Annotated in this window: 52 protein-coding genes (1 of these 52 cut by a window edge); 18 read left to right on the top strand and 34 right to left on the bottom strand. The window is 67.1% G+C overall.

Features of this window, described 5'->3' with window-relative positions; all coding sequences use genetic code 11:
• Positions 1-757: the 3' portion of a MerR family transcriptional regulator gene (locus A9Z05_RS26990; protein WP_069620795.1), read on the top strand. Its footprint begins 272 nt before the window's first position; the window shows 757 of its 1,029 coding nt (coding positions 273-1,029); its start codon lies off the left edge, out of view; it ends in the stop codon at positions 755-757.
• Between the two features lie 93 nt (positions 758-850).
• Here the strand turns inward: A9Z05_RS26990 and A9Z05_RS26995 are convergent, their stop codons facing one another.
• Together A9Z05_RS26995 and A9Z05_RS27000 are read right to left on the bottom strand one after the other, a co-directional pair.
• Positions 851-1,375 carry a M949_RS01915 family surface polysaccharide biosynthesis protein gene (locus A9Z05_RS26995; protein WP_069620852.1) on the bottom strand — a complete coding sequence of 175 codons (525 nt, stop codon included), beginning with the start codon at positions 1,373-1,375 and terminating at the stop codon, positions 851-853.
• A gap of 82 nt (positions 1,376-1,457) precedes the next feature.
• Positions 1,458-2,855: a sigma-54-dependent Fis family transcriptional regulator gene (locus A9Z05_RS27000; RefSeq protein WP_069620796.1), complete on the bottom strand. Its 1,398-nt coding sequence runs from the start codon at positions 2,853-2,855 to the stop codon at positions 1,458-1,460.
• A gap of 253 nt (positions 2,856-3,108) precedes the next feature.
• Here A9Z05_RS27000 and A9Z05_RS27005 point away from each other — a divergent pair, with 253 nt between their 5' ends.
• From A9Z05_RS27005 to A9Z05_RS27015, 3 genes are read left to right on the top strand one after another with little or no spacing between them, the layout of a single operon-like run.
• Positions 3,109-3,993 carry an MBL fold metallo-hydrolase gene (locus tag A9Z05_RS27005; RefSeq protein ID WP_069620797.1) on the top strand — a complete coding sequence of 295 codons (885 nt, stop codon included), beginning with the start codon at positions 3,109-3,111 and terminating at the stop codon, positions 3,991-3,993.
• A 27-nt stretch (positions 3,994-4,020) separates the two neighbouring features.
• Positions 4,021-5,688, top strand: a complete 1,668-nt coding sequence (locus tag A9Z05_RS27010) for a bifunctional protein tyrosine phosphatase family protein/NAD(P)/FAD-dependent oxidoreductase (RefSeq protein ID WP_069620798.1) — start codon at positions 4,021-4,023, stop codon at positions 5,686-5,688.
• Between the two features lie 18 nt (positions 5,689-5,706).
• The gene (locus tag A9Z05_RS27015) at positions 5,707-6,513 is read left to right on the top strand and encodes a sulfite exporter TauE/SafE family protein (RefSeq protein ID WP_069620799.1); all 807 of its coding nucleotides are present in this window, start codon (positions 5,707-5,709) and stop codon (positions 6,511-6,513) included.
• Between the two features lie 103 nt (positions 6,514-6,616).
• Here the strand turns inward: A9Z05_RS27015 and A9Z05_RS27020 are convergent, their stop codons facing one another.
• From A9Z05_RS27020 to A9Z05_RS27035, 4 genes are all read right to left on the bottom strand, one after another.
• On the bottom strand, positions 6,617-7,438 hold the full coding sequence (locus tag A9Z05_RS27020; protein ID WP_069620800.1) for an ABC transporter permease subunit: 822 nt from the start codon (positions 7,436-7,438) through the stop codon (positions 6,617-6,619).
• The gene (locus tag A9Z05_RS27025) at positions 7,435-8,361 is read right to left on the bottom strand and encodes an ABC transporter permease subunit (protein WP_050015507.1); all 927 of its coding nucleotides are present in this window, start codon (positions 8,359-8,361) and stop codon (positions 7,435-7,437) included. Before A9Z05_RS27025 ends, A9Z05_RS27020 begins: the two co-directional genes overlap by 4 nt.
• Positions 8,358-9,518, bottom strand: a complete 1,161-nt coding sequence (locus A9Z05_RS27030) for an ABC transporter ATP-binding protein (RefSeq protein WP_069620801.1) — start codon at positions 9,516-9,518, stop codon at positions 8,358-8,360. The genes A9Z05_RS27025 and A9Z05_RS27030 overlap by 4 nt, the downstream gene beginning before the upstream one ends.
• An 86-nt stretch (positions 9,519-9,604) precedes the next feature.
• Positions 9,605-10,699, bottom strand: a complete 1,095-nt coding sequence (locus A9Z05_RS27035) for a polyamine ABC transporter substrate-binding protein (RefSeq protein ID WP_069620802.1) — start codon at positions 10,697-10,699, stop codon at positions 9,605-9,607.
• Positions 10,700-11,060: 361 nt separating this feature from the next.
• On the opposite strand from A9Z05_RS27035, the gene A9Z05_RS27040 reads away from it, so the two are divergent.
• Positions 11,061-11,264 carry a DUF1289 domain-containing protein gene (locus A9Z05_RS27040; protein ID WP_006493160.1) on the top strand — a complete coding sequence of 68 codons (204 nt, stop codon included), beginning with the start codon at positions 11,061-11,063 and terminating at the stop codon, positions 11,262-11,264.
• A gap of 75 nt (positions 11,265-11,339) precedes the next feature.
• On the opposite strand, the gene A9Z05_RS27045 is transcribed toward A9Z05_RS27040, so the two are convergent.
• The 3 genes from A9Z05_RS27045 to A9Z05_RS27055 form a co-directional block, all read right to left on the bottom strand.
• A complete protein-coding gene (locus tag A9Z05_RS27045; protein WP_069620803.1) occupies positions 11,340-11,981 on the bottom strand; it encodes an OmpW family protein in 642 nt (213 codons plus the stop codon).
• Positions 11,982-12,046: 65 nt separating this feature from the next.
• Positions 12,047-13,237 (bottom strand): nitronate monooxygenase family protein, encoded by a 1,191-nt coding sequence (locus A9Z05_RS27050; protein WP_069620804.1) that lies wholly within the window; start codon positions 13,235-13,237, stop codon positions 12,047-12,049.
• A gap of 122 nt (positions 13,238-13,359) precedes the next feature.
• Complete coding sequence (locus tag A9Z05_RS27055) at positions 13,360-14,796, bottom strand: aldehyde dehydrogenase family protein (RefSeq protein WP_069620805.1); 1,437 nt, start codon at positions 14,794-14,796, stop codon at positions 13,360-13,362.
• 249 nt (positions 14,797-15,045) lie between these two features.
• Here A9Z05_RS27055 and A9Z05_RS27060 point away from each other — a divergent pair, with 249 nt between their 5' ends.
• From A9Z05_RS27060 to A9Z05_RS27070, 3 genes are all read left to right on the top strand, one after another.
• A complete protein-coding gene (locus tag A9Z05_RS27060) occupies positions 15,046-15,411 on the top strand; it encodes a hypothetical protein (RefSeq protein ID WP_006488152.1) in 366 nt (121 codons plus the stop codon).
• Positions 15,412-15,621: 210 nt separating this feature from the next.
• Complete coding sequence (locus A9Z05_RS27065) at positions 15,622-16,173, top strand: hypothetical protein (protein ID WP_069620806.1); 552 nt, start codon at positions 15,622-15,624, stop codon at positions 16,171-16,173.
• Positions 16,174-16,189: 16 nt separating this feature from the next.
• Positions 16,190-16,768: a polysaccharide deacetylase family protein gene (locus tag A9Z05_RS27070; RefSeq protein ID WP_069620807.1), complete on the top strand. Its 579-nt coding sequence runs from the start codon at positions 16,190-16,192 to the stop codon at positions 16,766-16,768.
• 12 nt (positions 16,769-16,780) lie between these two features.
• On the opposite strand, the gene A9Z05_RS27075 is transcribed toward A9Z05_RS27070, so the two are convergent.
• Positions 16,781-17,782 carry a phosphotransferase gene (locus tag A9Z05_RS27075; RefSeq protein WP_176730253.1) on the bottom strand — a complete coding sequence of 334 codons (1,002 nt, stop codon included), beginning with the start codon at positions 17,780-17,782 and terminating at the stop codon, positions 16,781-16,783.
• Between A9Z05_RS27075 and A9Z05_RS27080 the strand changes: the two genes are divergently transcribed.
• Positions 17,781-18,470, top strand: a complete 690-nt coding sequence (locus A9Z05_RS27080) for a cephalosporin hydroxylase family protein (RefSeq protein WP_069620809.1) — start codon at positions 17,781-17,783, stop codon at positions 18,468-18,470. The two genes, A9Z05_RS27075 and A9Z05_RS27080, sit on opposite strands and share 2 nt — an antisense overlap.
• On the opposite strand, the gene A9Z05_RS27085 is transcribed toward A9Z05_RS27080, so the two are convergent.
• The 6 genes from A9Z05_RS27085 to A9Z05_RS27110 form a co-directional block, all read right to left on the bottom strand.
• Positions 18,427-19,635 (bottom strand): glycosyltransferase, encoded by a 1,209-nt coding sequence (locus A9Z05_RS27085; RefSeq protein WP_069620853.1) that lies wholly within the window; start codon positions 19,633-19,635, stop codon positions 18,427-18,429. The genes A9Z05_RS27080 and A9Z05_RS27085 overlap by 44 nt on opposite strands.
• A gap of 7 nt (positions 19,636-19,642) precedes the next feature.
• Positions 19,643-20,710, bottom strand: a complete 1,068-nt coding sequence (locus A9Z05_RS27090) for an asparagine synthase-related protein (protein WP_069620810.1) — start codon at positions 20,708-20,710, stop codon at positions 19,643-19,645.
• Positions 20,707-21,585, bottom strand: a complete 879-nt coding sequence (locus A9Z05_RS27095) for a 4Fe-4S cluster-binding domain-containing protein (RefSeq protein WP_069620811.1) — start codon at positions 21,583-21,585, stop codon at positions 20,707-20,709. The genes A9Z05_RS27090 and A9Z05_RS27095 overlap by 4 nt, the downstream gene beginning before the upstream one ends.
• A 1-nt stretch (position 21,586) precedes the next feature.
• A complete protein-coding gene (locus A9Z05_RS27100) occupies positions 21,587-22,585 on the bottom strand; it encodes a phosphotransferase enzyme family protein (protein WP_069620812.1) in 999 nt (332 codons plus the stop codon).
• Complete coding sequence (locus tag A9Z05_RS27105; RefSeq protein ID WP_069620813.1) at positions 22,586-23,335, bottom strand: FkbM family methyltransferase; 750 nt, start codon at positions 23,333-23,335, stop codon at positions 22,586-22,588.
• A gap of 235 nt (positions 23,336-23,570) precedes the next feature.
• Positions 23,571-25,163: an ABC-F family ATPase gene (locus tag A9Z05_RS27110; protein WP_069620814.1), complete on the bottom strand. Its 1,593-nt coding sequence runs from the start codon at positions 25,161-25,163 to the stop codon at positions 23,571-23,573.
• Positions 25,164-25,333: 170 nt separating this feature from the next.
• On the opposite strand from A9Z05_RS27110, the gene A9Z05_RS27115 reads away from it, so the two are divergent.
• Positions 25,334-25,786 carry a lipocalin-like domain-containing protein gene (locus A9Z05_RS27115; protein ID WP_069620815.1) on the top strand — a complete coding sequence of 151 codons (453 nt, stop codon included), beginning with the start codon at positions 25,334-25,336 and terminating at the stop codon, positions 25,784-25,786.
• A 93-nt stretch (positions 25,787-25,879) separates the two neighbouring features.
• Here A9Z05_RS27115 and A9Z05_RS27120 read toward each other — a convergent pair whose 3' ends face one another.
• Positions 25,880-28,168, bottom strand: coding sequence for an AsmA family protein (locus A9Z05_RS27120; RefSeq protein ID WP_069620816.1), 2,289 nt, complete (start codon positions 28,166-28,168; stop codon positions 25,880-25,882).
• A gap of 152 nt (positions 28,169-28,320) precedes the next feature.
• Here A9Z05_RS27120 and A9Z05_RS27125 point away from each other — a divergent pair, with 152 nt between their 5' ends.
• Together A9Z05_RS27125 and fetB are read left to right on the top strand one after the other, a co-directional pair.
• Positions 28,321-29,022 carry an ATP-binding cassette domain-containing protein gene (locus A9Z05_RS27125; protein ID WP_069620817.1) on the top strand — a complete coding sequence of 234 codons (702 nt, stop codon included), beginning with the start codon at positions 28,321-28,323 and terminating at the stop codon, positions 29,020-29,022.
• The gene (gene fetB / locus A9Z05_RS27130) at positions 29,019-29,822 is read left to right on the top strand and encodes an iron export ABC transporter permease subunit FetB (RefSeq protein WP_069620818.1); all 804 of its coding nucleotides are present in this window, start codon (positions 29,019-29,021) and stop codon (positions 29,820-29,822) included. The genes A9Z05_RS27125 and fetB overlap by 4 nt, the downstream gene beginning before the upstream one ends.
• Before the next feature lie 31 nt (positions 29,823-29,853).
• Here the strand turns inward: fetB and A9Z05_RS27135 are convergent, their stop codons facing one another.
• The 3 genes from A9Z05_RS27135 to A9Z05_RS27145 form a co-directional block, all read right to left on the bottom strand.
• On the bottom strand, positions 29,854-30,327 hold the full coding sequence (locus A9Z05_RS27135; RefSeq protein ID WP_069620819.1) for a PliI family lysozyme inhibitor of I-type lysozyme: 474 nt from the start codon (positions 30,325-30,327) through the stop codon (positions 29,854-29,856).
• 224 nt (positions 30,328-30,551) lie between these two features.
• Positions 30,552-31,103 (bottom strand): DUF6013 family protein, encoded by a 552-nt coding sequence (locus A9Z05_RS27140; RefSeq protein ID WP_069620820.1) that lies wholly within the window; start codon positions 31,101-31,103, stop codon positions 30,552-30,554.
• A gap of 163 nt (positions 31,104-31,266) precedes the next feature.
• Positions 31,267-32,283: a zinc-binding alcohol dehydrogenase family protein gene (locus tag A9Z05_RS27145; RefSeq protein ID WP_069620821.1), complete on the bottom strand. Its 1,017-nt coding sequence runs from the start codon at positions 32,281-32,283 to the stop codon at positions 31,267-31,269.
• A 124-nt stretch (positions 32,284-32,407) separates the two neighbouring features.
• Here A9Z05_RS27145 and A9Z05_RS27150 point away from each other — a divergent pair, with 124 nt between their 5' ends.
• Positions 32,408-33,358: a LysR family transcriptional regulator gene (locus tag A9Z05_RS27150; RefSeq protein ID WP_069620822.1), complete on the top strand. Its 951-nt coding sequence runs from the start codon at positions 32,408-32,410 to the stop codon at positions 33,356-33,358.
• Between the two features lie 168 nt (positions 33,359-33,526).
• Positions 33,527-34,372: a phosphoserine phosphatase SerB gene (gene serB, locus A9Z05_RS27155; RefSeq protein WP_069620823.1), complete on the top strand. Its 846-nt coding sequence runs from the start codon at positions 33,527-33,529 to the stop codon at positions 34,370-34,372.
• Between the two features lie 86 nt (positions 34,373-34,458).
• Here serB and A9Z05_RS27160 read toward each other — a convergent pair whose 3' ends face one another.
• The 4 genes from A9Z05_RS27160 to rimO all read right to left on the bottom strand — a co-directional run bounded on the left by A9Z05_RS27160 (position 34,459) and on the right by rimO (position 38,707).
• Positions 34,459-35,640 (bottom strand): cystathionine beta-lyase, encoded by a 1,182-nt coding sequence (locus A9Z05_RS27160; RefSeq protein ID WP_069620824.1) that lies wholly within the window; start codon positions 35,638-35,640, stop codon positions 34,459-34,461.
• A 113-nt stretch (positions 35,641-35,753) separates the two neighbouring features.
• Positions 35,754-36,296: a hypothetical protein gene (locus A9Z05_RS27165; RefSeq protein WP_069620825.1), complete on the bottom strand. Its 543-nt coding sequence runs from the start codon at positions 36,294-36,296 to the stop codon at positions 35,754-35,756.
• A gap of 119 nt (positions 36,297-36,415) precedes the next feature.
• The gene (locus tag A9Z05_RS27170; protein ID WP_069620826.1) at positions 36,416-37,342 is read right to left on the bottom strand and encodes a sugar kinase; all 927 of its coding nucleotides are present in this window, start codon (positions 37,340-37,342) and stop codon (positions 36,416-36,418) included.
• A 3-nt stretch (positions 37,343-37,345) separates the two neighbouring features.
• A complete protein-coding gene (gene rimO, locus A9Z05_RS27175; RefSeq protein ID WP_069620827.1) occupies positions 37,346-38,707 on the bottom strand; it encodes a 30S ribosomal protein S12 methylthiotransferase RimO in 1,362 nt (453 codons plus the stop codon).
• 135 nt (positions 38,708-38,842) lie between these two features.
• Here rimO and A9Z05_RS27180 point away from each other — a divergent pair, with 135 nt between their 5' ends.
• Positions 38,843-39,094: a hypothetical protein gene (locus A9Z05_RS27180; RefSeq protein ID WP_069620828.1), complete on the top strand. Its 252-nt coding sequence runs from the start codon at positions 38,843-38,845 to the stop codon at positions 39,092-39,094.
• Between the two features lie 830 nt (positions 39,095-39,924).
• Positions 39,925-40,200 (top strand): hypothetical protein, encoded by a 276-nt coding sequence (locus tag A9Z05_RS27185; protein WP_069620829.1) that lies wholly within the window; start codon positions 39,925-39,927, stop codon positions 40,198-40,200.
• A gap of 252 nt (positions 40,201-40,452) precedes the next feature.
• Here A9Z05_RS27185 and phaR read toward each other — a convergent pair whose 3' ends face one another.
• The 6 genes from phaR to A9Z05_RS27215 all read right to left on the bottom strand — a co-directional run bounded on the left by phaR (position 40,453) and on the right by A9Z05_RS27215 (position 47,566).
• Complete coding sequence (phaR, locus tag A9Z05_RS27190) at positions 40,453-41,019, bottom strand: polyhydroxyalkanoate synthesis repressor PhaR (protein WP_006485265.1); 567 nt, start codon at positions 41,017-41,019, stop codon at positions 40,453-40,455.
• 118 nt (positions 41,020-41,137) lie between these two features.
• A complete protein-coding gene (locus A9Z05_RS27195; protein WP_006491801.1) occupies positions 41,138-41,878 on the bottom strand; it encodes a 3-ketoacyl-ACP reductase in 741 nt (246 codons plus the stop codon).
• A gap of 135 nt (positions 41,879-42,013) precedes the next feature.
• Positions 42,014-43,195 (bottom strand): acetyl-CoA C-acetyltransferase, encoded by a 1,182-nt coding sequence (locus tag A9Z05_RS27200; RefSeq protein WP_069620830.1) that lies wholly within the window; start codon positions 43,193-43,195, stop codon positions 42,014-42,016.
• Positions 43,196-43,294: 99 nt separating this feature from the next.
• The gene (locus A9Z05_RS27205; protein ID WP_069620831.1) at positions 43,295-45,157 is read right to left on the bottom strand and encodes an alpha/beta hydrolase; all 1,863 of its coding nucleotides are present in this window, start codon (positions 45,155-45,157) and stop codon (positions 43,295-43,297) included.
• A 354-nt stretch (positions 45,158-45,511) separates the two neighbouring features.
• On the bottom strand, positions 45,512-46,351 hold the full coding sequence (gene pgeF, locus A9Z05_RS27210) for a peptidoglycan editing factor PgeF (RefSeq protein ID WP_069620854.1): 840 nt from the start codon (positions 46,349-46,351) through the stop codon (positions 45,512-45,514).
• A 6-nt stretch (positions 46,352-46,357) separates the two neighbouring features.
• Positions 46,358-47,566, bottom strand: coding sequence for an RluA family pseudouridine synthase (locus tag A9Z05_RS27215; protein ID WP_069620832.1), 1,209 nt, complete (start codon positions 47,564-47,566; stop codon positions 46,358-46,360).
• A gap of 41 nt (positions 47,567-47,607) precedes the next feature.
• On the opposite strand from A9Z05_RS27215, the gene A9Z05_RS27220 reads away from it, so the two are divergent.
• Positions 47,608-48,432 carry an outer membrane protein assembly factor BamD gene (locus tag A9Z05_RS27220; protein WP_046545840.1) on the top strand — a complete coding sequence of 275 codons (825 nt, stop codon included), beginning with the start codon at positions 47,608-47,610 and terminating at the stop codon, positions 48,430-48,432.
• Between the two features lie 122 nt (positions 48,433-48,554).
• Here A9Z05_RS27220 and A9Z05_RS27225 read toward each other — a convergent pair whose 3' ends face one another.
• The 3 genes from A9Z05_RS27225 to A9Z05_RS27235 all read right to left on the bottom strand — a co-directional run bounded on the left by A9Z05_RS27225 (position 48,555) and on the right by A9Z05_RS27235 (position 51,889).
• The gene (locus A9Z05_RS27225) at positions 48,555-50,804 is read right to left on the bottom strand and encodes an ATP-dependent DNA helicase (protein ID WP_069620833.1); all 2,250 of its coding nucleotides are present in this window, start codon (positions 50,802-50,804) and stop codon (positions 48,555-48,557) included.
• Between the two features lie 55 nt (positions 50,805-50,859).
• Entirely contained in the window at positions 50,860-51,075 is a 216-nt protein-coding gene (locus tag A9Z05_RS27230) for a YdcH family protein (RefSeq protein ID WP_006478692.1), read from the bottom strand.
• Positions 51,076-51,151: 76 nt separating this feature from the next.
• Positions 51,152-51,889, bottom strand: coding sequence for a hypothetical protein (locus A9Z05_RS27235; RefSeq protein WP_069620834.1), 738 nt, complete (start codon positions 51,887-51,889; stop codon positions 51,152-51,154).
• Between the two features lie 164 nt (positions 51,890-52,053).
• On the opposite strand from A9Z05_RS27235, the gene A9Z05_RS27240 reads away from it, so the two are divergent.
• Positions 52,054-54,378 carry a Tex family protein gene (locus A9Z05_RS27240; protein WP_069620835.1) on the top strand — a complete coding sequence of 775 codons (2,325 nt, stop codon included), beginning with the start codon at positions 52,054-52,056 and terminating at the stop codon, positions 54,376-54,378.
• A gap of 112 nt (positions 54,379-54,490) precedes the next feature.
• Here A9Z05_RS27240 and A9Z05_RS27245 read toward each other — a convergent pair whose 3' ends face one another.
• The gene (locus A9Z05_RS27245) at positions 54,491-56,407 is read right to left on the bottom strand and encodes a potassium transporter Kup (protein WP_069620836.1); all 1,917 of its coding nucleotides are present in this window, start codon (positions 56,405-56,407) and stop codon (positions 54,491-54,493) included.
• Between the last annotated feature and the right edge of the window lie 56 nt (positions 56,408-56,463).

Consider the following 56,463-nt stretch of genomic DNA (forward strand, 5'->3'; position numbering starts at 1 on the left):
CGCGCAAACCGCGCAGCTGCGCGAGCGGCTCGCGAGCTTGCACGCGCAGCTCGCGGCGGGCACCGAGCCGGAACTGGCCGATTGGCTCACCACACTGGAGTTGATGACCGTGTACGACAAATATTTCTCCGAGGAAGAACTCGCGCGCCTGCCGATGTACCGAAAGAGCCAGGCCGGCGACGCGGAATGGATCGCGCTCGTCGACGAGGTCCGCGCGCTGCACGATGCGGGCGTACCCGCCGAGGACGAGCGCGTGCGTGCGCTCGCCGCGCGCTGGATGGCGCTGCTGGTGCGCGACACGAACAACGATCCGCGGCTGCTGGCGAAGCTGAACCTGATGCACGAGCACGAACCGTCGATGCAGTCGAAGATCGGCATTTCGACCGCGTTGCGCGACTACGTGCTGCGGGCCTCGTCGGAAACGAAGATGCGGCTCTTCGAGAAGTACCTCACGCCGGACGAAATCCGTTTCATGCGCGCGCATTACCGCGAACGGGCGATGGAATGGCCGCAACTGATGGCCGACGTGCGCGACGCGATCGATGCGGGCACGCGGCCCGATTCGCCGCAGGGCCGCGCGCTCGCGCAGCGCTGGTTCGAGCTGTTCTGCAGCTACGCGGGCCACGACCCGGCCACGCATGCGAAATTCCGCCACGCGCTGATGAACGAGCCGGCGCTGACGAAGGATTCGTGGACCGACGAGACGCTGCTCGGTTTCATGCGCGAGGCGATGGCGCAACTCGCGCCGGCGCGCTGATCGGATGACGGGCGGGCGGCGCGCGGGTTTCCCGTGCGCCGCCTGTTTCGCCATGGGCAGCCGGTATCTCGCGCCCAACGGCCACACACCCGCCTAGTCGTTGCGCAGGCTGATCCCGTGCCAGCGCTGCGTCATGTAACGCAGAAACACGGGCTGCGCCTTCAGGTCCGCGTTCGGCACGGGCGCCGCGCCGCCGTCGACGAACTTGCCGTTGATCGTCACGGTTTCCTCGCCGCGCAGCACGTACTTCGTGCCCGCGTCGATCAGGAAGTACTTGACCTGATCGGCGCTCACGTCGCCGCGGCAACCGACCTTGTACGCGAACAGGAACTGCTTGCGGCCATTGCCGAGCAGGTCGCGCATTTCGATCGACTTCGGCACGACGTCGAGAATCACGTCGACCGGGCATGCCTTCACGTAGTCGCGCACCGTCCAGTCGGGGCGGCCGTCGAGCGTCGCGGACACCTTGAGTTCGACGTCGTCGCCGGACGCGGTTCTGGCGAGCGTCACCGCATGCGCACCGGCCGCATCGGTCCACGTGTAGTCGGCGGCGTGCGCCGGGCTGGCCAGCGCTGCGACGGCAAGCAACAGGCAATGCGAAAGGACATGTCTTTTCATCGGCGATGGGAGCACGCTGGAATGGAACGCGCCATTATCGACAAAGCCGCGTGCCGCGGCCAGCCGCGCGCGCCACGCCCGTTCAGCGCTCGCGCGTGCCAAGCCCGAGCGCCTTCATCCGGCGGTACAGCGTCCGTTCGCTCAATCCGAGCTGCGCGGCGAGCGCCTTGCGCGTGCCGTCGAACGCGCGCGCGATCCGGACGAGTTCCGCGTCCGACACGCCGCGTGCGTCCGCCGCCTGCGCGTGCGGCGCCGCCGCGGCCGCGACGAGCTCGGCCGGCAGATGTTCGATGCGGATCGTGCCGTCGTCCGCGAACAGGCACGCGCGTTCGAGCACGTTGCGCAGCTCGCGGATGTTGCCGGGCCATGCATATGCGTCGAGGCACGCCCGCGCGCGCTCGGTCAGCGTGAACGGCCGGGCCGCGAATGGCCGGGCATTCGCGTCGCCCGCCTTGCCGCGCGCATTCGCGATCCGCCGCAGGATCGATTCGGCCAGCAGCGCGACGTCGCCCTGCCGTTCGCGCAGCGCCGGCAGCGGAATCGGAAACGCGTTGATCCGGTAGTAAAGATCCTGCCGGAACCGGCCGTCGTCGATCATCTCGCGCAGCGGCTTGTGCGTGGCCGCGACGAGCCGGAAATCGGCGCGCAGCGCCTCGACGCCGCCGACGCGCCGGAACGTGCCCGATTCGATCAGCCGCAGCAGCTTCACCTGCATCGGCAGCGGCACGTCGCCGATCTCGTCGAGAAACAGCGTGCCGCCCTGCGCGGTTTCGACGAGGCCCGGCTTGCGCTGGTTCGCGCCCGTGAACGCGCCCTTCTCGTAGCCGAACAGTTCGCTCTCGAACAACGTCTCGGCGATCCCCGAGCAATCGACGACGACGAACGGCCCCATCGCGCGATCGCTCGCCTCGTGCAGCGCGCGGGCGAACAGCTCCTTGCCGGTGCCCGATTCGCCGAGCAGCAGCACCGGCAGCGTCGAGGGCGCCACGCGCTGCAGCGCGCCGAGCGCCGCATTGAACGCGTCGGAGCCGCCGACGAGCCCTTCCGCGCTCGGCTGCGCGGATGCGCTGCGCACGGTCGTCAGCCGCTCGACATACGCGATCACGTTGCCGTCCGCGTCGAAGATCGGCCGCAGCTCGACGTCGACATGCTCGGGACCGCGCGGCGTGTGATGGATGTGCAGCACGCGGTTCAGCCCGCGCGATTCGAGCGCCTGCTTCATCGGGCAATGCTCGCCGGCCTGGTCGCACGGCACGTCGTAGTGATGCGACACCTGGAAACAGTGCCGGCCCACGTGCTCGACGCCGGCCACGCCGAACTGGCGCCGGTATGCATCGTTCGCCGCGAGGATCCGGTAGTCGGGGTCGACCACGATCATCGGCTGCGGGTCCTGCTCGAGATACGCGACGAGCGCGCGTACGTCGGGCATCGCGTCATGGCGCGGCGCGGGGACGATCGGAATGGTGTCGTGCGGATTCATGCGGCGGCTCGCTCGGCGAAGGGGCGCCCGGACGGACTGCCAGGCTGACGGCCAATTCTGCCACGGTACTGCCAGTTGTGGCAGTGCTCGTCCGCCACCGGATGTCGCTGCCGCCTTCTCGACGCCGCCTATGCGCCGAAAATCCGAGCCGAATCAAGACCCTGCGACATCGGCCGATGCCGCGCCGCCGGCTGGCATGCTTCTTGAGATAAAGACCGCCATTGCAGATGCAGAACCCGATCGAGGACACCCCGTGAGCAACGCCCCTGCGCTGTCGGTCGAAGGCTTTTTCGACCCGGCGACCCACACCGTCAGCTATCTCCTGCTCGATACCGCGAGCCGCGCATGCGCGCTGATCGACAGCGTGCTCGACTACGACCCGAAATCCGGCCGCACGCGCACCGCCAGCGCCGACCGGCTGATCGCGCGCGTCGCCGAACTCGGCGCGACCGTGCACTGGCTGCTGGAAACGCACGTGCATGCCGACCATCTGTCGGCCGCGCCGTACCTGAAAGCGCAGGTCGGCGGCCAGATTGCGATCGGTTCGCACGTGCGCCGCGTGCAACACGTGTTCGGCACGCTGTTCAACGCAGGCCCCGGCTTCGCGGAAGACGGCCGCCAGTTCGACCGGCTCGTCGACGACGGCGACACGCTCGCGCTCGGCGCGCTGACGATCCGCGCGCTGCACACGCCGGGCCACACGCCCGCGTGCATGACCTACTGCGTGGACGACGCGACGCAGCGCGCGGCGTTCGTCGGCGACACGCTGTTCATGCCCGACTACGGCACGGCCCGCTGCGACTTCCCCGGCGGCGACGCACGCACGCTGTACCGCTCGATCATGCGCGTGCTCGCGCTGCCGCCCGACACGCGCCTGTACCTGTGCCACGACTACCAGCCGGGCGGCCGCGACGTGCAGTTCGTGACGACCGTCGCCGAGCAGCGCCGCGCGAACGTGCACGTGAAAGACGGCGTGACCGAGGACGATTTCGTCGCGATGCGCACCGCGCGGGACGCGACGCTCGACATGCCCGTGCTGATGCTGCCGTCGGTGCAGGTCAACATGCGCGCCGGCCACCTGCCCGAACCCGAGAACAACGGCGTGCGCTACCTGAAGATTCCGCTCGACGCGATCTGAGCCGCGCGCCCCACCGGAGAACCCGACATGACCATCCGCAAGCTGACCGACACGCTGTCGGTCTCGCCGCAGATCGCGGCGGCCGACCTGCCCGCGCTTCACGCGGCGGGCATCCGCGCGATCATCTGCAACCGGCCCGACGGCGAAGGCGCCGACCAGCCGACCGTCACCGAGATCCGCGCGGCCGCCGCGCCGCTCGGCATCGACGTGCATTACCTGCCGGTCGATACCGGCAAGGTGACCGACGACCAGGCCGCGCGGTTCGGCGCGCTCGTCGCGTCGCTGGACGGGCCCGTGCTCGCGTACTGCCGCAGCGGCACGCGGTCGGCCACGCTATGGGCGCTGTCGCAGGCAGGGCTGCGCCCGCTGGACGACCTCGTCGCCACCGCCGGCGCGGCCGGCTACAACCTGAGCGCGCTCGCATCGCGTATCGCGCAGCGCGGCCGCCACGCGGCGCCAGCCGTGGACGCGCGGCACGACATCGTGATCGTCGGCGCCGGTGCGGCCGGCATCGCGGTCGCGTCGAGCCTGCTCGCGCGCGACGCGTCGCTCGACATCGCGGTGATCGATCCCGCCGACGTCCACTACTACCAGCCCGGCTGGACGATGGTCGGCGCGGGCGTGTTCCGGCCCGAAACGACCGCGCGCAGGATGACCGACCTGCTCCCGCGCGGCGTGCAGCGGATCCAGGCCGCGGTCGCGGGCTTCGAGCCCGATGCGCACGCGGTCGTGCTCGACGGCTGCCGGCGCATCGGCTATCGCAAGCTCGTCGTGTGCCCCGGGCTCAAGCTCGACTGGCATGCGATCGACGGCCTCGCCGACACGCTTGGCCGCAACGGCGTCACGTCGAACTACCGCTACGATCTCGCGCCGTACACGTGGGAGCTGGTGCACGCGTTCCGCGGCGGCCACGCGCTCTTCACGCAGCCGCCGATGCCGATCAAGTGCGCGGGCGCGCCGCAAAAGGCGATGTATTTGTCGTGCGACCACTGGCGGCGCACGGGGCGCCTCGACGCCGCGAACGTCGAATTCCTGAATGCGGGCGGCGCGCTGTTCGGCGTCGCCGATTACGTGCCCGCGCTGATGGAGTACGTGAAAAGCTATGACATCGCGCTGTCGTTCGGCCACAACCTCGTCGCGATCGACGGGTCCGCGCGCCGTGCGACGTTCTCGCGCGCGCTGCCGGAAGGCGGCAAGGAAACCGTCGAGCGTGCGTTCGACATGATCCACGTCGTGCCGCCGCAGAAGGCGCCCGACTTCGTGCGCGCGAGCCCGCTCGCCGACGCGGCCGGCTGGATCGACGTCGATCCGGCGACACTGCGGCACAAGCAGTTTCCGGACATCTACGCACTCGGCGACGTCACCAACACGACCAATGCGAAAACGGCCGCGGCCGCGCGCAAGCAGGCGCCCGTCGTCGCGCACAACCTGCTCGCGTCGCTCGGCCGCGCGCACGGCGACGCCGCGTACGACGGCTACGGCTCGTGCCCGCTCACCGTCGAGCGCGGCAAGATCGTGCTCGCCGAATTCCTGTACGGCGGCAAGGTCGCGCCGACCTTCCCCGCCTGGCTGATCGACGGCAAGCGACCGTCGCGGCTCGCGTGGCTGCTCAAGGAGCGCGTGCTGCCGCCGCTCTACTGGAAGGCGATGCTCAAGGGCCGCGAATGGCTCGCGAAGCCCGCGATCACGCGTTGACCGGAGCGCGATGACGTCATGCTGATATCTCTCGTACTCGGCGGCTTCGTCGGCGCCGTGCTCGGCCTCACCGGCGCCGGCGGCGGCATTCTCGCGGTGCCCGCGCTCGTCGTCGGGATGAGCTGGCCGATGCAGCAGGCGACGCCGGTCGCGCTCGTCGCGGTGGCCGGCAGCGCCGCGCTCGGCGCGCTCGAGGGCTTTCGCCGCGGGCTCGTGCGTTATCGCGCGGCGCTGCTGATGGCCGTGGCCGGTGTGCCGCTGACCACGCTCGGCGTGCGGCTCGCGCACGTGCTGCCGCAGCGCCTGCTGCTCACGCTGTTCGCGCTGACGATGCTGGTCGTCGCCGGCCGGCTGCTGCGACAGGCGCTGCGGCAGCAGGCGACCGATGCGGACGCGTCGCCGCTGTGCGTCGGCCGCGTGAATCCCGATACGGGCCGGCTCGTATGGTCGTGGCCCGTCGGCGTCGCGCTGGCGTCGACCGGCGCGGTGACCGGGTTGATGACGGGGCTGCTCGGCGTCGGCGGCGGCTTCGTGATCGTGCCGATGCTGCGCAAGTTCACGAACGTGTCGATGCATGGGGTGGTCGCGACGTCGCTGATGGTGATCGCGCTCGTCGGCACCGGCGGCGTGTTGGCGACGCTCGTGTCGGGCACGCGCGCGCCGCTCGACGTGACGCTGTGGTTCAGCGTCGCGACCGCGCTCGGCATGGCCGCCGGCCGCGGTGCATCGCGTCACCTCTCCGCGCGGCACGTGCAGGCCGGGTTCGCGGTCGTGCTTGTGTGTGTCGCGCTGGGGTTGCTGGCGAAGGCCGCGTTCGGCGTATAAACGCCGACGACGGGCTGGCGATCGTCACGCAGGGCCAAACGAAACGCCCGGGCCGACTCGTCGTCGGCACCGGGCGTTTTTCATGACGGCCGCAACCGGAGCGTCAGGCGGCGAATCCCGCCATCCGCTTGCGTTCCTGACGCAGCATCACGAAATTCGCGATCACGACGCCGGCCGTCACCGCGACGATGAACAGCGTCGCGAGCGCGTTCATCTCCGGGTTCAGCCCGAGGCGCACGCGCGAGAACACGACGAGCGGCAGCGTCGTCGAGCCGGGGCCCGACAGGAACGCCGACAGCACGAGGTCGTCGATCGACAGCGTGAACGACAGCAGCCAGCCCGCGATCAGCGCCTGCGAGATCAGCGGCAGCGTGATCGTGAAGAACACCTTCAGCGGCGTCGCACCGAGATCGAGCGCGGCTTCTTCCAGCGACGGATTCAGCTCGCGCACGCGCGACTGCACGATGATCGCGACGTACGAGATGCACAGCATCACGTGGCCCAGCCAGATCGTGAACACGCCGCGCTCGGCCGGCCAGCCGATCCACTTCGCGAGCTCGATGAACAGCAGCAGCAGCGAGATCCCCTGGATCACCTCGGGGATCACGAGCGGCGCGTTGATCATCCCGCTGAACAGCGCGAAGCCGCGAAAGCGCCCCATCCGCGCGAGCACGAAACCGGCCCACGTGCCGATGAACACCGACGCGAACGCGGTCAGCACGCCGATCTTCAGCGACAGCCACGCGGCCGTCAGCAGCTCGTCGTCCTCGACGAGCGCCTCATACCAGCGGAACGAAAAGCCCGACCACACGGTGACGAGCTTCGACTCGTTGAACGAATAGACGATCAGGCTGATGATCGGGATGTACAGGAACGCGAAGCCCACGAACAGCGCCGCGAACTGCAGGTAGCGATTCGGCTTCATCGGCGGCCTCCCTGTTCCTTCGCCTGGAAGTGCTGGAACATCGCCATCGGCACGAGCAGCAGCAGCACCATCGCGCACGTCACGGCAGACGCCATCGGCCAGTCCGCGTTGTTGAAGAACTCGTTCCACATCACGCGGCCGATCATCAGCGTATTCGCGCCGCCGAGCAGCTCCGGAATCACGTACTCGCCGACCGCCGGGATGAACACCAGCAGGCAGCCCGCGATGATCCCGTTCTTCGACAGCGGCAGCGTGATCTGCACGAACGCCTTCCACGGCTTCGCACCGAGGTCGTACGCGGCTTCGAGCAGGCGCAGGTCCATCTTCACGAGGTGCGCGTAGAGCGGCATCACGAGGAACGGCAGGTACGAATACACCATCCCGATGTACACCGCGTAGTTCGTGCGATACAGCTCGATCGGCGTATGCGTGAGCCCGATCCACATCAGGAAGTTGTTCAGCAGCCCGTTGTTCTTCAGGATCCCGATCCAGGCGTACACGCGGATCAGGAACGACGTCCAGAACGGCAGCATCACGCCCATCATCAGCAGGTTGCGGGTGGCCGGATTCGAGCGCGCGATGTAATACGCCATCGGATAGCCGAGCAGCAAACACAGCAGCGTCGTGATCGCGGCGACCCACACCGAGTTCACGTAGGTCGCGAAATACAGGCTGTCCGTGAACAGGAACGCATAGTGCGACAGGTTCAGCGCGACGTGCACGACGCCGTCCGCGTATGACGCGAGCTCCGTATACGGCGGGATGCCGAGCTGCAGCTCCGCGAAGCTGATCTTCACCACCAGCACGAACGGCACGAGGAAGAACAGCACGAGCCACGTAAACGGCCCGGCCACGACCGCCGTGGCGCCCGTCAGGTTGAAGCGCCGCACCGGCCACTCGAGCAGGGACTTGAACGCGTTCATGACGTCAGCACCACCCCGGCGGTCGCGCTCCAGCGCACGTAGATCTCGTCGGCGAGCGCGGGCGTGTCGAGTTCGGAAATCGCGAGGCTCGACACGTTCGCGATCACCGTCTTGCCCCCGTCGAGCTTCACGTGATACAGCGAATAGCCGCCCATGTACGCGACGTTGCTGATCCGGCCGCGCGCCCAGTTGAACGCGCCTTCGGGCGGCTTGCGCGTGAGCGCGATCCGCTCGGGGCGCACCGACACCGTGACCGGCATCCCGAGCGGGCCCGAGATCCCGTGGCTCACGTACAGCCGGCTCGGCAGTTCCGGCGATTCGATGTACACGTGATCGGGTTCGTCCTCGACCGTCACGCCGTCGAACAGGTTCGTCGAGCCGATGAATTCGGCCGAAAAGCGGCTGTTCGGGTATTCGTACACTTCGTTCGGCGAGCCGATCTGCACGATCTGGCCTTCGCTCATCACCGCGAGGCGGTTCGCCATCGTCATCGCCTCTTCCTGGTCGTGCGTGACCATGATGCAGGTGACGCCGACCTTGTTCAGGATGTTGACGAGCTCGATCTGCGTACGCTGGCGAATCTGCTTGTCGAGCGCGGACATCGGCTCGTCGAGCAGCAGCAGCTTCGGGCGCTTGACCAGCGAGCGGGCCAGCGCGACGCGCTGCTGCTGGCCGCCGGACAACTGGTGCGGCTTGCGCTTCGCGTACTTGCCCATCTGCACGAGTTCGAGCGCGGACGCGACGCGCGCCTTCAGCTCGGCCTTCGGCGTACCTTCCTGCTTCAGCCCGAACGCGACGTTCGACTCGACCGACATGTGCGGGAACAGCGCATACGACTGGAACATCATGTTCACGGGCCGCTTGTACGGCGGCATCTGCGCGAGGTCCTCGCCGTCGATCAGGATCTTGCCCGACGTGACCGTCTCGAGGCCCGCGAGCATCCGCAGCAACGTCGACTTGCCGCAGCCCGAGCTGCCGAGCAGCGCGAACAGCTCGCCCTGGCGCACGGTCAGGTTGACGCTGCGCACGGCTTCGGTGTCGCCGAATTTCTTGACGACGTCGACGATCTGGACAAAGTTCTCGGCGCGCGCATCGGCGCCGGAGGAGGAAACGGAGAACGGCGCGCCCGCGACCGGCGCGCCCGACTGGCTATTCATGATGTGCTGCTTCTCTCCTGCGTTAGACGAACAAAGCCCCCGGGGGCACCAGGGGCTTCATGACTGCGGGTTCACTTCGGCTCGTGTCAGCGGCCCGACTTCAGCTCGGTCCACAGACGCGTCTGCAGACGCTGGATTTCAGGCGGCAGCGGCTTGAGCAGGAACAGCGTCTTCACGACGTCGGCCGGCGGGTAGACGGCCGGGTCGTTCGCGACGTCGGGCCGCACGTACTTGCGTGCCTCGGCGTTCGCGCTCGGGTAGTACACCGCGTTCGTGATCGCCGCATGCACCTTCGGATCCTCGATGTAGTTGATCCACTGCAGCGCGGCTTCCTTGTTCTTCGCATCCTTCGGGATCGCCATCACGTCGAACCATACCGGCGCGCCGCCCTTCGGAATGTAGTACTCGATCTTGTACGGCTTCTTCGCCTCGATCGCGCGATGCTTCGCGATCACGACGTCGCCCGACCAGCCGAACGCGAAGCAGATGTCGCCGCCGACCAGGTCGTTGATGTAGCCCGACGAGTTGAATTGCGTGATGTACGGACGGATCTTCTTCAGCACGTCCATCGCGGCCTTGTAGTCGGCCGGGTTCGTGCTCATCGGATCCTTGCCGATGTAGTGCAGCGCCGCCGCGAACATCTGGTCGGGCGCGTCGAGCACCGACACGCCGCAGGTCTTCAGCTTCGCGAGGTTTTCCGGCTTGAACAGGATGTCCCAGTTGTCGAGCGGCACCTTGCCGAGCGCCTGCTGCGCCTTCGTCAGGTTGTACGCGAGGCCGGTCGTGCCGTACGCCCAGGGCACCGAGTACTTGTTGCCCGGGTCCGCGCCGGCGACGAGCGCCATCAGTTGCGGATCGAGGTACTTGAGGTTCGGCAGTTTCGACTTGTCGAGCGGCGCGAAAATGCCGGCGGCGATCTGCTTGCCCGCGTAGTTGCTGGTCGGCACGACGATGTCGTAGCCCGAGCTGCCCGTCAGCAGCTTCGCCTGCAGCGTGTCGTCGCTGTCGTAATTGTCGTAGCGAACCTTGACGCCCGCCTGCTTCTCGAAGTTCGGGATCGTGTCCTTCGCAATGTAGTCCGACCAGTTATAGACATTGAGCTGCGTATCCTTCGCCGCTGCCGCCGACGCACCCACGCACAGCGCGAGCGCTGCGAACCGGCCCACTACCTTTGCTTTCATCCCGTTCTCCCTTCGGCCGGACGCGTTGCCCGGCTGCCGTCTGCCTCGTCATGGCGGCGCATTCCGGCGCGCCGCCCCTCGAAAACCCCGAAAACTACCATCATTCGCGCCCCGTCACAAAAAAATCATGCCGGTGTCGCGCAAACGGAACAGATTCCCGCCGCCGGTCGGTCGAGCCGCCCGCGCAGCGGGGCGTTCCGGGGGAATTCTATCGGGTAATCGGCGGCTGTCCACCGGGAAAAACGGGCAGCGGCGAACCGGCGTTCGGAGGGCGGGCGTGTCCGCCCGGCGCCGGCGTCCGGCCGCGGCGCCGCGATGCATTAAAATGGCGGCTGACGATTCAACTGCGCGAACCCTGCCGATGGCCTCCAATCTTCACGACCTCCCCGACAGCCCCTGCATCGGCGTGTGCTCGACGCTCTTCGACGAAGTCTGCAAGGGCTGCGGCCGCACGGCCGCCGAAGTCTCGAACTGGGTGTTCCTGAGCGACGACGAAAAGCGCGCGGTGTGGGAGCGCATCACGCGCGAAGGCACCGCGATGCGCTTCCAGTACGACAAGCTGTAAATCCACTGCACAAAAAAAGAGCGGCATGCCGACCGCCATGCCGCCAACCCCAACTCTGTTCTTGTTCCGTCGCGTCTAGAACTTCATCCCGACGCCCACGCCGACGATCAGCGGATCGATGTGCAGCGTGCCGATGCCCTTGTCGCCGAGCGTCGCATCGGTGCTCATCCAGATCTTCTTCACGTCGACGTTCATGAACACCTTCTTCGTCAACTGCACGTCCACGCCGAACTGCAGCGCGGGGCCGAAGCTGCTCTTGTTGATCGACACGCCCTCCCCGCCGACGTTGAGCCCGTTGTTGTAGAAGTACGTGTAGTTCAAACCGGCGCCGACGTACGGACGCACCTTGCCCGCATGGTTGAAGTGGTACTGCAGCAAGAGCGTCGGCGGCAGCACGCCCACGCCGCCGAGATTGCCGAGGCTCGACGTCAGTTGATGCCGCGACGTGCCGAGGATCAGCTCGACGCCGAGGTAGTCGCGGATCATGTACGTGAAGTCGAGCTCGGGCACGATCGCGTTGTTCACGCCCGTGTTGATCGCGCCGAGCGTATCGCTCGCGCGCTCGTTCGGCTGGATGCTGATCGCGCGAAGCCGGACCAGTACGTCACCCTGATTGATGCCGTCGCCCGGCGACGCCGCGTGCGACAGCGACGGCATCGCGACGAAGCTGGCCGCGACGGCGGCTGCGGTGACACAAGTTCGAATCGTTTTATGCATGGTACGGACCCCCAAAGAATGGTTTCCATTCTCCCCGTAGGGTCTTTTCGTCATCTTGATATTGGTCAAGCCAGCGTAAACGTGGGACGGTTTGCCGCAGGTTCCGTCGCACTGCCGGTCAGCAGCAGGTCGAGCAGATCGCGCACGCTGCGGATCGCGCGGCCGAACGGCAACGCTTCGCGGCCGCGGAAGAACAGTCCGTTCGCGACGTCGCCGCGCAACGCGGCCGCGAGCCGCGTGTCGATGCAGAAGTGGCCGAATTTCTCGATGCCGTCGCGCAGCCCGCATACGCTCAGGCATTCGAGCGCGGTCGGGCAACGCTGCTTGAATGCGCCGAGCTTGTTGCGAATGCGCGTCTCGTTGCGCAGGTAACGATCGAGCCACGGGGTCTTCACCGCGCGTGCCGGCAGCCCCGTCACGCTGACGAATTCGACGATGTCGTCGGGCGTCGCATCGGCAAGCACGCGCTTGAAATGCGGATGCGCATCGCCTTCCTCGGTCACCGCGAACGGCGTCCCGACCTGCACGCCGTTCGCGCCGGCCGCGAACGCCGCGCGCACCGTGTCGTGACTGTTGATCCCGCCGGCCACGATCAACGGGATCGCGTCGCGGGCGAGGCCGAGCGACGCCATGACCTGCGCGGTCTCGTCGAGCACGCGCGCGAAATCGAAACGACCGTCGTGCATGTCGTCGATCTGCGTGACGCCGAGGTGGCCGCCTGCGTGCGCCGGATGCTCGATCACGATCGCATCGGGCAGGCGCCCCTTCTTCATCCACTTCTTCAGCACCAGCGCGATCCCGCGGCTGTCCGACAGGATCGGGATCAGCGCGATATCGTGCCCTTGCGTGAGATCGGGCAGATCGAGCGGCAGGCCCGCGCCCATCACGATCGCGTCCGCGCCCTCGTCGCACGCGACCCGCACGTAGTCCGCATGCGCGCTCACCGCCTTCATCACGTTGACCGCGATCATCCCGCGCCCTTCGCTGTACGCCTTCGCGAGACGGATCTCGCGCGCGAGCGCGTCGAGGTTCGCCGCTTCGAGCGTCGCGCGATCGGGTTGCGCGCGGCAACGCGCGAGCAGATCCGCATGATGGTGGCGCAGGTCGATGCTCGCGATCGTGCCGACCGCGCCTTCGCGTGCGACGCTGCCCGCCAGCCGGTGCGCGGAGATGCCGACGCCCATGCCGCCCTGCACGACGGGCAGCAAGGTGCGGCCGCGGATCGTCAGCGGCGGAAAGGAAGTGCGTACGGTCATCTGAAACCTCGTCGGAACATCGGAATCGCGATGATCGACGATCCACCGCCGCGCACCTTGACGGCCGTCAACAAAAAACGGCACGCGAGCGTGCCGTTGCGCGGTCATACGGGAGAAAACGCTCAGGCCGGCTTCGCGGGCTTCAGCTGCATCGATTTGTATTCGAGGTATTCCTCGAGCCCGTACACGCCATTCTCGCGGCCATGCCCCGACTGCTTGAAGCCGCCGAACGGCGCGGCGCCGTTCCACGCGCCGCCGTTGATGTCGACCTGCCCCGTGCGGATGCGGCGCGCGACGCGCATCGCGCGTTCGTCGCTGCCGGCCCACACCGCGCCGCCGAGCCCGTACGGCGAATCGTTCGCGATCCGCACGGCCTCCTCTTCGTCGCGATACGTGATGATCGACAGCACCGGCCCGAAGATCTCCTCCTGCGCGATCGTCGCTTTCGGATCGACGCGGCCGAACACGGTCGGCTTCACGAAGAAGCCCTTCTCGAGCCCTGCCGGCAACCCGGTGCCGCCCGTCACGAGTTCCGCCCCTTCGTCGATCCCGCGCTGGATGTACGCCTGCACGCGCTGCTGCTGCGCGGCCGACGCCAGCGCGCCGAGACGCGTCGTCTCCTGCCGCGGGTCGCCCGCGACGTACGTTTCGGCCGCGGCCTTCGCGATCTCGCGCGCTTCGTCGTAGCGGGCTTCCGGCACCAGCATCCGTGTATGCGCGGAGCAGGTCTGGCCCGCGTTCAGATAGCACGCGTTGACCGTGCCCTTCACCGCCGTCGCGAAATCGGCGTCGTCGAGGATCACCGACGCCGACTTGCCGCCCAGCTCCAGCGCGACGCGCTTGACGCCCGCGGCCGCCAGCTCGGCCACTCGCTTGCCCGCGCGCGTCGAGCCGGTGAACGACACCATGTCGACGTCCGGATCGGTGGCCAGCACCTCGCCGACGACCGGGCCATACCCGCACACGAGATTGAACACGCCGGCCGGCAGCCCGGCCTCGTGGATCGCTTCGGCGAGCATGAACGCGTTGAGCGGCGCGACTTCCGACGGCTTCAGCACCACCGTGCAGCCGGCCGCGAGCGCCGGCGCGACCTTCAGCGTGATCTGGTTGAGCGGGTAGTTCCACGGCGTGATCGCCGCGACGACGCCGACCGGCTCGCGCACCACGAGCGAATTGCCGACCCGCGCCTCGAATTCGAACGATTCGGCGAGCTTCGCGTACGCCTTCCAGTTATAGACCGGCCCGCCGACCTGGATCGCGCGCGACAGCTTGATCGGCATGCCGACCTCCCCGGTGATCGACTGCGCGAGTTCCTCGCTGCGCGCCTGCAGACGCTCGACGATCTTGCGCAGGTAGCCCGCGCGCGTCGCGGCCGGCGTGGCCGCCCACGCGTCGAAGGCCGCGCGCGCCGCGCGGATCGCGTCCTGCGCGTCGGATGCGACGCCCTCGGGAATCCGGCCGATCACGGCTTCGGTGCCCGAATCGATCACGTCGATCGTGCCGGCGCCGGCCGGTTTGCGCCATGCGCCGTCGATGTAGAACTGGTCGTAGATTTTCATCGTTTCCGCCTCCAGGGAAGCCGACATTCTAGCGAGCGTTTCGGCGGCTGGTGTGACGAATGACAGCCATCCGAAAGGACCGGCGCGCCGTCGCGCCACGCGCGGCCGGCGCCGCACGCTTCGGGCCGCCGTCACGTCAGCATCCGCCCGGGTGCGCGGCCGGGCCCGCATCGTGCTATGTTTTTAATATCGGCATCGGCCCATCGCGGCCGGCGCCGCCCGGAATCGACGCACTTCGTGAGCGCTGCCATGTCCGACGCATCCCATACCCTCGGCTCGCAAGACCGCCTGGAGCTGCTTTGCTGGCTCACCTGCGGCAATCTCGGCGCGTTTTACCTGAACGAATCCTGGCCGGACGCCGCGTTCCAGGTCCAGGCCGCGCACCGGTGGCTCGACCGTCATCACCGCCAGGCCGACTGGCTCTCGGTCGCCCGGCTCGCGGCGCTCGCGCAGGACATCGCGAAGCGGCATGCGGGCTTCGTCGACGCGTCGTGGGCGCGCGACGCGGTCGAGGAAATCGTCGATACCGACGATCTCGACTATCGGGCCAAACTCGTGCAGTGGGTATACGAAGACTGCTGCAAGGCGCTCGCCGACAAGCGGCTGGCCGATTGAGCCGCACCGGCGCCGCCGGTGCGCGGGTCGCCGCATCGCCCGACGCAACGCCCTTTTCGCCGTGATAGCCGTGACGGCCGTGACGATTGCCGGGGTACGGTGCATGCGCGCTCCCCCGGCGCCGACACGCGCGAAGCGTCATAGAATCGTCGTCGCCGGCCGTTCGGCCGCTGCGGCCCGACCTCAATCTCGAACATGAAGGACACTCGCGTGGCGCTCGCCCATCGACTTCTGCTGATCGCCGGCGCATCGGCCGCGCTGACGGCCGGCGCCGCCGGTGCGGCGCCCGCAGCCACGGCGGCCGCGGCCTGTGCATCGCCCGCGTTCGACCGTTATCCGGCGCCGCCCGCCGTCGCCCGCGCGCCGCGCACACCGGCTGCCGCGCCTCGGCTCACCCGCAACGAAGCGCGCCTGTACCGCACCGTCATTCGCGACGCGTTCGCGCAACCGGCCAACTTTGCCGGTCACTACCGCGTCGCTATCTGGGGTTGCGGAACGGATTGCCGAAATTTCGCGATCGTCGACAAGGACACGGGCGCGACGTACACGATGCCCGGCGTGAAGGCCGTCTCGGGCGTGATGGGCAACGACGACGAGCGCGTCGGCTTCCGCGCCGGCAGCAGGCTGCTGATCGTCGCCGGCTGCTTCAACGACGATTGCGGCGGCGGCAACGCGAAAGCGGCCCGATTCTTCTACGAATGGACCGGCACCCGGCTGCGTCCGGCCGGCACGTGTCCGCTCGCCATCGAGCCGGTTCAGTGAACGGCCCGGGCGCCCCATGACATCCATTCACCTCAGTTTCGACGACGGCCCCGGCCCCTCGACGCCCGCGCTGCTCGACGTGCTGCGCGATGCGTCGTGCACGGCGACCTTCTTCGTGCTCGGCAAGCACCTGCCGGGCGCGCGCGACGTCGCGACGCGAATCGCGCGCGAAGGCCACCGGCTCGGCAATCACACCTATTCGCATGCGAAGCCCGGCGCGCTCGCGGATGCCGCACTGATCGACGAAATCGACACGACCGATGCGCTGATTCGGGACGTCTATCGCCGCGCCGGCGTGGCCGCGCCGGACGCGATCCCGCTGCGGCTGCCGTATGGGTTGATGCCGCACGACGATCGCGCCGCCGTGCTCGCGCGCCTGCAACGCGATCACACGGGCTGGACCGCGATACTGGACGACTGGCAGCGGCCGGCGCCATCGCCGCAGGCGCTGTTCGACGCGATGTGCGCGCATGTCGACGCCTGCATGGCGCAGCATCGCGACGTGCTGTTCTGCCTGCACGACGGATCGCGGCACGGCGACGCGCGGCCCGACACGGTCGAAGCCGTGCGGCTGTTCCTGAACCGGCAACGCTGACGCGACGGCCGGCTAGCCCGCAGGCGCCGCGCCGTCCAGTAACTGGCGCCAGCCGCCGAGGAATCCGATACCGGGCCCCGGCATCCACAGGCCACGCTGCGCGGCCTCGAGATGAATCAACGTCTGGTCCGCGCAGAACAGCATCATCAGCGTGTCGCGGTTGTCGCGCAGCCAATCGGGCGCCGTATCCGGCCGCGTCGCGGTATAAGCGTGCAGGCAGGCCGCCCATCGCCCGCGGTCGAACACGAAGCGGTCGTCCCGGTCCGCATCGCGCGATAGCGCGAACGACGCAAAGGCCGCCTCGAGCCATTGCGCCCCCTGCCCCACATCGTCGAAATCGAGCACGCCGTTCACCGCGTTGCCGACATACAGCAGGTTGCCCGCGTGATAGTCGCCGTGCAGCCAATGCACGAGCCCCGTGAGCCACGACGACGCCGCATCGAGATGTGCGCCGATCCGCCGGATCACCGTGTCGTAGTCGTCGTGCAAGTCGGCCGGCAGCGACGGCATCGCGCGCGCCGCCACGCGTGCATGACGTGCGGACAGCCACGCGAGCGGCGCTGCTTCGCTCGCGGGTATCGCGGCCAGCGCCGTATGCAGATGCGCGAGCGTGCGCATCGCATCGATCGCCCCCGCGTGCGGGTCGTCCGGCAGACCGGGACGGCCGTCGATATGCTCGAACAGATGCAGCCAGCCTCCGTCAGGCGTCTGCACGCCGGTTTGTGCATCGACGGTCGGCCGCAGTCGCGGCAGCGCGGGCAGCCGCGGCGCGGCCCGCACATCGACGCGATGGCCAAGATGACCGAGTATCGACGCCTCGCACCGCATCTGCTCGACCGGCTTGCCGGCCCACGACACGCGCAGCACCGTCCGCCCCGCATCGCACTCGACGAGATAGGTTTTGTTAGTATGGCCCGACGCCAGCGCCTGCAGGCGCGCCGGGCCGATGTCCCAGTACCGGTGAAGCCACGGTTCCAGCGTTTTCACGTCACTCCTACTCGTTGCATTGACCATGTCAGAGCGTCCTTCGGCCCGCATGCGGGACATCAACATCGAATGGCTGACGCGCGCCGCCGAATTCGGCCATCTGTTCCAGACCCGCTGGCTCGGCGAGCGCTTCTTCCATCTGCCCGGCGACATGCTCGCGCTCCAGGAACTGATCTGGCGCGAGCGCCCCGACTGCATCGTGCAGACCGGCATCGCGGCGGGCGGCGGCGTGGCGTTCACCGCGTCGATGCTGGAACTGGCGGGCAACGAGGGCCGCGTCGTCGCGATCGAACCGCGCTTGCGCGACGAGGTCCGCCAGCGCCTGCACTCGCACCGGCTCGCCCATCGCATGGTGCTGATCGAAGGCGAATCGTGCGCGGCCGATACGCTCGCCTCGGTGCGTGCGCAGATCCACGACGGCGCGCGCGTGATGGCGATCCTCGATCTCACGCATACGCACGCGCACGTGCTGCGCGAACTCGAATGCTATGCGCCGTTCGTGACGCCCGGCAGCTACGCGATCGTGATGGACACCATCATGGAGTACCTGCCCGAGTCGATGTTCGACGGCAAGCCGTACGGCCGCGGCAACAATCCGGCCACGGCCACACGCGAATTTCTCGCCCGCGACGACCGGTTCGACATCGACCACGACATCGAGGACCGCGTACTCATGACGCTGTCGCCAGGCGGCTTCCTGAAGCGAGTGCGCTGATCAGGCGGGCGGCTTGCGCGGAGCCGTCGCACGCGGCATAGCTGTCGCGGATCCGCGCCGCCTGCTCGCGCAGCGATCCGGGACGCAGCAGGCGTTCGAGCGCATCGGTAATGGCCGCGACGCCGGCCTGCTGCAGATCGAGCACGCAGCCCGCGCCGGCCCGCTCGACGAAGTGCGCCGAATGAAACTGGTCGTTGCAGAACGGCGACAGCAGCATCGGCACGCCGCACGCCAGCGACTCCATCACCGAATTCGCGCCGCAGTGGCTGACGAACGCGCGCGTGCGCCGCAGCAGCGCCAGTTGCGGCACGTAACGCACGGCGATCACGCGTTCGTCGCCGGCCGGCAGCAGATCCGAATCGACCAGTTCGCCGACCGACAGCACCAGTTGCGCGGACGTCGCACCCGTCGCGTCGATGACCTTCGCGAACACCTCCGGGTGGTAGTAAAGCTGGCTGCCGAGCGACATGTAGACGAGCGGGCGATCCGCGTCCAGGCGCTCCCATGGAAATGCCGTCTCGTCGCCGCGCGGGCCCGACGGCATCGCAGGGCCGACCAGCTCTACACCGCGCGGCGGCGCGCCGACCAGCGCGTCGGTCGTGAACGCGAGCGTCAGATGCGGCGACAGGATGTCGCAACCGCGAAAGCGTGCGTCGAGGCCGTAGCGCGCGAACAGGCGCGTGCGTTCCGGTTCGAGCCAGCGCACCGTGCGCAGCAGTTCCGAATCGAGATCGTCCGGCAGCACCGGATTCAGCGAATTCGACATCGACACCCACGGCAGCCCTTCCAGCTCGGCCGCAATCGCCGCCGCATACAGCAGCGGGTCGATCACGACCACGTCGGGCTGCCATTCGCGCAGCACCGCGCGGATGCCGTCCACCTGTGCGGGCGCGAGGTCGATCAGCAACGTGCGGATCCAGTGCCGCAGCCAGTCGGCGTCGCGAATGTTCGCGGCGAAGCTCGCGCCGCGCGACAGATCGTGGCGCTCGGGCGTCTCGCGCGGCCCGACGAACGCGAAGTCGCCGGCGCCGTCGAGCTGTGCGCTGATGTCGGCCGGCGCATAGAACGCGACGTCGCAGCCGGTCGCGCGCAGGTGCTGGGCCGGGCCGATGCACGGATTGACGTGGCCCTTCTCGGGCACCACGCAGAACAGGATGCGTTTCATGAGCGGCTCAGACCGGGCGATGCGCGGCATCGGGATGAAGGCGATCGAGATGATCGAGGATCAGTGTCAGCGTCGTCCACAGCACGCGTTCGGTATCCGTCTGCAAAGCGGGCGCGGCAAGGCCGAGCGCGTCGGCCAGCGCATGCGTGCGGTCGCGATCGAGCAGCGTCGCGAGATCCATCGCCGGCGCGAGCCGCCCGCGCTTCGGGCCGTGCACGAGACGCTCCGGCAGGTTCAGGCGCGCCCCGAGCTCGCGCAGGCACTGCTTGTTCGGGTCGGGCGCCATGCTCGTCAGATGCGCGACGACGGCGGCGTCGACGAACGGCGGATGCAGATCGACCGACGCGGCGTCGAACAACGCGTGGCACAGCGGCAGATAGTTGGCCGACCGGTCGCGGCGCAACACCTGGTCCGCGCCGTCGCCGGTAATCGCCACCTCGACGCCGTCCGCCGCCATCGCGTCGGCCAGCAACAGCTTCGCGACCGGATGCAGATTGAACATCGGCTCCTCGACCGCGTGGGTCGTCCTCGGCAGCGCCGCGATGAAATCGGCCTCGTTCGCGCGCACGATCTTCACGTTCGCCTGCATCTGCGCGGCGAGTTCGAGCGCCGCGTCGCGTTCGCAGTAATCGGGCATGTCGGTCGCGAGGACGTAGGCCGTCACGTGCCGCAATGCGCCGAGTTCGCGCAGCAACGCGAGCAGCAGCGCCGAATCGAGCCCGCCGCTCAGCGCCAGCGCGACGCGCTTGCCGCTGTCGAGCGCGCGTTGCAGCGACGCGCGCAGCACGGCGTCGAGATCGGCATGCTGCGGCCGCTCGGGCGCCCCCTGCACCGTCAGCCCTTCCGGCGATCGGATCAGTGCGTGGCCGGGCGGCACCGCGAGCACGTCGCACAGCACGGTGCGGCCGATGAGGCGCCCGCCGCTCAGGTAGCCCGCGATGGCGGCCGTGTCCGGCGCGCCGGCCGGTTGCCCCGACGCCCGCAATACCGCGCGGATGCCGGACGCCGACACGCCGCTGCGCGGATGGTAGTGCAGACGATCGAAACCGAACGGGTCGCGCGTGCCGACGATCATGGATAACGAGCCTTCAAGGTATTCACTTCAATGCGTTTCAGGATGCGATGCGGCGCCACCGGCGCGCTGCCGCCCTGGCAATGCAGGCAGGCTTCGAGCGGCGTCTCGCGTTGCAGATAGGCGAGCATCGCGTCGAGCATGCCCGCGTCGTCGCGCAACGCCAGGCCGTCGGCCTGAAAATCCTTCTCGCCCTTGTACAGCGTATGGAAATGCGCGGGGCGCGTGCACGTGTAGAACATGCCGTCGCGAATCATATGGCAGCGCTCGCGGATCCAGCAATCGTGATACAGGCGCCGGGCTTCATCGCGATCCGTGCCGGGCTGCGCGCGGTTCATCGTCGTGAATACGTCCTGGATCTTCCAGTTCAGCCGTACGTCGAAGCGCGCGGCCTGGCGCTCGACATGCGTGATCAGGTCGGCGGAAAGCGCGGGCTTCGGATAGCGCGAGATCGTCAGTGCATCCACTGCTTGCCAGAACGCGTCGGGCATCTCGCCGAGCTTCAGCCCGTTCGTCGTGACCGAGATCACGGGCGCGATGCCGGTGCCGCGCACGCGTTGGACGAGTTCGACCAGCGCCGGATGCAGCAACGGTTCGCCGCCGACCAGCTTGAACATGCGTGGACGCAACACCTTCGCCGCCTTGCGCAGATCGGCTTCGATCGATTCGGGGCTCGCGTACCACTCCGGCAACAGCGGCGACAGCGAGCAGCATTCCGCGCAGGTCAGGTTGCAGTGATCGACGATATGCGCTTCCAGCGAGCGCGTCTGGACGCGCCCGTCCTCGACGCGGTAATCGCGATCCAGCGGCGGCGGAAACACATGCTGCCGCTCGCCGGCTCGCGACGGATTCGGGGTCTCGTTCGGATTCGCACTCACATCAGTGTCCTGTTTCCACGCAACGGGAAAAGAAATCGATCAGACGGCCGCGCGCGTCCACCATCGCGGATGCCATCGTCACCGCGCCGTTCAGGTGCGACGCGAAGCGCGACGGATCGTCGAGCCAGCCTTGCACGATCCACAGCTTGAGCGCGTGCTGCACGCATGCGGCATCGACCGCCCACGGGATGTGCGCCGGGTTCACCGGCCGCACGCGCCGGTACGCACGCACGAACGCTTGCGCAAGGCGCGGCGCTTCCAGCGGCAAATGATTCAGGCAGCGCACCAGCTCGTATTCGCGCGGCGCGGCGATCGACGCTTCCCAGTCGACGATCAGCGGCGGCAGCGTGCCCGTGAACAGATAGTTGAACTGGTTGTAGTCGTTGTGGATCGGATGCTGCGGATCGTCGGCCGGAAACGCATCGATGCTGCCCGGATAGTAGCGGTCGAGCATGCGCAGCGCGAGATCGACATAGCGGCGCAGGTTCGTGGAGGCGGCGGCGCTCGCATCGGCTCCATCGAGTGCATCCAGCAGACTGCGGCGTACCGCATCCGCGTCGATCGAGGTCAGCCGCGCGCGGATCGTATCGAGCGACGGCAGTTGCAATCGTTCGAGACTCAGGTGCAACGCGGCCAGGCTCGCGCCGAGCGCGTCCCATTCGGTTGGTGAAAAGGTATCGTAGGTTTTGAATTGCCCGGCTTCCCAGCGCGTCAGCATCGCATGCGAATGCTGCCCCGACCACAGCGACGCACCGGACGTCGTGCGCTCGAGCGTCTGCACATGGAAACGCGTATCGCCATGCGTTTCCAGATGCGCGAGGACAGCGGCTTCCTTGACCGCACGCGCATGGTGTTCAAGCGCATAGAGCTTGACCGCCACACCCGCGCCGCCGTCGGCCGGCAGATGCCACACCCGTTCGCTGACCTGCGTCGGCGGCCCGCCGCGACCGAGCCCGTAGGCGTCGCGAATCTCGTCGAAGGTGACGGCGAGCACATCCATTCAGATGTGCTCGGCCGGCCCATGCCGATACGGATGACCGGTCAGGAACGTGTTGTGTCCGACGTAGCGCAGCTTGTACATCGCCGGCCGGAACAACACCGACGGATCGTTGTTCGCGATGCCGAGCAGCGGGTACAGGTCGTGCCGCACGAAAAACGCGTTGTTTCCCATGTCGTCGCAGCAGACGAGTTCATAGCCTTTCTGGCGGCCGAGGTGCACGAGCGATTCGAGGCTCGCGCCGTAATAGGTCGAGCCGTCCCATTCGTGGTCGGGATTGAAGCACATGACCCAACGCTCGGGCGGCGTGTAGTACGGGTTGTATTCGATCACGACGATGCGCGGCTGGAACGCTTGCAGCCCACGCCACACCCAGTAGTCGTTGCCGTCGATGTCGATCGACAGCAGGTCGAAGTCGGTCGGTACGTTCGCATCGGCGAGCAGTTGATCGACCGTATCGGGTTGGATGCGATCGTGGCGCAGCCGGACACGCTCCGCGCCCGCGTAATGGGCGGCAAGCTTGCCGAAGCGGTATGCGCTGCCTTCGACGAGTACGCCTGCCCAATCCTGTTCGCGCAGCAGCCGCGCGGTGTTGCTGTTGCGCAGGCCGTCGCTCGCGCCGATATCGACGCAGAAACGGTTGGTCGGCGTGATCCGCTCCATCAGGCGCGACAGGATGCCCTCCTCGGTGCCCTGCGCGTACAGGCTGGGCGCAAGGCCGGACAGGTCGAGCGGGAGAGGATGGTCCTGCATCGAAGACGGCTCCGGAGACGAAATGGGGAATGATGGGTGGCGTTGGGTGGGTAATTTACCTGAAGTCGATTAAGCAGAGGAAACTGGAATGCGCGGCGCGGGCCGGTTTTGCCGTGGGGAAATGAAAAAGCCCGCATCGACATTGCTGTCGATGCGGGCTTTTAGCGCTTCTGGCGGTCCGCTCCGCGCGGTGAGGCCTAAATTGGACCCACGACCGGAGAAAACCTCAGGGTACTTACTCCTGCCCTTGACTCGCCAGGAATTCCTCATAATTCCCGCCGAAGTCGAACAACGTCCCGTCCGTCTTCACCTCGATGATCCGGTTCGCCAGCCCGCTCACGAACTCACGGTCGTGCGACACGAAAATCAGCGTGCCTTCGAACTGCTCGAGCGCGATCTGCAGCGACTCGATCGATTCCATGTCCATGTGGTTGGTCGGCTCGTCCATCAGCAGCACGTTGTGGCGGCCGAGCATCAGCTTGCCCCAGATCATGCGGCCCTTCTCGCCGCCCGACAGCACCTTCACCGACTTCCTGATGTCGTCCGACGAGAACAGCAGGCGGCCCAGCGTGCCGCGCACCATCGTTTCGTCGTCGCCGTCCTTGCGGTACTGGTCGATCCAGTCCATCAGCGTGATGTCGTTCGGGAATTCCTCGTACGTGTCCTGCGGCATATAGCCGACGTTCGCGTTCTCGGACCACTTCACCGTACCGTGATCGAGCGGCAGCGCGCCGAGCAGCGAACGCAGCAGCGTCGTCTTGCCCGCGCCGTTCTCGCCGATGATCGCGATGCGCTCGCCCGGCTGCACCGACAGGTTGAAGTTCTGGAAGATCGTGCGCTCGTACTTCTTCGTGATCTCTTCGGCGACCACCGCGACGTTGTGCAGCTTCTTGTCGAACTCGAAACGGATGAACGGGTTCTGGCGCGACGACGGCTTGAATTCCTCGATCTTGATCTTGTCGATCTGCTTCGCGCGGCTGGTGGCCTGGCGCGCCTTCGACTTGTTCGCCGAGAAGCGGCGCACGAAGTCCTGCAGTTCGGCCACGCGTTCCTTGGCACGCGTATTCGCCGCGGCCTGGCGCTCGCGCGCCTGTGCCGATGCGAGCATGTAGTCGTCGTAGTTGCCCGGCCAGACCTTCAGCGTGCCGAAGTCCATGTCGGCCATGTGCGTGCACACCGAGTTCAGGAAGTGACGATCGTGCGAGATGATGATCATCGTCGAGTTGTACTCGTTGAGCGTCTGCTCGAGCCAACGGATCGAGTTGATGTCGAGGTTGTTGGTCGGTTCGTCGAGCAGCAGCACGTCCGGCTTCGAGAACAGCGCCTGCGCGAGCAGCACGCGCAGCTTCCAGCCCGGCGCGACGTCGGCCATCGTGCCGTTGTGGAACTTCTCCTCGATGCCGATGCCGAGCAGCAGCGCACCCGCGCGCGCTTCGGCGTCGTAGCCGCCGTATTCGGCGAACTTGCCTTCGAGCTCGGCCGCGTGCATGTAGTCGTCGTCGGTGGCTTCCGGGTTCGCGTAGATCGCGTCACGCTCGGTCATCGCGGCCCACATCTCGGTGTGGCCCATCATCACGACGTCGAGCACGCGCACGTCTTCGTACGCGAACTGGTCCTGGCGCAGCTTGCCGAGGCGGACGTTCGGCTCCAGCGCGACGTTGCCGGCGCTCGGCTCGAGGTCGCCGCCGAGGATCTTCATGAAGGTCGACTTGCCACAGCCGTTCGCGCCGATCAGACCGTAGCGGTTGCCCTCGCCGAATTTGACCGAGATATTCTCGAACAAGGGCTTCGGCCCGAATTGCATCGTGATGTTGGCAGTAGAAAGCACGGCAGGTCCCGTTAAGAGAGAAATCGACGGAAAACCGTGTATTTTAGCAGGTGTCGGAGAAACTGCCGACCGCCCCGCCCCGACGGCCTATTCGCGGCTCTCACGCCCGCCGCCGGGCGGCCCGTCAACATGACGGCACGCGCGTCACCGCCGTCTCACCGGAGCCCCGCATGCTCGCCAGCCAGCTTCGCGAACAACTCGTCGGCGCATGGCGCCTCGTGTCGTACGAAATCCGCCCGCGCGACGGCAGCACCGTCACCTATCCGCTCGGCCGCGACGCGCGCGGCTGGATCCTCTACACGCCCGACGGCTACATGTCCGCGCAGCTGATGGCGGCCGGCCGTCCGCCCTACGCGGACGGCGACCTGCAGGGCGGCAGCGTCGAGGAGCGCGCGGCCGCGGCGCACGGCTACATCGCGTATTCGGGCCCCTTCAACGTCGACGACGACGGCACGTTGACCCATGAAATGGACGTCAGCCTGTATCCGAACTGGATCGGCAACGTCCAGCAGCGTGTCGTCAGCCTGGACGGCGACCGGCTGCAGCTCGGCACCGCAGAACCGGTGCGGATCGCCGGCCGGGAGGTCGAACCGGTGATCGTCTGGGCACGCGCGCGCCGCTGAGCGCGCTGGCAGCGCAGCGCGGCCGGCGCTCAGCGGGGCGCGGCAACGACGCCGAGGCCGCACGGTGGCGCATGCCGCTCCCGCAATTGCGCGTCACTTGCCGGCCTTCGCCGCCCCCTTCTGCGCCGCCTTGGCCTTCAACTGGCCGAACAGTTCGGAGCACGGCACGTCGCGGTTGTTGCTCGGCGCGATCAGCGGGATCAGCGCCGCGAACGGGTTGATCAACCCGAGTCCGACCATCGCGCCGGCGCGCAGCGCGAGCGCGCCTGCATCGACGCCGACCTTCGGGTTCTTGAACGTGCCCTTCGCATACAACGGCGAGCGCAGCGAGAAGATCCGGAAGCCCTTCGTGTGCGGATGGATCTTCAGGTCGATTGATTCGTCGCGCAGGTTGATCGGGCCGTCGACGTTGATCAGCGCATCGTCGGTATCGAGCGCGAACACCTTCGGGTCGAGCATGCCGTCGGTCGCCACGAAGTCGATCGCCGCGCAGTTGATGTTGACGTCGCGGTTGCCGAACAGCTTCTCGTAGACGACGTTCGCGACGTTCAACCCCGCAGCCTCCATCAGCAAGCGGCTGATGCGGCCGTTGGTGATCAGCGCCTTCACTTCGCCGGTCGACGTCGCCGCGAGCGCGGCCGGCGAATTGCCCGTCGCCGACAGCGACGCATCGCCGTTGATTTCGCCGAGGGCCGTCTGCATCACCTTCTGCGTCGGGAACAGCTGCTTGAGCTTCAGATGCCGCGCGGCCAGCGTGAAGCGGCCCTTGAGCGGCGTGCGGCTGCCGTCGAGATGCGCATTCGTCGCGAGCGTGCCGCCCGCGACGCCGAACTGCAGCGGCTCGAGCGTCAGCACGCCGTCCTGCAGCAGGATATGCGTGTACAGGTCGGTGATCGGCAACTGCGGGCTCTTGATCAGCTTGCGGCCGGTGAACTTCACGTCCGCATCGATCGCGCTCCACCGTTCGGTGCGGAACGCCGCGACCGGCAGCACGCGGTCCGGCGGCTGGCGCGTCGTGTCGCCGCGCTTCTTCTTGCTCGCGGCCGAGTCGGCGCCGATCACCGGCGCGAGGTCAGAGAATTGCAGCAGGTTCGACACGAGCTCGCCCGACAGCTTCGGACGCGGCACGCGCTGCGCCCAGGTGAGCGTGCCGTGGAGATCGCTGCCGCCGACGCGCCCGTTGAAGTTCTCGTAGCGGAACGTGCTCGCGTTCTGCCTGAAGTTGCCGATCAGGCGCCCTTCGGTCGCGTAAGGCGGCGTATCGGGCAGCGTGATGCCGGTGAGCTGGTAAAGGTGCGACATCGACGTGCCCTGCAGCCACAGCCGCAGGTCGAGCGCCGCGAGATGCCTCGGGTCGGTCAGCGTGCCGACGATCGCGAGCCGCGTATCGCCGGCCTTCACGTCGGCCTGCAGCGGAAACGGCCGCGTCGTGTCCTGGATCGCGAGCACGCCGCCGACCTTCCCGGTGCCGCTGACCGGCACGTTCTTGTAGCGGCCGTCGACCTTCAGCCCGAACGCATAGGTCGGGCCGGACGGCTTCGCGGGCGCCGCGGCTCCGCTCGCGCCGGGCGCGGCAGCGGCCGCCGACGCGGAAGAAGCGGACGAACCCGACGATGCGGAAGCAGCCGCCGCAACGGCACTCGCCGCCGACGCACCCGAAGCCGCAGCCGCACTCGCCCCCGATGCCCCCGACGCGGCTTGCGCATCGGCCTTCGCGCCCAGTTGTGCGGCGCCGTGCTTGCCGACGCGCTGCGCCGACGCCGCACGCGACGTCTGCTCCTGTTCTTTCAACACGTCGCCGAGCGGAATCGGCTGGCCGAGCGTATCGATCGCGACGGTCAGGTCGGCTTTCGTGATGGCGTCGCGGTACGTAACGGTGCCTTTCGCGAACCCGAAGCTGTCGAGCCGCACCTTCCACCGCGAAGGCTGCGACGATTGCTTGAACTGGAAGGTCCACGTATTGCTGCCGTCCGCGCGCCGCTCGAGATCGACGGCAGGATTGACGACGTCGATCGAAGGGATGACGATTTCATGCGCCAGCAGCGGCAGGAGCGCGAGATCGAAGTGCGCGGCATCGAGCGTGACGAACTTGGGCGCCTGCGCCCAGTCGGGATTGCCGATCTCGAGTTGCGTGGCCGAGAAGCTCGGCCAGGGTACCCATGCACGCCAGCCGGTCTCGCCCTCGGGACGACGCCAGCCGACCTTGAGATCGCCGTTGATCGCAAACGGGCGACCGAGCGCGGTACTCACCTGTTCGTTGACCCACGGTTTCGCGCGGTTCCAGTCGAACGTGAAGATAAAGATGCCGGCCGCCGCGATGAGCACCGCGACGATACCGACGATCCATGCAGCCGATTTGCCGATGGCTCGGGTTAGCGTCATGGCGGTTCCGTTGTTGTTCTGAAGCGTTGCCGCACCATGCCGGGCCGCTTGCGTGGACGAACGGCGCACGACAACTGCGGCTTTTCAATAGGTATTATGGCGCACGAGATGGCGGCCTTTCGGCGCCATTAACGCTTTTTTTCACTTTTGACATGACCTCGCCCACCGGCCTCATCGACGCACAGCACATCACGCGGCGCGACGCCAGCAGCGGCAAGACGCTGCTCGCCCCGACCGATTTCAGCCTCGCCGCGGGATCGCGAATTGCTATCACCGGACCATCCGGGTCGGGCAAGAGCGTGCTGCTGCGCGCGCTCGCGCTGCTCGATCCGCTCGACGGCGGCCACCTCCTGTGGCGCGGCCGCCGGATCCGGCGCAGCGCGATTCCGCGCTACCGGCGCAGCATCGCCTATGTCCGCCAGCGCCCCGCGCAGATGGACGGCAGCGTCGAATCGCAATTGCGCTACCCGTACTCGCTCGCGATCTATCGCGACGTGGCGTTCGATCGCGCCCGCGCCGAAGCGCTCGCCGCGCAGGCCGGCCGCGGCGCCGATTTTCTCGACAAGCGCGCGAGCGATCTGTCCGGCGGCGAAGCGCAGATTACCGCGCTGCTGCGCGTGCTGCAGCTCGATCCGGACGTGCTGCTGCTCGACGAGCCGACCTCCGCGCTCGATCCCGAATCGGCGCGCGCGATCGAAGCGCTCGTCGGGGCGTGGTTCGACGCGGCGCCCGATGCCCGCGCCTACATGTGGATCTCGCACGATCCGGCCCAGGCCGCGCGGATCGGCACGATGCGGCTCGTGATGCAGGCCGGCGTGCTGCACGCGGCCGCCCCGACGGAGGCTGCGCAATGAGCCCGGCACTGCAGGACTTGAGCCTCGTCGACGTCGGCATCGCCGCCGCGCTCGTCGCCGTCAACGGCGCGATCTCGGCGGCGCTGTCGCTCGGCCTCGGCCGCAAGCTCGCGCTCGCGGCGGTGCGCACCGTCGTGCAGTTGCTCGCGATCGGCTACGTGCTCGGCTGGGTGTTCGGCCATCCGCACTGGTACGTCGTGCTGCCGCTCACCGCGCTGATGACACTGATCGCCGGTTTCGCCGGCGCGGGACGCGGCAAGCGCACGTACCGCGGCCAGCGCATCGACAGCATCGCGTCGATCTGGTTCAGCAGCTGGTTCGTCGCGGCGGTCGGGCTGTTCGTCGTGATCCGCATCCATCCGTGGTTCGCGCCGCAATACGCGATTCCGATCCTCGGGATGATCCTCGGCAATACGCTGACGGGCGTGTCGCTCGGCGTCGAGCGGATGATGGAAGAACTCACGGCGCGCCGCGATCGCGTCGAGACCGCCCTCGCGCTGGGCGCGACGCGCTGGGAAGCCGCGCAGGACGCCGCGCGCCAGGCCGTGCGCGCGGGCATGCTGCCGACGCTGAACCAGATGGCGGTGGTCGGCGTCGTGAGCCTGCCGGGCATGATGACGGGCCAGGTGCTGGCCGGCCAGTCGCCGCTGCAGGCCGTGCGCTACCAGATCGTGATCATGTTCCTGATCGCGGCGGCCTCCGCGCTCGGCACCGTCGGCGCGGTGCTGCTGACCTATCGCCGGCTGTTCTCGGCCGATCACCGCTTTCTCGCGGCGCGGCTCGAAGAGCGCACGCACTGACGCGCGGCGGCACATCGGGCGATCGGCGCGATCAGTGCGCGCCGCGTCGCTTGCCGATTGCCTGCCGAAGGGCGGCCGCGATATTCGCGTCGGGCGCGAGCCCGTCGACCGATGCGACGAGCCGCACCGCGCGCGCCGTCGACACATAGGCCTGCGCGCCGACGTAGCCGCCGCTGCCGGCCGAGCGCGTGGTCACGACGAGCGCCTGCGGCGCGCGTACGCCGAGATTGGCCGTGTACGCATCGGCGACCGTGCCGTCGCGCGCATGCAGCGTGCCGGTCACGTAATCGTCGGTATCGAAGCCCGGGGCGGCATGCGCGGTCGAATACACGCGCACCGCGTAGCTGCCGGTCGAGCACGGTTCGAGTGCGCCGCTCGACACCACGGCCACCTGCTGTCGCGACGATAGCTCGACCTTCTTCACGAAACTGCACTCGTCGGCCGCATGAGCGTGCGCGGCGACGAACGCGATGGCGGACAGCAACGCACGCATTCGAAGTTTCATCGGGGTGTCGTGACGGAAAGGAAAGGATGCGGGCGAGCATAACGTGACATCCGCATGACGTCACGCATCGCCTTTGCACGGTCGGCGCACCGCGCCGCGAAGCAGATGGCGAAAACGCACGGCAACGGCGGCGCGGCACGACCTGCTCGCGTGCCGCCCTGCTCGCTCCGCCGATCGAACCGGTTGCGCGCGCACCGGACGAAACGCCGGCCCGCGCGCGCCGCTCAGTGCTTGATCGACACCGTTACCTTGGTGCCGTCGCTCATCGTCACGGACTTGGACCCGCCGTTGGTCGGAAGCGACACCCACTTCACCTGGCTCACCGACACGACGTCCGGACACTGCAGCGACTTGCCGCCGGCCGTCACGCTGCGCGTGCCCTTCGGCGCGGCTGCCTGGAAGCTCAACTGCACGTTGGCGACACCCTTCGCGTCGACCGACGGCGCGAGCCGCACCTGGGTCTGCCGCACCATCGCGCCGTTCGCGTCGCGCGGCAGATTGTCGGCGTTCGGGCAGCCGTCCGGCATCGCGACCGCGCCGCTCGGCGGCACCGACTTCCAGTTGAAATCGTCCGTCTCGCCCGAGCGGATCTTGCGGGTCTCCTGCGCATTGCCGAAGGTCTTCGAGTCGACCTTGACGGTGTATTCGAGCTGTCCCGTACCGCCGCCCTTCAGGCTGCCCTTGACCGGCGGCGCCGCGAATACGCTCGCGCTGACGCACGCCGCCGCGAACACGACCGACCACGATGCGGCGACCGACAAGCTGCGTTGGCTCATGCTGACCTCCTTGTCATGCGGCGGCACGCGCGTGCCGCGCGGTTTTAGATGCATGATGCGTTGCCAGTCTACCGCCAAGCGGGATGCAATGCGCCGCGAACGCATCGGGTGTTACCCCGCTTGCGTTCGCGGCGCCGCCACCTTATTGACGCGCGCTGCCGGCTCAGAAACCGCTCAGCACGAGCTTGCCGATCGCGCGCCCGCCCTCGAGCATCCGGTGCGCGCGCCGCACGTTCTCGGCATTGATCGTGCCGAGCTGTTCGCCGAGCGTCGTGCGCAGCGTGCCGCCGTCGACGAGCCGCGCGACCTCGCTCAGGATCTTGTGCTGCTCGATCATGTCCGGCGTCTCGAACATCGCACGCGTGAACATGAACTCCCAGTGAAATGCGGCGCTCTTCGCCTTCAGCAATTCGACCGGCACCGGCTTCGCGTTCTCGACGATCGTGCAAATGCCGCCCTGCGGCCGGATGACTTCCGCCGCGGCCGGGAAATGATGGTCGGTGTCGTTGAAGATCAGCACGTAGTCGACGCTCGGATGGCCGGCCTCGCGCAACTGCGCCGGCAGGTCGCCGAAATGGTCGACCACCGCATCCGCGCCGAGCGTGCGCACCCATTCGGCCGATGCCGGCCGCGACGCGGTCGCGATCACGTGCAGCTTGCCGAGCGTCTTCGCGAGCTGGATCGCGATCGAGCCCACGCCGCCCGCGCCGCCGATGATCAGCACCGACTTGCCGGCGTCCGCGCCCTGCGGCGACACGCGCAACCGGTCGAACAGCGCTTCCCACGCGGTCAGCGCGGTGAGCGGCAGCGCGGCCGCCGCCGCGAAGTCGAGCGTGCGCGGCTTCAGCGCGGCGATCCGCTCGTCGACCGCGTGGAATTCGCTGTTCGCGCCGGGCCGCGTAATGCTGCCCGCATAGAACACTTCGTCGCCGGGCCGGAACAGCGTGACGTCGGCGCCGACCGCGACGACCGTGCCGGCCGCATCCCAGCCGAGCACGCGCGGCGTCTCCTCGACCTGCGGCTTCGGCGCACGCACCTTGGTGTCGACCGGGTTCACGGAAATCGCGTCGACTTTCACGAGCAGATCGCGCGGGCCCGGCACGGGCTGCGGCAGTTCGACGTCGAGCAACGCTTGCGGGTCGTCGATCGGCAGATAACGGGTCAATCCAACGGCTTTCATCTCGATACTCCTTTCAGGGAATCCGGCAGGCTGCGGCGCAACCTCCATGCGTGCCATCGTAGGCAACCCGATCATTCGAGAAAACCGCTATATTTCCTGAAACATTTTCAGGAATTTCAGAATAATGACGTCTGATCCCAGCCCGGATCCCATTCCCGCGCCCGACAAGCCGCTCGACCTGCTCGACGTCGCGCTGTTCGTGCGCGCGGCGCTGCTCGCGAACGTCAGCGCGGCCGGACGCGAATTCGGCGTGTCGGCCGCGGTCGCGAGCGCACGCATCGCGCAGCTCGAACGCCAGCTCGGCGCGCGGCTGCTGCACCGCACCACGCGCCGTATCAGCCTCACGCAGGACGGCGAAATCTTCATGGCGCGCGCCGACGCGCTGCTGGCCGCGGCCGACGCCGCGCGCGCGTCGGTCGGCCGCGGTCGCAGCGAGCCGTACGGGCGGCTGAAGGTGTCGATGTCGTCGTCGTTCGGCCGCCAGCACGTCGCGCCGGTGATTCCGGCGTTCCTGCGCCGCTACCCGTCCGTGTCGCTCGATCTGCGGCTGTCCGACGAGATCGTCGATCTCGTCGACGACGGCTACGACGTCGCGATCCGCCTCGGCGCGCTGAAGGATTCGACGCTCGTCGCCCGCAAGCTCGCCACCAACCGCCGCGTGCTGTGCTGCTCGCCCGCCTATCTCGCCGAACGCGGCATGCCGCGCCACCCGGCCGACCTGACGCAGCACGAGTGCGTGATCCTCGGCGACCAGCGCGACTGGTCGTTCGCGACGCCGCAGGGCCCGCTCACGGTGCGGGTCGGCGGCCGGCTCGTCGCGAGCAACGGCGAGGCGATCCGCGAAGCGCTCGTCGACGGCTTCGGGATCGCGATCAAGTCGACCTGGGACGTCGGCCCGCTGCTCGCGAGCGGCGCGCTCGTCACGGTGCTCGACGACTACCCGTTCGCGGACGACGTCGCGATCTGGGCCGTCTATCCGAGCCGCGCGCACGTACCGCTGAAAACGCTCGCGTTTATCGCGTTCCTGGCCGAGCACTTCGGCGATCCGCCGTACTGGGATCGCGCAAACGGGTGAGCACCGCCGTACCGCGCCCGGTTTCGCGCCGGCACCGGCCGCCACGCACGGCCAACCGGCTACAATGGCGCGTTCGCGACGCACTGGCCCGCAGCCGCACGGGGCCCGCGCGCGCAGCGGCCGCCCGTGGGCCGCGCACGTCATTCATTCGCTTCCCAACCACTCGTCATGACCCACAATCTCGTCATCCAGAGTCTTGCGCCGCTGTCGGACGCCCATCACAAACCGCTGCTCGCGCTGTCGCGCGGCTCCCGCGTCGTGCAGACCGACGATCACGCGCTGCGCATCGAAAACGCGAGCCCGGCGCAACGCCTCGACATCGACGCGTACTGCGGCACGCACGCGCTCGACTTCGGCTTCGTCGAGGCCGGCCGCACGCTCGGCGATTTCGGGCTCGCGGTGATGGACATGGATTCGACGCTGATCACGATCGAATGCATCGACGAGATCGCCGATTTCTGCGGGCTGAAAACGCAGGTTGCGGAGATCACCGAAGCAGCGATGCGCGGCGAGATCCGCGATTTCAACGAAAGCCTCACGCGCCGCGTCGCGCTGCTGGCCGGGCTCGACGCGCACGCGCTCGAGCGCGTGTACGAAGAACGGCTGCAACTGTCGCCGGGCGCAGAGACGATGCTGGCTGGGGTGAAGGCCGCCGGCCTGAAGACGCTGCTCGTGTCGGGCGGCTTCACGTTCTTCACCGAGCGGCTGAAAGCCCGCCTCGGCCTCGACTACGCGCACGCGAACACGCTCGAGATCGTCGACGGCAAGCTCACCGGCAAGGTGCTCGGCGAGATCGTCAACGCCGACGTGAAGGCGCGCCTGCTGCGCGACACGTGCGCGTCGCTGGGCCTCGAGCCGAGCCGCGCGATCGCGATGGGCGACGGGTCGAACGACCTGAAAATGATGGCCGAAGCCGGGCTGTCGGTCGCGTTCCACGCGAAGCCCGTCGTGCGCGATGCGGCGACGGTCGCATTCGACCATGTCGGCCTCGACGGGCTGCTGCGCCTGTTCTGATCCCGCGGCACCGTCAATGAAAACGCCGGCGCGATATCGCATCGCGCCGGCGTTTCGTTTTTGTGCCGGACGTTGCCGGCGCGCGATCAGCCGAGCGTGGCCTGCATCGCGCGCTCGATGTCGGCGCGCAAATCCGCTTCGTCTTCCAGGCCCACGTAGAAACGCACCAGCGTGCCGCGATGCGGCCAGTCCGGACGCATCGACGCGACGTCGTAAGGCATCGCGAGGCTGCACGCGCCGCCCCAGCTCCAGCCGATCGCGAACAGCTCGAGCGACTCGACGAAACGGTCGATCTGCTCCGCGCTGTAGCGTGCGTCGAACACCACCGAGAACAGCCCGCCCGCGCCCGTGAAATCACGCATGAACGACGCATGCCCCGGGCAGTCGGCGATCTGCGGGTGCAGCACCGTCGCGATCTCCGGCCGCGCCTTCAGCCACTGCGCGAGGGCGAGCGCGCTCTTGCTGTGCGCATCGAAGCGCACCTGCATGCTCGGCAGGCTGCGCAGCACGAGCGAGCAATCGTCGACCGACACGCCGATCCCGCAGCGCATCCGCGCGAGCTTCAGCTTCGCGTGCAGTTCCGCGTTCGCGGTGATCGTCGCGCCCATCAGCACGTCGCTGCCGCCCGACTGGTACTTGGTCAGCGCCTGCACCGAAATGTCGACGCCGTGCGCGAACGGCTTGAACGCGAGCCCCGCGGAAAATGTATTGTCGATCGCGGTGACGATGCCGCGCGCCTTCGCGGCCGCCGTGATCGCCTGCACGTCGGGCACTTCCATCGTCACCGAGCCCGGCGCTTCGAGCCAGATCAGCCGCGTGTTCGGCTGGATCAGCTCGGCGATGCCGGCGCCGATCAACGGATCGTAACCACGCACGGTGATGCCGAAATCGTTCGCGAGCCAGTTGCCGAAATCGGCGTTCGGGCCGTACACGTTATGCGGAATCAGCACGTCGTCGCCTGCTTTCACGATCCCGAAGTAGACGTTCATGATCGCCGCGAGACCCGATGGCTGCAGCAGCGCGTGCGTGCCGCCCTCGATCTCGGCGAGCCGCTGCGCGAGCGCGAGCGACGTCGGCGTTGCGTGCAGCCCGTAGCGCCACTGGTTGTCGTCGTGCCAGACCAGCGCGCGCATCGTCGCGAGATCGGGGAACACGACCGTCGACGCGCGCGCGACCGGCGGCACGAACGAACGGAAGCCTTCCGGAATGACGTCGTCGGGTTGAACGATGCGGGTTTGCAGCGCGCGCTTGGGAGTGGATGCAGTCATGACTGGGGGCCGGGCACGAGGCCGTTCGGTTGCGGAATATGTCGTTAGAGTAGCCAAAATCGGCGCGCTTGGCCCGGTACAATGCGCGCCGCGCGCACCGAGCCAGCACGCGCTCAGTCGTCGGTACGCAGGTTGACGACGCCGCCCACCGTCTCGATTTCGCGCACGCGGCCATCGCGCACCTGCAGCGCCGCGCGCTTGCCCGGCGCCAGGTGCAGCACGACCGGCTGCGGATCCGATTCGTCCGAATTCATCCGGTCGGCCTTCAGGTCGCCCGCCGCGTCGAAGCGGCCGATCCACACGCCGGTGATGTTCGTGCCGTCGTTCGACTCCTCGATCTCGAGCGTATCGCCGTCGCGGTCGCCCGCGAGCAGCACGACTTCGCCCGTGTCGGCGAACTGGTATTCGCCGTGCACGCCTTCCTCGTCCGTCTTCGGCCCGAGATGCACGACGATCGGCCGATCGCCGAGCGTGCCTTCGTAGCGCGGCAGGCGGGCAAACTCGGGATTCGGCTTCAGCGGCCGCGCCGGCGCCGGCTCATCCTGCTGCACGCCTGGTGCGACCGCCTGCGCGGCGACCACTGTCGGCATCGCGATGCCCGCCATCAGCGCACCGGCGACGACGAGCGCCCGGTGCCATTCCGAATATCGACCCACCTCGTGTTGCTCCTTGCTTCAGATTTGCCCGACCATCGCGGACCGTGCCGGGCCGGGGCCCGGTTCCTGCATGACCGCGCAAGCCTGCGCCGCGAATGCGCGGGCGGGCGCGTTCCGCGTCAGCCCTGCATCAGGCGTTCCACGGCATCGCGATGCGGAATCGGCGCGACCGCACCGTAACCGGTCGTCGACAGCGCCGCCGCCGCGTTCGCATAACGCGCGGCCGCGAACGGATCGTCGCCCGCGACGATCCGCGCGACGAACGCACCGCCGAAGCAGTCGCCCGCGCCGGTCGCGTCGACGGCCTCGACCGCGAAGCCCGGCACGACGCGCCGTTCGTGCGGCGTCGCGACATACGCGCCTTCCCTGCCGAGCTTCAGCGCGACGACCTGCGGCCCGTGTTCGAGCATCGCGTCGACGATCGCGTCGCGATCGTTCGCGCCCGTGAGCGCCGTGACGTCGTCCCAGCTCGGCAGGCAGATATCCGTCTGCCGCAGCGCCTCGCGCATTACCGCACGGGCACGCGGCAGCGGCCACAGCTTCAGGCGCAGGTTCGTGTCGAAGCTGACCTTCGCGCCGCTGCGACGCGCATGGTCGATCGCCGCGAATGCCGCGTCGCACGCGGCCGTGCTGATCGCCAGACTGATGCCCGACAGGTGCACGGCCTTCGCGGCCGCGAGCGCATCGAGCGGCAGGTCGGCCGTCGCGTAGCGGCTCGCCGCCGACCCCGCGCGCAGATAGTCGAACTGATGGCCGTCGGCGCCGTGCGTGACGAAATACACGCCGGTCGGCGCCGAGCGGTCGATCCGAACGTACGTCGTGTCGACCTGCTCCGACGCCCACATGTCGGCCAGCAGGCGGCCGAACGGATCGTCGCCGATCGCCGACACGAAGCCCGTCGATGCGCGCTGGCGCGCCGCCGCGATGCAGAAGTTCGACGTGTCGCCGCCGAAGCCCTGCAGGAATTCAGGACGCCCCGGCTGCGACTGGTTGAATTCGATCATCGCCTCGCCGAGCGCGAGGATCTCCGGGAATACCGCGGCCATCGCTTACACCTCGCCCCACAGATCGTGGCCGTCGGCGCCCGTGATCTTCACGGACACGAAATCGCCGACCTTGTAGCGCTTCGATGCCTTCGCCGCCGGCTCGACGTAGACGACGCCGTCGATCTCCGGCGCATCGGCCGCCGTACGGCCGATGCCGCCTTCCGCGCTCACTTCGTCGATCAGCACCTTGAGCGTCTTGCCGACCTTGCGCTGCATGCGGTTCGCCGATACTTCCTCGGCGACTTCCATGAAGCGCGCGCGACGCTCCTCGCGCACCTCGTCCGGCAGCGCGCCGTCCAGGTCGTTCGCGGTCGCGCCTTCGACCGGCGAATACGCGAAACAGCCGACGCGATCGAGTTCCGCTTCGCGGATGAAGTCGAGCAGCGTGTCGAACTGTTCTTCCGTCTCGCCGGGGAAGCCCGCGATGAACGTGCTGCGGATCGTCAGGTCCGGGCAGATCTCGCGCCATTTCTGCACGCGCTCGAGCACCTTCTCGGCGTTCGCCGGCCGCTTCATGCGCTTCAGCACTTCCGGATGCGCGTGCTGGAACGGCACGTCGAGATACGGCAGCACGTGGCCCTTGAACGGGCCTTCGGCCATCAGCGGGATCACTTCGTCGACGCTCGGATACGGATACACGTAGTGCAGGCGCACCCACGCGCCGTACTGCGCGGCGAGTTCGCCGAGCGCGGCGACCAGGTCGGTCATGCGCGTCTTGATCGGCTTGCCGTTCCAGAAGCCCGTGCGGTACTTGACGTCGACGCCGTATGCGCTTGTGTCCTGCGAGATCACGAGCAGTTCCTTCACGCCCGACTTGAACAGGTTCTCGGCTTCCAGCATCACTTCGGCAACCGGGCGCGACACGAGGTCGCCGCGCATCGACGGGATGATGCAGAACGTGCAACGGTGGTTGCAGCCTTCGGAGATCTTCAGGTAGGCGTAGTGACGCGGCGTGAGCTTGATGCCCGCCGCCGGCACGAGGTCGACGAACGGGTCGTGCGGCTTCGGCAGGTGCGAATGCACGGCCTGCATCACTTCGCCCACCGCGTGCGGACCGGTGACGGCGAGCACCTTCGGGTGGACTTCCTCGATCAGGTTCGAGCCGCTCGCGCTCGACTTCGCGCCGAGGCAGCCGGTGACGATCACCTTGCCGTTCTCGGTCAGCGCTTCGCCGATCGCGTCGAGACTCTCCTGCACGGCTTCGTCGATGAAGCCGCAGGTGTTCACGACGACAAGGTCCGCGCCGTCGTAGCTGCCGGAGATTTCATAACCTTCGGCGCGCAGTTGCGTGATGATTTGTTCGGAATCGACGAGCGCTTTCGGGCACCCGAGGGATACGAACCCTACTTTGGGGGATTGGGACATCTGGAATGGGGGGCGTGGCAGCAAAAGCGTGAGTTTACAGCGATTTAGGGTCCAGCGACCCAAAATGAATGACGGCCGCGCCGCTATGCGAAAATCGAAGCCATCGCTCTCTTCCATCCACTCAACGGGGCTCGCATGACCACCCACATCACGATCGAATTCACCGAACACGCCGCAGAAGCCATCGGCGAACAGACCAGCACCAGCTTCTCCTACGACCAGGGTGCCCACGTGCCGCAGCCCGGCGACTTCGTGGAGCTCGAAAATTCCCGGCAGACGTTTCTCGTGATCGGCCGCGTGTTCTCGCTCAAGGCCAACTACAGTGCGGTCAAGCTCGTTCTCGATCTGCCGCCGCCGGATGGCGAAAACGGATTCGATCCGGAGTGATGCCCCCAATTCCGTGACGAAGTCGCAAAAAGTCCACCGAAGCAGACCCGTACTCGATCCGATGCTCACTTCGGATACGTCGCTGCCGTCAGGCACCGGTTGAACCAGACCGCATCATCGCCATCGCCAATCAGCCACAGCGCCGCATCGAGTTGCGGCCGGCCGGTTGTCGGCGCAGGCGCGTGACTATCGCTATCGACTGTCCACTCGCGCACGCAGCCTGCATACCATCGTTATCGCAGGCCTGCGCCAGCGCCTCGCAGAACGCCGCCGGGCGAAGCATCCCACCATCGACCGCACTCACCGCGGCACTGACAAGCCGCACCGGCGGCCCAATCCTCGCTCTGGCTACAGACACGTGCACGATGCTGCACGTGTATCGCATCGAAACACGCATACGAAACGTATGCGCCCCGCGCATCGCCCGTGAATATGCCCCTTTTACAGCATCGACTGCCCGCCTCAATACCGAAGGCCATTACTCGAAAAATCCGGCCAAGCAAATAAAAATAGAGAAGTAAATAAAAACAACCACAACCCACGACACAACAAAAATTATCAACCAAAAATAGTCGATTGATTTATTTTACTTCAACCGCCCACCAACTCCATCCCTACCCAACCGCACAACATAATTCACCCGAATAATTCAAAACACTCAACAATCCAAAAAAACCATTTCCAATTCCGCCACCCCCATTCAACACCCGATTAATCTCCGATACATTTCACATCGATCAGACATCGGCACCTATTCGGCCAGCCAATACTGAACCGTGCATGACCCGCATCACAACCCCAGCAATCCACTCATTCACCAAGGAAAGACCATGAGAAAACTCGCGGCCACCCTCGTTTGCGCCATGACGCTTGCTGCATCCTCGTATGCATTTGCGGAATCGCTTTGCAAGGCAGGCAAGATCGACAAGATCGAAACCGATACGAGCGGCAATCTCCTCGTGTCCATCAACGATGGCATTTACTCGTTCAGCGCCAAGGAAGTTTTTCCGATCATCTACTCGGCATTTTCCGAAAACAGAAATCTCTTTATTTACGGAAATAACTGCTCGAACGGATCGGCGGCAAGCCGCTTCGCGGTTCGATAAGCCGGCCGAAAATCCGGCCATCGGCATCTTTTACAATCAGCGCTTTATCTGATATTCGGCCGACCGGACTTTGCCGGTCGGCCTTGTGCGTTTTAATTCGCACTGAGGCGCTACAGCACGACGACGCCCATGCCCTCGCGGGCAATGCCATCGTGCGGATGATCGCTCCGCGACGCGGCCCGGTGCCGTCCCGTACGGGCCGTCCCGCGCGATGCCGGCGTGACCCGTTGCGTGTCCACGCCGGCTCACCGCTTACTTCTTTTCGGGCTCCGACGCGCCCGGCTGCTTGAACGGGAACGTGCTGAACATCGACTTCGCCTGGTTCTGCATCTGCTCCTGCATCTGCACGAACATGTTCTTCGACTGCTCGATGTAGCTCGTCATCATCCCTTGCATCATCGGCGCCTGCATGTTCATGAACTGCGACCAGACTTCCGGATTCATCGCGTTACCTTCGTAGAGGTTCTTCGATTGATCCGCGAGCTTGTTCTGGATGTCGATGAATGCCTGGATGTTCTTTTCCAGGTACGTGCCCATCATGCCCTGCATCGCATGACCGTAGAAACGGATGATCTGCGACAGCATCGACGACGAGAACATCGGCACGCCACCGCTTTCCTCTTCGAGGATGATCTGCAAGAGGATGCTGCGCGTCAGGTCTTCATTGGATTTCGCATCGACGACCTTGAAATCCTCCTGCTCCAGCACGAGCTGCTTCACGTCGGTCAGCGTAATGTACGTGCTTGTCTCGGTATCGTAGAGCCGGCGGTTCGGGTACTTCTTGATGAGCCGTTCGGCCGTCTTCTTTGTAGTAGTCATGTAACGCCTTTGAGTGCAGCGTAGCGCAAGTGACGAATCCCCGCCGCCCGAATCCGGGAGGCGGGGGCCTTCGGAAAACGCCCGGCTGCGCGGCCAGCCAGCCGGCGCAGCCTGGACGTCAGCCCATGTGCAGGCCGCCGTTCAGCGAGAAGTCGGCGCCCGTCGCGAAGCCGGAATCGTTCGACGCGAGCCACGCGACGATCGAACCGATTTCCTCCGGCCCGCCGAGACGCCGCACCGGGATCGTCGCGACGATCTTCTCGAGCACGTCCGGACGGATCGCCTTCACCATGTCGGTGCCGATGTAGCCCGGCGACACGGTGTTGACCGTCACGCCCTTCGTCGCGACTTCCTGCGCGAGCGACATCGTGAAGCCGTGAATGCCGGCCTTCGCGGTCGAGTAGTTGGTCTGGCCGAATTGCCCCTTCTGGCCGTTCACCGACGAAATGTTGATGATGCGGCCCCAGCCACGTTCGACCATCCCGTCGATCACCTGCTTCGTCACGTTGAACAGGCTCGTCAGGTTGGTGTCGATCACGGCCGTCCAGTCTTCATGCGTCATCTTGCGGAACACGACGTCGCGCGTGATGCCCGCGTTGTTGACCAGCACGTCGATCTCGCCGACTTCGGCCTTGACCTTGTCGAACGCTTCCTTGGTCGAGTCCCAGTCGCCGACGTTGCCTTCCGATGCGATGAAGTCGTACCCGAGCGCCTTCTGGTCCTCGAGCCATTTCACCCGGCGCGGCGAGTTCGGGCCACAACCTGCAACCACCTTGAAGCCGTCTTTCGACAGGCGCTGGCAGATGCTGGTGCCGATGCCGCCCATCCCGCCCGTTACGTACGCAATTCGCTGAGACATAAATCTCACTCCATTTTTTGGTTTCGAGAGCTGCCTGAAGCCCCCTCTGACTTCACGTGACGCCGGCCGAAGCCGCAATCGGCCGGCGCACGGATTCGGTTCGCCAGTGGCGAACGGCCGGTTACAGACGGCCGGTCACGGACGCTCGACCGCGAGCGCGACGCCCATCCCGCCGCCGATGCACAGCGACGCCAGCCCGCGCTTCGCGTCGCGCTTGACCATCTCGTGCAGCAGCGTCACCAGGATCCGGCAGCCCGACGCGCCGATCGGGTGGCCGATCGCGATCGCCCCGCCGTTCACGTTCACCTTCGACGTGTCCCAGCCCATCTGCTTGTGCACCGCCAGCGCCTGCGCCGCGAACGCTTCGTTGATCTCCATCAGGTCCAGGTCGCCCGGCGTCCAGCCCGCGCGCTCCAGCGCACGGCGCGACGCCGGCACCGGGCCCATGCCCATCACGCTCGGATCCACGCCCGCGTTCGCATACGCCTTGATCCGCGCCAGCGGCGTCAAACCCAGCGCCGCCGCCTTCTGCGCCGACATCACCAGCACCGCCGCCGCGCCGTCGTTCAACCCCGACGCGTTCGCCGCCGTCACCGAGCCGTCCTTCGCGAACGCCGGCTTCAGCCCGGCCAGCGACTCCGCCGTCACGCCGTGACGTACGAACTCGTCGGTCGCGAACTGCAGCGGCTCGCCCTTGCGTTGCGGGATCGACACCGGCACGATCTCGTCGTCGAAACGCCCGGCCTTCTGCGCGGCTTCCGCCTTGTTCTGCGACAGCGCCGCGAACGCGTCCTGCTCTTCGCGCGTGATCCCGTATTCCTTCGCGACGTTCTCCGCCGTGATGCCCATGTGGTACTGGTTGTACACGTCCCACAGCCCGTCGACGATCATCGTGTCGACCAGCTTCGCGTCGCCCATCCGGAACCCGTCGCGCGAGCCCGGCAGCACGTGCGGCGCCGCGCTCATGTTCTCCTGGCCGCCCGCGATCACGATCTCCGCGTCGCCCGCGACGATCGCGTTCGCCGCCAGCATCACGGCCTTCAGGCCCGAGCCGCACACCTTGTTGATCGTCATGCCCGGCACCGCGCTCGGCAGCCCCGCCTTGATCAGCGACTGCCGCGCCGGGTTCTGCCCGGAGCCGGCCGTCAGCACCTGGCCCATGATCACTTCGCTGACCTGGTCGGGCTTCACGCCCGCACGCTCCAGCACCGCGCGGATCACCGTCGCGCCCAGTTCCGGCGCCGCAATCTTCGCGAGCGAGCCGCCGAATTTGCCGACCGCGGTCCGCGCGGCCGATACGATCACTACATCCGTCATTTCCCTTTCCTCCAGACCCGCACGACACGGCGCATCGTTACCGGCCCTGTTAAAAAAACTGCGGTGCGCCGGACAGCGTGCGCCGCTGCCCGGTTTTCGTCAATCGCGCTGCAATACGTAGCGCCCCGGCGCCGGCTCGATCACCGGGAATTGCGCGGAACCCGGCTGGGCAGGCGGCGCGACCTTGCGGCCGCCGTACGCGTCGAGCCACTCGACCCACGTCGTCCACCAGCTTCCCGGCTGCTCGGTCGCTGCGGCGAACCAGTCGTCCGCGGATTCGGGCAGGTCGTCGTTGACCCAGTAGCTGCGCTTCTTCTTCGCCGGCGGATTGATCACGCCCGCGATGTGCCCCGATGCGCCGAGCACGAACTTCAGCGGGCCCGACAGGATCGACGTCGACGCGTAGGCCGTCTGCCACGGCACGATGTGATCCTCGCGCGAACCGTAGATGAAGGTCGGCACGTCGATCAGCGACAGGTCGACCGATTCGCCGCACACGGTCAGCGCACCCGGTTCGCGCAGCTTGTTTTCGAGATAGGTATGGCGCAGGTACCACGCGTACATCGGGCCCGGCAGGCTCGTCGAATCGCTGTTCCAGTACAGCAGGTCGAACGGCGCGGGCGTGCGGCCCTTCAGGTAGTTGTCGACGACGTAGTTCCACACGAGATCGTTCGGCCGCAGGAACGAGAACGTGTTCGCGAACTCGACGCCGCGCATCAGTCCCGGTTGCGCCCCGTTCTTGCCGCCGATGGTCTGCTCGCGCATCTGCACGTGCGCCTCGTCGACGAACACGTCGAGGATGCCCGTATCGGTGAAATCAAGCATCGCAGTGAGCAGCGTCATCGACGCGGCCGGATGTTCGCCGCGCGCGGCGAGCACCGCGAGCGCGGTCGCGAGCATCGTGCCGCCGACGCAGAAGCCGAGCGTGTTGATCTGCTCGCGGCCGCTGACCTGCTGCACCGCGTCGATCGCCGCGAGCAGCCCTTCGTTCATGTAGTCGTCCCACGTCTTGTGCGCAACCGATGCGTCCGCGTTACGCCACGACACGAGGAACACCTGATGGCCGCTCGACAGCGCGTGCGCGACGAGCGAATTCTCGGGTTGCAGGTCGAGGATGTAGAACTTGTTGATGCACGGCGGGACGATCAGCAGCGGCCGCTCGAACACCTTGTCCGTCTTCGGCGTGTACTGGATCAGCTGGATCAGGTCGTTCTCGTACACGACCGCGCCTTCGGTACACCCGAGGTTCTTGCCGACCACGAACTGTGATTCGTCGGTCTGCGAAATCTTGCCGCGCTGCAGGTCGCCGAGCAGGTTCATCATCCCTTGCCGCAGGCTTTCGCCGTGCGTCTCGAGGATCGATTTCTGTGCATCGGGATTGAGTGCGAGGAAGTTGCTCGGCGCGGCGGCGGCCGTCCATTGCTGAACCGTGAAACGGATGCGCTCGCGCGTCTTCGGATCGGTCTGCAGCGCGTCGGCCAGCTCCTGCAGATAACGTGCGTTGAGCAGATACCAGGCGGCCGCGAACGCGTGCGCGGGCGATGCCTTCCACGCGTCGCCGCTGAAGCGGCGGTCTTTCAATTCCGGCGACTCGAGCTTCGCGGCGGCCGCCTGCTGCATCAGCGCCATGCAGTCGCGCGCGTAATCGGCCTGCAATGCCTGGAGCCGTTCGGGCGGAATCGCGGCCACCGGCAGCTTCAGCCCCGCGAACGGCGACGCCATCGCGCCGAAGTCGGGCATCGACGGCATCTGGAACGGAAACGACGTCGGAAACTGGAATGTCGCGAACGGATTGACGGAGGCCGACACCGTCGCGGCACGCGCCGGATCGGCAAAACCGCGCCATGCGTTCAACCACGACTCGAACATCTGCTGCATCGGCTGGGCTGCCGGATCGAAACCGGCGCTGCCCGCGGAAGTGCCCGCATGCGCGGACGTCGACGAATTTTTCGATGCTGTCATTACCTGCCTTACCGGTGATTCGTGAGCGTCAATCGTGAAATCCTGCTCGCGCGCGGCGTGCCGGCTGCGAGCCGGGCCGTCATGCTCTGGAGAGGCGTCTCCAGATTCTGCCGCAGTGCGGTATTTTTATCATTATCGTTTTCCCCCATGTGAAGCGCACGATCAAACCACTGAACATTTCAGCACGGAGATAATCCGCGCACGACAGACGGGACAAGGCTTCCGGCGAAACATAAAACATTTTTTCCGGCTTGACCCCGGGATTTTTCATTCAGTCGCGCATGCAACGCCGCATTGTCGCCTCAATATCGAGATAACCCGATTTCGCGGCGCAACAAAACCACGCGCGCACCGTCAATCGGCCAGCCAGATTGCCGCAGCCATGCGGCCCGTCACGCGGTCGCGCCGGTACGAATAGAAGCGCGCGCGTTCGGCGACCGTGCACGCCGTCCGGCCGCTCACATGCGCCACGCCCGCACGCGCGAGTCGCAGGCGCGCGAGCGCATGGAGATCGGCGAGGAACTTGCCGGGCGCGCCGTCGATCGCGACGAACGCATGACGGGTTTCATCATGCTCCGACTGCGGGGCCGTGTCGAGAAACGCATCGCGCACGTCGGCGCCCACCTCGAACGCCTGCGGGCCGATCGCCGGCCCGAGGTAGGCATGCAGCGCGTCCGTCGTGCCGCCCGCGAGCGCCGCGACGCGCGCGGCCGTCTGCTCGACGATGCCGGCCGCGAGCCCGCGCCAGCCTGCATGCGCGGCGCCGACCGCACGGCCCTGCGCATCGCACAGCAGCACGGGCAGGCAATCGGCGACCATCACCACGCAGACGGCGCCTGGCCGGTTCGTGACGCTCGCGTCGGCCCGCACCGGCGCCGTGGCAGCGGGCGCCGCGGCGATCACCTCGTCCGCCAGCACGATCCGCGCGCCATGAACCTGCTCGAGCCACGCGGCGCCCGACTGGCCCGCGAGGGCGAGCACGCGCGCGCGATTGACGGCGACATGGTCGGGATCGTCACCGGTATGCAGGCCGAGATTCATCCCGCCCGGCAGCGCGGCACCGTCCCGCCAACGCCCGTACGGGCCTTCGCTCACACCGCCGTCGCGTGTCGTGATCAGCGCGCGCACGCGTGGCGACACCTGCCAGTCGGGCTGCACGCAGTCCTGCCACGTCAACGGCGCCAGCTTCGTCATCGGCACTCACTCCTCCTCATCGTCCAGGTACGGCTCGTCGTCGTGATACTCGCCGCCGAAATCGTCATCGTCGTAGACACCGTCGTCGTCGTCGAATTCCTCGTCACCCTGCCCGAAGCCAAGCGCCGCGACCAATGCGTTCATGTCGTCCGGCAGCGGGCAGCGCCACTGCATCGCCTTGCCCGTGACCGGATGCACGAGGCCGAGCCGCCACGCATGCAGCGCCTGTCGCGCGAACCCGTCCGGCAGCGGCGCGACCGAGCGCTTGCCGCGCGCACGTCCGTAGACGGGATCGCCGAGCAGCGGGTGCCCCGCGTGCGCGCAATGCACGCGAATCTGGTGCGTGCGACCGGTCTCGAGATCGCACTGAATCGCCGAAACCGGCTGACGTTGCCACAAGCATGTGTCAACCGTGCGGAAATGCGTGCGCGCGGGCTTGCCCGACGCGCCGGTGACGACCGCCATGCGCGTGCGCTCGCGCGGGTCGCGGCCGATCGGCGCGTCGATCGTGCCCTCCTCGGGCATCGTGCCCCACACCAGCGCGAAATAACGGCGCTTCACCGTGCGGGCCTGCAACTGGCGCACGAGGTCCGTCTGCGCGGCCAGCGTGCGTGCCACGACCATCAGGCCGGAGGTTTCCTTGTCGAGCCGGTGGACGATTCCCGCGCGCGGCAGGCCGGCCGCCGCGTCGCCGTAGCGATGCAGCAGACCGTTGAGGATCGTGCCGCTCCAGTTGCCGGCGGCCGGATGGACGACGAGGCCGGCTGGCTTGTTGATGACGACGAGCGCGTCGTCCTCGTAGATCACGTCGAGCGGCACGGGCTCCGGCGTGAACGCGAGCTGCTCGGGCAGCAGATCGGGTACGAGCTCGATCTTCGCGCCGAGCGGTACCGGCTGGCGGATCTTCGCCGGCGCGCCGTCGACGAGCACGCGCTGCGCCTCGATCCAGCTCTGCAGGCGGCTGCGCGAGAATTCGGGGAACAGTTGGGCGAGCGCCTTGTCGAGGCGTTCTCCCGCGAGCGACAGCGGCACTTCGACGACGCGCGGCGCATCGTCGGCCGCCGCGGACGGCACCACGGGCGGCTGCAACGCGTCGCCGGCCAGATCGTCATCGAGGGAATCCCCCGACGCAGCGTCGGCGGGCCGATCGCTTGGGCTATAATCTTCGCGATTTGGTGTGCCCGGCTGGGCATTCTGCGAACTTGAACGGGTCATTTAGACTGGGTCACCGAGACTTGAAGCTAGGACATGCGAGCATGATGAATTCGACCAAACGCACGGCCAGAACCGTCGCCGCCCGGGCTGCGGCGGTAGCGGCCGCGGCCCTCATCGCCGGCTGCCACGGCTTGCCGCAGAAGCAGGACGAGACGGCTACCTGGTCGAACAACAAATTATACTCAGAGGCCCAGGACGCACTGTCCGGCGGCGACTGGGGCAAGTGCGCGAAATATTTCGAATCGCTGCAAGGCCGCGATCCGTTCGGCCATTTCGCGCAGCAGGCACAGATCAACGTTGCATACTGCAACTGGAAGGACAACGAAGCGGCAGCCGCCGACCAGGCCGTCGATCGCTTCATCCAGCTCCACCCCGATCATCCGGACATCCCGTACGCGTACTACCTGAAGGGGATGATCCACTTCAACGACGATCTCGGCCTGTTCGGGCGCTTTTCCGGCCAGGACATGAGCGAGCGCGATCCGCAGGCGCTGCGCGAATCGTACGATGCGTTCAAGGTCGTCGTCGACCGCTTCCCGAAGAGCAAGTACGCGCCCGACGCGGCTGCACGGATGCGCTACATCGTCAACGCGCTCGCATCGCACGAAGTGCACGCGGCCGACTACTACTACCGTCGTGGCGCGTATGTCGCGGCCATCAACCGCGCGCAACTCGCGATCAAGGACTACAAGGGCGCGCCGGCGATCGAGGATGCGCTGCACATCATGATCCTGTCGTACGGCAAGCTGAATCAGCCGGAACTCGCCGAGGACACCAAGCGCGTGCTCGCCGGCACGTTCCCTGACAGCCCGTACGTGACCGGCCATTCTCGCCCCGGTACGAAGAAGTCGTGGTGGCAGTTCTGAAGCACGGCGCGATGTAACACCCGTTGCGCACGCAAAAAACCCGGCCATCGAGCCGGGTTTTTTTATGGGCGCCGCATTCGGGCGGCGCCGCGGCGTTCACACGACACGCGCCGCGCGTGCGGTCACGCGCGCTTGTCCGCGCGCTGCTCGTCGAAGAAATCCTGCACGACCGCGATCTCGCGCGTGCGCTTGAACGGCGGCAGGCTTTGCCAGATCCGGCGCCCGTAAGGCTTGTCGACGAGCCGCGTGTCGCAGATCATCAGCACGCCGCGATCCGTCTCCGCACGAATCAACCGGCCCGCGCCCTGCTTCAGCGTGATCACGGCCTGCGGCAACTGGTGCACGGCGAACGGGCTCAGCCCCTTCTTCGTCAACGCGTCGAGCCGCGCGGCCAGCACCGGATCGTCCGGCGGCGCGAACGGCAGCTTGTCGATCACGACCAGCGACAACGCATCGCCGCGCACGTCGACGCCTTCCCAGAAACTCTGGCTGCCGACCAGGATCGCATTGCCGTACGCGCGGAAGCGGTCGAGCAGCTCGGTGCGGCTTGCGTCGCCCTGCACGAGCAGCGGCGTGTTCCAGCCGCGCGATTCGATCACGTCGCGCAGTTTCGACGCGATCCGGTCGACCGCGCGCAGCGTCGTGCACAGCATGAACACGCCGCCGCCGGATGCCTCGATCGCGGGCAGCGCGGCATCGAAGACGGCATCGGTAAACGCCGGCGACGACGGCTGCGGCAGATTGCGCGGCACGTACAGCAGCCCCTGCGACTGGTAATCGAACGGGCTGGCGAGTGTCATCGAACGACGCGAGCTGAGGCCCATCTGCGCCGCGTAGTGCGTGAAATCGCCGCGCACCGACAACGTGGCCGACGTAAACACCCATGCGCGCGGCACGCCCGCACGCTGCTTCGCGAAAATCGGCGCGACCGACAGCGGCGTTTCGTGCAGCTGTACGGTATGCGCGAACACCTCGACCCAGCGCACCTTCTCGTTCGGATCGCCGTCGGATGCCGAGTTGCCGCCGGCCGCTGCCGCGTCGGCCTGCGCGGCTGCTTCCGCCGCGCCGGGCGCGACCCAGCCGGCCAGCAGGTCCTGCAGCTCGCGGGCGCGCCGCAGGCACGCACCGAGCGATTCCGCGCGCTCGGCCTGGCCCGCGAGCGCCGATGCGAGCGCGTCGAGCGCAACGTCGAGCGCGTCGAGCGCACCGAACATCGGATGATCGTCGCCGAGCTGCGCGAGCGACATGCGCACGATCTGGTCGTTCGCGAACGCGAGGCGCAAGTCGCGCGCCGCGCGCTCGAGATCGCCGCCGAGCTTCACCCACTCGACCGCGTCGCGCGCATGGCTCAAGCCTTCGGCCACCGTGTCGCGCGCGAGCTCGAGGATCTGCGTCGTCGACAGCGTCTCGCCGAAGAACAGCGTCGCCGTCTCCGGCAACTGGTGCGCTTCGTCGAAGATGATCGTGTTCGCGTTCGGCAGCAGTTCGGCCATCCCCGTGTCGCGCAGCATGATGTCCGCGAAGAACAGGTGATGGTTGACGACGACGACGTCGGCCTGCTGGGCCTCGCGCCGTGCCTGCATCACGAAGCATTCCTTGTAATGCGGGCATTCCTGGCCGAGGCAGTTGTCGCGCGTCGACGTGACCATCGACCATACGGGCGCGTTTTCAGGCACGCTTGCGAGTTCGGCCTTGTCGCCGCTCTTCGTGATTTTCGCGAAGCGGACGATTTCCTGCAGATACGCGGTATCTTGCCGCGACGGCAGCCGGCCGTTGTCGGCCGTGCGCTGCAGGTAGTAGTGGCACAGGTAGTTCGCGCGGCCCTTGAGCATCGCGACCGTCACCGGCACCGCGAGCGCGTTGCGCACGGTCGGGATGTCGCGCTGGAACAGCTGGTCCTGCAGATGCTTCGTGCCGGTCGACACGATCACCTTGCCGCCCCACAGCATCGCGGGCACCAGATACGCGTAGGTCTTGCCGGTACCCGTGCCGGCCTCGACGATCAGCGTGTTGTCGCCTGCGTCGCCGTCGGACTCGGCTACCGCGGCATCCTCCGCGGCCGGCCCGCCCGGCTTGTCGGCGTCGCCCAGGCGGCGCGCCGGCCGCTTGCGGGTTTCGAAGATCTCGGGCTCGGGCATCCGGCGCGCCGACGCTTCCATCGCGGACGCGACCGCGCGCGCCATCTCGATCTGCGACGTACGCGGCCGATAGCCGTCGAGCGCGCGCGCCAGCAACCCGCCTTCGCCGAAGATGGTGTCGAGTTCGTCGACACGCTTGCGGCTCAGCTCGAAGGTGCCTTCGGGCGCACGAGCGCGCCCGGCGGACGTCGTGTCACGCCGGGCATCGGGGGTGGCTTCAAGCGGTGAATTCAAGGCAAGCGTTCCTGTGTCCAGCGCCCGGGCGGCGCCGGCGCTTGCCAGGCCGCGCTCAGGCGCGCTTATCCGGTTCGAGCTGCGATTGCAGCAAAATGATTTTGTCCTTGGCCGCCAGCTTTTCCTTCTTCAGCCGGTGCAGCGTGATGTCGTCGATGTCGGAGTGCCCTTCCTTCAGCTCGATCTCCCGAGCGAGCTGCTGGTGCTGCTCCTGCAATGCAGCCAAACGGTTGTGCAATTCCTGCTGCTGTTCCGTGTGACGGTTTTGCATACTTGCCTCCTCATCGAAGCAGCGCGACGGCCGGCGTGCCGACGCGCCCGAGACTGATCCCGATCAATTCAACACGTTACTGCCCCTGCTGTTGCTGCTGCTTGGCCTTCTGGGCCGCTTCCTGCTGACGCCGCTCGACATCGGCCTTGTGCTGCGCGGCTTCCTTCTGCTTCTGCTCGTAGCGCGTGGCGTTGTCCGCCCGCTCCTGCGCCTTCTGCGCCGCCTGCTGGTGCGCCTGGTCGAGCTTGCGCTGGAAATCCGCCTGCTTCTGGTCGTATGCCTGCTTGCTCGCCGCGCGTTGCGGCCCTTCCGCGCCGCGCTGCGCCTGCTTCAGTGCATTCTGCTCCTGCTTGTCGCGGAATGCAGCCGCGTTGGCCGCGTCGTTCGCCGCCCGCTGCGGCGCTTCCGCCGCGTTCTGGGCCTGCTTCAGCGCCTGCTGCTGGTCGCGCTGCTGCGCCCGCACCGCGCGCTGCTCGTCGTTGAGCGCGAGCTGCTCCTGGCGGATACTCGCCCGCTCCTCGCGCATCTGGTCGCGCGCCTTGCCGAGACAGTGGTTGACGAAGAATTTGCTGTAGCAATCGTGCTCCGCCACCGCATAACGATAATCGTTTTCCGCGGAGCGTTGATTGAGCACTTTTTGACGGGCGTCGAAATCCGGGGCGGCGGAAGCGGCAACGGGCACGGACGCGGCGGCGTCCGAGGCCTGCGCGAATGCGCCGGAAGGCCCGGCAGACAAAGCCGCGGCGAGCGCTGCGCCGAGCGCGACGAGAGAAATACGGGAAGTTGGCAACGTCGTAGGAAAGCTGCGGGACATGTGTCAAATTCTATCACCCCCGGCTGGACGCTCCGCCATTTATGGCAAAATGCCCCGCTTCATTCACCCGCGGCCTCTGGCCCGCCAGGCCCGCCGGGCAGCCCGCCGCTTCGGGCCTGCCGGCCCGCGCCGCGATTTCAGCAGGCAGACAGACCATCCACGACATGACGGAAACCGTAGCACTCAAGATCGTACAGCGCATCGCCACCGAACTGTCCGTCCAGCCGCGCCAGGTCGCGGCGGCCGTGCAACTCCTCGACGAAGGCTCGACCGTTCCGTTCATTGCCCGGTACCGCAAGGAAGTGACCGGCAACCTGGACGACACGCAGCTGCGCCAGCTCGAGGAACGCCTCCTGTACCTGCGCGAGCTCGAGGATCGCCGCGCCGCGATCCTGTCGAGCATCGACGAACAGGGCAAGCTGACCGACGAACTGCGTGCCGCGATCGACGCGGCCGACAGCAAGCAGGTGCTCGAGGACCTTTATCTGCCGTACAAGCCGAAGCGCCGCACCCGTGCGCAGATCGCCCGCGAGGCCGGCCTCGAGCCGCTCGCGCAGGCGCTGCTCGCGAACCCGCTGCTCGACCCGCAGGCCGAGGCGGCCGCGTATGTCGACGCCGACAAGGGCGTCGCCGACGTAAAAGCGGCGCTCGACGGCGCGCGCGACATCCTGTCCGAGCAGTTCGGCGAGACGGCGGAGCTGCTCGGCAAGCTGCGCGACTACCTGCACAACCAGGGCGTCGTGTCGTCGGCCGTCGTCGAGGGCAAGGAAAACGAGGAAGGCGAGAAATTCCGCGACTATTACGACTACGCGGAAACGATCAAGACCGTGCCGTCGCACCGCGCGCTCGCGCTGTTCCGCGGCCGCAACGCGGGCGTGCTGACGATCAAGCTCGGCCTCGGCGAAGAGCTCGACGCGCAGGTGCCGCATCCCGGCGAGGCGATGATCGCGCGCCATTTCGGCATCGCGAACCAGAACCGTCCGGCCGACAAATGGCTGTCCGACGTCTGCCGCTGGTGCTGGCGCGTGAAGGTGCAGCCGCATATCGAAAACGAACTGCTCACGCAGTTGCGCGAGACGGCCGAAACCGAGGCGATCCGCGTGTTTGCGCGCAACCTGAACGACCTGCTGCTGGCCGCGCCTGCCGGCCCGAAGGCCGTGATCGGCCTCGATCCGGGCCTGCGCACGGGCGTGAAGGTCGCGGTCGTCGACCGCACCGGCAAGGTGCTCGCGACCGACACGATCTACCCGCACGAGCCGCGCCGCGACTGGGACGGCTCGATCGCGAAACTCGCGCGCATCGCCGCGCAGACGCAGGCCGAGCTGATCAGCATCGGCAACGGCACCGCGTCGCGCGAAACCGACAAGCTCGCGAGCGAACTGATCGCGAAACACCCTGAGCTGCGCCTGCAGAAGATCGTCGTGTCGGAGGCCGGCGCGTCGGTCTACTCGGCATCCGAGCTCGCCGCGAAGGAATTCCCGGACCTCGACGTGTCGCTGCGCGGCGCCGTGTCGATCGCCCGCCGCCTGCAGGACCCGCTCGCGGAGCTCGTGAAGATCGAGCCGAAGGCGATCGGCGTCGGCCAGTACCAGCACGACGTGAACCAGCGCGAACTCGCCCGCTCGCTCGACGCGGTCGTGGAGGATTGCGTGAACGCGGTCGGCGTCGACGCGAACACGGCGTCGGCCCCGCTGCTCGCCCGCGTGTCGGGCCTGAACGCGACGCTCGCGCGCAACATCGTCGACTATCGCGATGCGAACGGCCCGTTCCCGTCGCGCGAGCACCTGCGCAAGGTGCCGCGCCTCGGCGACAAAACCTTCGAACAGGCCGCCGGCTTCCTGCGCATCAACGGCGGCGAGAATCCGCTCGACCGCTCGTCGGTGCACCCGGAAGCGTATCCGGTCGTCGAACGGATGCTCGCGAAGATCAACAAGCGCATCGACGACGTGCTCGGCAATCGCGAAGCGCTGTCGGGCCTGTCGCCGACGGAATTTGTCGACGAACGTTTCGGCCTGCCGACCGTGCGCGACATCCTGGCCGAACTGGAGAAGCCGGGCCGCGATCCGCGTCCGGAATTCAAGACGGCCACGTTCCGCGAAGGCGTCGAAAAGGTGTCGGATCTCGTGCCGGGCATGACGCTCGAAGGCGTCGTGACGAACGTCGCCGCGTTCGGCGCGTTCGTGGATATCGGCGTGCACCAGGACGGTCTCGTCCACGTGTCCGCGATGTCGACGAAGTTCATCAAGGACCCGCACGAAGTCGTGAAGGCCGGCCAGGTCGTCAAGGTGAAGGTGATCGACGTCGACGTAAAGCGCCAGCGCATTGCGCTGACGATGCGCCTCGACGACGACGCGGCCGCGCCCGGCACGGCGTCGCGCGGCGGCCAGGATCGCGGCAACGCGGGCCGCGGCGCCGCCCGCCCGCAGCGTTCGCGCGAGCCGGAACCGGCCGGCGCGATGGCCGCCGCATTCGCGAAGCTGAAGCGCTGAGCACGCGAAGGCATCGACCACAAAAAACCCGCCGAAAGGCGGGTTTTTTATTGCTTCGGCGACACGCGCGACTTGCTCGGCATGGGCCGCGCCCGCGGTCCCCTCGCGCCCGTCAGATCTCGATCTTGGTGCCGAGCTCGACGACGCGGTTCGCCGGAATCGAGAAGAAGTCGGTCGGCTTCGCCGCGTTCTGATGCATCCACGCGAACACGCGTTCGCGCCAGATCGACATGCCGGGCAGATGCGTCGGCACCACCGTTTCGCGCGCGAGGAAGAACGACGTGTCCATCAGTTCGAACGTCATGTCGTGCGTGCGGCCGAATTCCTCGAGCACGGCCTTCACGTCCGGCGTCTCGTTGAAGCCGTACTCGGCCTTGACGATGTACAGCCCGCCGCTCGCATCGCGCGAGCTCAGGCGCTTGTCGTCGCGCACGTACGGAATGTCGCGCGTAACGAACGTCAGGAAAATGGTCCGCTCGTGCAGCACCTTGTTGTGCTTCAGGTTGTGCAGCAGGCTGACGGGCACGAGCTTGTCGTTGCCGGTCAGGTAGATCGCGGTGCCCGACACGCGGTGCGGCGGATGCGCGAGCAGCCCCTGCAGGAACGGCTCGAGCGGGATACCGTCGGCCGCCGTGCGTTCCTTGACGATGTGACGCCCCTTGTACCAGGTCATCAGCAGGAAGAACAGCAGCGCGCCGATGCCGAGCGGCAACCAGCCGCCCTGCGCGACCTTCAGCAGGTTCGCGCCGAAAAAGCCGAGGTCGATCGCGAGGAACACCGTGATGATCGCACCGACCAGCAGCCGGTTCCAGTTCCATACCTTGACCATCACGACGCATGCGAGCACGGTCGTGATCACCATCGTCGCCGTCACCGCGATGCCGTACGCGGCCGCGAGGTTATCCGAGCTCTTGAAGCCGATGACGATACAAAGGATCACGGCCAGCAGCAGCCAGTTCACGACCGGCACGTAGATCTGGCCGATCGCAAGCTCCGACGTATGCAGCACCTTCATGCGCGGTACGTAGCCGAGCTGGATCGCCTGCGACGTCAGCGAATACGCGCCCGAGATCACGGCCTGCGACGCGATCACGGTCGCGACCGTCGACAGCACGACGAGCGGCAGCAGCCCCCATTCGGGCGACAGCAGGAAGAACGGGTTTTCGATCGCTTTCGGATTCTGGATCAGCAGCGCGCCCTGGCCGAAGTAGTTCAGCACAAGCGACGGCATCACGAGCCCGTATGCGGCGTACCGGATCGGCTTTGCACCGAAGTGGCCCATGTCCGCGTAGAGCGCTTCCGCGCCGGTCAGCACCAGCACGACCGAGCCGAGCACGACGTAGGCCTGCAGCAGGTGGTCGGCCATGAACGACGCCGCGTAATACGGATTGATTGCCGCGATGATGCCCGGCACGCGCACGATGTGGTACACGCCGAGCGCCGCGATCACGACGAACCACAGCACCATGATCGGACCGAACAGCTTGCCGACCAGCGCAGTACCGTGCCGCTGGATCCAGAACAGCGCGATCAGGATCACGATCGTGATCGGCAGCACGAGATGGGACAGGTGCGGCGTCGCGATCTCGAGACCTTCGACAGCCGACATCACCGAGATCGCCGGCGTGATCACCGCGTCCCCGTAGAACATGCACGCACCGAATATCCCGAGCGCCATCAACGCGCCCGCGACCCGGGTTTTGGAGTCCAGCGGCCGCAGCGACAGCGCCATCAGCGCGAGCACGCCGCCTTCGCCGTTGTTGTCCGCCCGCATCACGAACAGCAGGTATTTGACGCCGACCACCAGCACGATGGCCCAGAACAGCAGCGAGATCACGCCGAGAATCGACGCTTCGGTCAGCGGAATACCGTGCGCGGGGCTGAACGCCTCCTTCAGCGAATACAACGGGCTGGTGCCGATGTCGCCGAACACGACGCCGATGGCTGCTATCGCTAGCGCCCGCATCGAGTGTTGTTGCGTCGAATGCGGCGAGTGTGCGGCGTCGGTCGCGTGAGTCGTGTCGTTCATATGAAGCGTAATAATCGGGTCCGGGTCGGACAAAACGAGCGCTATTCTACTCGCGC

The sequence above is a fragment of the Burkholderia sp. A2 genome (genome assembly GCF_001729305.1).
Lineage (GTDB): Bacteria > Pseudomonadota > Gammaproteobacteria > Burkholderiales > Burkholderiaceae > Burkholderia > Burkholderia sola.

Bases quoted from the DNA above. Each gene is read 5' to 3' on its own strand.
- A9Z05_RS27075 (WP_176730253.1), bottom strand. From the start codon at position 17,782: ATGGTCAATGCAACGAGTAGGAGTGACGTGAAAACGCTGGAACCGTGG.
- A9Z05_RS27120 (WP_069620816.1), bottom strand. From the start codon at position 28,168: ATGACGCTAACCCGAGCCATCGGCAAATCGGCTGCATGGATCGTCGGT.
- A9Z05_RS27235 (WP_069620834.1), bottom strand. From the start codon at position 51,889: ATGTCCCGCAGCTTTCCTACGACGTTGCCAACTTCCCGTATTTCTCTC.
- pgeF (WP_069620854.1), bottom strand. From the start codon at position 46,351: ATGACGAAGCTGGCGCCGTTGACGTGGCAGGACTGCGTGCAGCCCGAC.
- A9Z05_RS27100 (WP_069620812.1), bottom strand. From the start codon at position 22,585: ATGGATGTGCTCGCCGTCACCTTCGACGAGATTCGCGACGCCTACGGG.
- A9Z05_RS27140 (WP_069620820.1), bottom strand. From the start codon at position 31,103: ATGAGCCAACGCAGCTTGTCGGTCGCCGCATCGTGGTCGGTCGTGTTC.
- A9Z05_RS26995 (WP_069620852.1), bottom strand. From the start codon at position 1,375: ATGAAAAGACATGTCCTTTCGCATTGCCTGTTGCTTGCCGTCGCAGCG.
- A9Z05_RS27055 (WP_069620805.1), bottom strand. From the start codon at position 14,796: ATGAAAATCTACGACCAGTTCTACATCGACGGCGCATGGCGCAAACCG.
- A9Z05_RS27085 (WP_069620853.1), bottom strand. From the start codon at position 19,635: ATGAAACGCATCCTGTTCTGCGTGGTGCCCGAGAAGGGCCACGTCAAT.
- A9Z05_RS27215 (WP_069620832.1), bottom strand. From the start codon at position 47,566: ATGACCCGTTCAAGTTCGCAGAATGCCCAGCCGGGCACACCAAATCGC.
- A9Z05_RS27230 (WP_006478692.1), bottom strand. From the start codon at position 51,075: ATGCAAAACCGTCACACGGAACAGCAGCAGGAATTGCACAACCGTTTG.
- A9Z05_RS27160 (WP_069620824.1), bottom strand. From the start codon at position 35,640: ATGACTGCATCCACTCCCAAGCGCGCGCTGCAAACCCGCATCGTTCAA.
- A9Z05_RS27060 (WP_006488152.1), top strand. From the start codon at position 15,046: ATGTCCGACGCATCCCATACCCTCGGCTCGCAAGACCGCCTGGAGCTG.
- A9Z05_RS27170 (WP_069620826.1), bottom strand. From the start codon at position 37,342: ATGGCCGCGGTATTCCCGGAGATCCTCGCGCTCGGCGAGGCGATGATC.
- A9Z05_RS27150 (WP_069620822.1), top strand. From the start codon at position 32,408: ATGACGTCTGATCCCAGCCCGGATCCCATTCCCGCGCCCGACAAGCCG.
- A9Z05_RS27070 (WP_069620807.1), top strand. From the start codon at position 16,190: ATGACATCCATTCACCTCAGTTTCGACGACGGCCCCGGCCCCTCGACG.
- A9Z05_RS27010 (WP_069620798.1), top strand. From the start codon at position 4,021: ATGACCATCCGCAAGCTGACCGACACGCTGTCGGTCTCGCCGCAGATC.
- A9Z05_RS27145 (WP_069620821.1), bottom strand. From the start codon at position 32,283: ATGAAAGCCGTTGGATTGACCCGTTATCTGCCGATCGACGACCCGCAA.
- A9Z05_RS27180 (WP_069620828.1), top strand. From the start codon at position 38,843: ATGACCACCCACATCACGATCGAATTCACCGAACACGCCGCAGAAGCC.
- A9Z05_RS27200 (WP_069620830.1), bottom strand. From the start codon at position 43,195: ATGACGGATGTAGTGATCGTATCGGCCGCGCGGACCGCGGTCGGCAAA.
- A9Z05_RS27015 (WP_069620799.1), top strand. From the start codon at position 5,707: ATGCTGATATCTCTCGTACTCGGCGGCTTCGTCGGCGCCGTGCTCGGC.
- A9Z05_RS27045 (WP_069620803.1), bottom strand. From the start codon at position 11,981: ATGCATAAAACGATTCGAACTTGTGTCACCGCAGCCGCCGTCGCGGCC.
- A9Z05_RS27090 (WP_069620810.1), bottom strand. From the start codon at position 20,710: ATGATCGTCGGCACGCGCGACCCGTTCGGTTTCGATCGTCTGCACTAC.
- fetB (WP_069620818.1), top strand. From the start codon at position 29,019: ATGAGCCCGGCACTGCAGGACTTGAGCCTCGTCGACGTCGGCATCGCC.
- A9Z05_RS27080 (WP_069620809.1), top strand. From the start codon at position 17,781: ATGTCAGAGCGTCCTTCGGCCCGCATGCGGGACATCAACATCGAATGG.
- A9Z05_RS27245 (WP_069620836.1), bottom strand. From the start codon at position 56,407: ATGAACGACACGACTCACGCGACCGACGCCGCACACTCGCCGCATTCG.
- A9Z05_RS27020 (WP_069620800.1), bottom strand. From the start codon at position 7,438: ATGAAGCCGAATCGCTACCTGCAGTTCGCGGCGCTGTTCGTGGGCTTC.
- serB (WP_069620823.1), top strand. From the start codon at position 33,527: ATGACCCACAATCTCGTCATCCAGAGTCTTGCGCCGCTGTCGGACGCC.
- phaR (WP_006485265.1), bottom strand. From the start codon at position 41,019: ATGACTACTACAAAGAAGACGGCCGAACGGCTCATCAAGAAGTACCCG.
- A9Z05_RS27035 (WP_069620802.1), bottom strand. From the start codon at position 10,699: ATGAAAGCAAAGGTAGTGGGCCGGTTCGCAGCGCTCGCGCTGTGCGTG.
- A9Z05_RS27000 (WP_069620796.1), bottom strand. From the start codon at position 2,855: ATGAATCCGCACGACACCATTCCGATCGTCCCCGCGCCGCGCCATGAC.
- rimO (WP_069620827.1), bottom strand. From the start codon at position 38,707: ATGTCCCAATCCCCCAAAGTAGGGTTCGTATCCCTCGGGTGCCCGAAA.
- A9Z05_RS27040 (WP_006493160.1), top strand. From the start codon at position 11,061: ATGGCCTCCAATCTTCACGACCTCCCCGACAGCCCCTGCATCGGCGTG.
- A9Z05_RS27105 (WP_069620813.1), bottom strand. From the start codon at position 23,335: ATGCAGGACCATCCTCTCCCGCTCGACCTGTCCGGCCTTGCGCCCAGC.
- A9Z05_RS27030 (WP_069620801.1), bottom strand. From the start codon at position 9,518: ATGAATAGCCAGTCGGGCGCGCCGGTCGCGGGCGCGCCGTTCTCCGTT.
- A9Z05_RS27195 (WP_006491801.1), bottom strand. From the start codon at position 41,878: ATGTCTCAGCGAATTGCGTACGTAACGGGCGGGATGGGCGGCATCGGC.
- A9Z05_RS27220 (WP_046545840.1), top strand. From the start codon at position 47,608: ATGATGAATTCGACCAAACGCACGGCCAGAACCGTCGCCGCCCGGGCT.
- A9Z05_RS27185 (WP_069620829.1), top strand. From the start codon at position 39,925: ATGAGAAAACTCGCGGCCACCCTCGTTTGCGCCATGACGCTTGCTGCA.
- A9Z05_RS27025 (WP_050015507.1), bottom strand. From the start codon at position 8,361: ATGAACGCGTTCAAGTCCCTGCTCGAGTGGCCGGTGCGGCGCTTCAAC.
- A9Z05_RS27240 (WP_069620835.1), top strand. From the start codon at position 52,054: ATGACGGAAACCGTAGCACTCAAGATCGTACAGCGCATCGCCACCGAA.
- A9Z05_RS27050 (WP_069620804.1), bottom strand. From the start codon at position 13,237: ATGACCGTACGCACTTCCTTTCCGCCGCTGACGATCCGCGGCCGCACC.
- A9Z05_RS27125 (WP_069620817.1), top strand. From the start codon at position 28,321: ATGACCTCGCCCACCGGCCTCATCGACGCACAGCACATCACGCGGCGC.
- A9Z05_RS27135 (WP_069620819.1), bottom strand. From the start codon at position 30,327: ATGAAACTTCGAATGCGTGCGTTGCTGTCCGCCATCGCGTTCGTCGCC.
- A9Z05_RS27205 (WP_069620831.1), bottom strand. From the start codon at position 45,157: ATGACAGCATCGAAAAATTCGTCGACGTCCGCGCATGCGGGCACTTCC.
- A9Z05_RS27115 (WP_069620815.1), top strand. From the start codon at position 25,334: ATGCTCGCCAGCCAGCTTCGCGAACAACTCGTCGGCGCATGGCGCCTC.